Origin of the sequence: Sphingomonas sp. Leaf412 (assembly GCF_001425405.1) — a bacterium.
Taxonomy (GTDB): Bacteria; Pseudomonadota; Alphaproteobacteria; order Sphingomonadales; family Sphingomonadaceae; genus Sphingomonas.
Genome location: NZ_LMQP01000001.1, coordinates 699,656 through 757,326, shown reverse-complemented (window position 1 = coordinate 757,326; position 57,671 = coordinate 699,656). Strand labels below are relative to the sequence as shown.

General features: G+C 71.0%; 47 protein-coding genes and 2 pseudogenes (1 of these 49 cut by a window edge). 24 read left to right on the top strand and 25 right to left on the bottom strand.

The genetic code is table 11. The features are described 5' to 3' along the window. Positions 1–1,027, bottom strand: the 5' portion of a protein-coding gene (locus ASG29_RS03600; protein ID WP_082515582.1) for a TonB-dependent receptor domain-containing protein. 1,568 nt of this gene lie to the left of the window's left edge; the window shows 1,027 of its 2,595 coding nt (coding positions 1–1,027); the start codon lies at positions 1,025–1,027; its stop codon lies beyond the left edge, outside the window. Positions 1,028–1,201: 174 nt separating this feature from the next. Between ASG29_RS03600 and ASG29_RS03595 the strand changes: the two genes are divergently transcribed. The 6 genes from ASG29_RS03595 to ASG29_RS03570 are packed head-to-tail and all read left to right on the top strand — an operon-like array spanning position 1,202 to position 7,988. Then, entirely contained in the window at positions 1,202–3,412 is a 2,211-nt protein-coding gene (locus ASG29_RS03595) for a glycoside hydrolase family 3 N-terminal domain-containing protein (protein ID WP_082515638.1), read from the top strand. A 44-nt stretch (positions 3,413–3,456) separates the two neighbouring features. Beyond that, positions 3,457–4,305 (top strand): FAS1-like dehydratase domain-containing protein, encoded by an 849-nt coding sequence (locus tag ASG29_RS03590; RefSeq protein WP_055980171.1) that lies wholly within the window; start codon positions 3,457–3,459, stop codon positions 4,303–4,305. Further along, positions 4,302–5,921 (top strand): acyl-CoA dehydrogenase family protein, encoded by a 1,620-nt coding sequence (locus tag ASG29_RS03585; protein WP_055980168.1) that lies wholly within the window; start codon positions 4,302–4,304, stop codon positions 5,919–5,921. The genes ASG29_RS03590 and ASG29_RS03585 overlap by 4 nt, the downstream gene beginning before the upstream one ends. Further along, positions 5,918–7,132, top strand: a complete 1,215-nt coding sequence (locus ASG29_RS03580; RefSeq protein WP_055980165.1) for a CoA transferase — start codon at positions 5,918–5,920, stop codon at positions 7,130–7,132. Before ASG29_RS03585 ends, ASG29_RS03580 begins: the two co-directional genes overlap by 4 nt. Before the next feature lie 57 nt (positions 7,133–7,189). Beyond that, positions 7,190–7,711 (top strand): DUF1993 family protein, encoded by a 522-nt coding sequence (locus ASG29_RS03575; protein ID WP_055980161.1) that lies wholly within the window; start codon positions 7,190–7,192, stop codon positions 7,709–7,711. 19 nt (positions 7,712–7,730) lie between these two features. Next, on the top strand, positions 7,731–7,988 hold the full coding sequence (locus ASG29_RS03570) for a hypothetical protein (RefSeq protein ID WP_055980158.1): 258 nt from the start codon (positions 7,731–7,733) through the stop codon (positions 7,986–7,988). Positions 7,989–8,028: 40 nt separating this feature from the next. Here the strand turns inward: ASG29_RS03570 and ASG29_RS03565 are convergent, their stop codons facing one another. Further along, complete coding sequence (locus ASG29_RS03565; RefSeq protein ID WP_055980155.1) at positions 8,029–8,475, bottom strand: ferritin-like domain-containing protein; 447 nt, start codon at positions 8,473–8,475, stop codon at positions 8,029–8,031. A gap of 62 nt (positions 8,476–8,537) precedes the next feature. After that, positions 8,538–10,928: a TonB-dependent receptor gene (locus tag ASG29_RS03560; protein ID WP_082515636.1), complete on the bottom strand. Its 2,391-nt coding sequence runs from the start codon at positions 10,926–10,928 to the stop codon at positions 8,538–8,540. Positions 10,929–11,076: 148 nt separating this feature from the next. Between ASG29_RS03560 and ASG29_RS03555 the strand changes: the two genes are divergently transcribed. Together ASG29_RS03555 and ASG29_RS03550 are read left to right on the top strand one after the other, a co-directional pair. Continuing rightward, positions 11,077–11,736: a TetR/AcrR family transcriptional regulator gene (locus tag ASG29_RS03555; protein ID WP_055980149.1), complete on the top strand. Its 660-nt coding sequence runs from the start codon at positions 11,077–11,079 to the stop codon at positions 11,734–11,736. Positions 11,737–11,758: 22 nt separating this feature from the next. Then, positions 11,759–13,774: a PAS domain-containing sensor histidine kinase gene (locus ASG29_RS03550; RefSeq protein WP_055980145.1), complete on the top strand. Its 2,016-nt coding sequence runs from the start codon at positions 11,759–11,761 to the stop codon at positions 13,772–13,774. Here ASG29_RS03550 and ASG29_RS03545 read toward each other — a convergent pair. Then, positions 13,756–15,114 (bottom strand): ABC1 kinase family protein, encoded by a 1,359-nt coding sequence (locus ASG29_RS03545; RefSeq protein WP_055980142.1) that lies wholly within the window; start codon positions 15,112–15,114, stop codon positions 13,756–13,758. The genes ASG29_RS03550 and ASG29_RS03545 overlap by 19 nt on opposite strands. A gap of 136 nt (positions 15,115–15,250) precedes the next feature. On the opposite strand from ASG29_RS03545, the gene ASG29_RS03540 reads away from it, so the two are divergent. After that, positions 15,251–17,056: a DUF885 domain-containing protein gene (locus tag ASG29_RS03540; protein WP_055980139.1), complete on the top strand. Its 1,806-nt coding sequence runs from the start codon at positions 15,251–15,253 to the stop codon at positions 17,054–17,056. Between the two features lie 97 nt (positions 17,057–17,153). Here ASG29_RS03540 and ASG29_RS03535 read toward each other — a convergent pair whose 3' ends face one another. The 5 genes from ASG29_RS03535 to ASG29_RS03515 form a co-directional block, all read right to left on the bottom strand. After that, the gene (locus ASG29_RS03535) at positions 17,154–17,693 is read right to left on the bottom strand and encodes a pseudouridine synthase (RefSeq protein ID WP_055980136.1); all 540 of its coding nucleotides are present in this window, start codon (positions 17,691–17,693) and stop codon (positions 17,154–17,156) included. Beyond that, positions 17,690–19,303: an NAD(P)/FAD-dependent oxidoreductase gene (locus ASG29_RS03530; RefSeq protein WP_055980132.1), complete on the bottom strand. Its 1,614-nt coding sequence runs from the start codon at positions 19,301–19,303 to the stop codon at positions 17,690–17,692. The genes ASG29_RS03535 and ASG29_RS03530 overlap by 4 nt, the downstream gene beginning before the upstream one ends. Positions 19,304–19,358: 55 nt before the next feature. Continuing rightward, on the bottom strand, positions 19,359–20,012 hold the full coding sequence (locus ASG29_RS03525) for a heme exporter protein CcmB (RefSeq protein ID WP_055980129.1): 654 nt from the start codon (positions 20,010–20,012) through the stop codon (positions 19,359–19,361). 82 nt (positions 20,013–20,094) lie between these two features. Further along, positions 20,095–20,670 (bottom strand): heme ABC exporter ATP-binding protein CcmA, encoded by a 576-nt coding sequence (gene ccmA / locus ASG29_RS03520; protein WP_055980126.1) that lies wholly within the window; start codon positions 20,668–20,670, stop codon positions 20,095–20,097. Further along, the gene (locus ASG29_RS03515) at positions 20,667–21,077 is read right to left on the bottom strand and encodes a metallopeptidase family protein (protein WP_235532747.1); all 411 of its coding nucleotides are present in this window, start codon (positions 21,075–21,077) and stop codon (positions 20,667–20,669) included. The genes ccmA and ASG29_RS03515 overlap by 4 nt, the downstream gene beginning before the upstream one ends. A 47-nt stretch (positions 21,078–21,124) precedes the next feature. Here ASG29_RS03515 and ASG29_RS03510 point away from each other — a divergent pair, with 47 nt between their 5' ends. Beyond that, positions 21,125–21,418, top strand: coding sequence for a 4a-hydroxytetrahydrobiopterin dehydratase (locus ASG29_RS03510; RefSeq protein ID WP_055980116.1), 294 nt, complete (start codon positions 21,125–21,127; stop codon positions 21,416–21,418). A gap of 177 nt (positions 21,419–21,595) precedes the next feature. Here the strand turns inward: ASG29_RS03510 and ASG29_RS03505 are convergent, their stop codons facing one another. Beyond that, entirely contained in the window at positions 21,596–22,375 is a 780-nt protein-coding gene (locus tag ASG29_RS03505) for an SDR family oxidoreductase (RefSeq protein WP_055980113.1), read from the bottom strand. A gap of 52 nt (positions 22,376–22,427) precedes the next feature. Between ASG29_RS03505 and ASG29_RS03500 the strand changes: the two genes are divergently transcribed. Then, positions 22,428–23,192 (top strand): ATP-binding cassette domain-containing protein, encoded by a 765-nt coding sequence (locus ASG29_RS03500; RefSeq protein ID WP_055980110.1) that lies wholly within the window; start codon positions 22,428–22,430, stop codon positions 23,190–23,192. Beyond that, positions 23,189–24,697, top strand: a complete 1,509-nt coding sequence (locus tag ASG29_RS03495; protein ID WP_055980108.1) for an ABC transporter permease/substrate-binding protein — start codon at positions 23,189–23,191, stop codon at positions 24,695–24,697. The genes ASG29_RS03500 and ASG29_RS03495 overlap by 4 nt, the downstream gene beginning before the upstream one ends. A gap of 105 nt (positions 24,698–24,802) precedes the next feature. Here ASG29_RS03495 and ASG29_RS03490 read toward each other — a convergent pair whose 3' ends face one another. After that, positions 24,803–27,577, bottom strand: coding sequence for a hypothetical protein (locus ASG29_RS03490; protein ID WP_055980106.1), 2,775 nt, complete (start codon positions 27,575–27,577; stop codon positions 24,803–24,805). A gap of 110 nt (positions 27,578–27,687) precedes the next feature. After that, complete coding sequence (gene recQ / locus ASG29_RS03485) at positions 27,688–29,451, bottom strand: DNA helicase RecQ (RefSeq protein WP_055980105.1); 1,764 nt, start codon at positions 29,449–29,451, stop codon at positions 27,688–27,690. Between the two features lie 67 nt (positions 29,452–29,518). Between recQ and ASG29_RS03480 the strand changes: the two genes are divergently transcribed. Continuing rightward, complete coding sequence (locus ASG29_RS03480; RefSeq protein ID WP_055980102.1) at positions 29,519–29,800, top strand: GNAT family N-acetyltransferase; 282 nt, start codon at positions 29,519–29,521, stop codon at positions 29,798–29,800. A gap of 111 nt (positions 29,801–29,911) precedes the next feature. Here the strand turns inward: ASG29_RS03480 and ASG29_RS03475 are convergent, their stop codons facing one another. The 11 genes and pseudogenes from ASG29_RS03475 to ASG29_RS03425 form a co-directional block, all read right to left on the bottom strand. After that, positions 29,912–32,056 carry a M3 family metallopeptidase gene (locus ASG29_RS03475; RefSeq protein ID WP_055980098.1) on the bottom strand — a complete coding sequence of 715 codons (2,145 nt, stop codon included), beginning with the start codon at positions 32,054–32,056 and terminating at the stop codon, positions 29,912–29,914. Positions 32,057–32,279: 223 nt separating this feature from the next. Beyond that, entirely contained in the window at positions 32,280–34,094 is a 1,815-nt protein-coding gene (locus tag ASG29_RS03470) for an ABCB family ABC transporter ATP-binding protein/permease (RefSeq protein ID WP_055980095.1), read from the bottom strand. 35 nt (positions 34,095–34,129) lie between these two features. Beyond that, complete coding sequence (locus tag ASG29_RS03465; RefSeq protein ID WP_055980093.1) at positions 34,130–34,762, bottom strand: RHS repeat domain-containing protein; 633 nt, start codon at positions 34,760–34,762, stop codon at positions 34,130–34,132. Positions 34,763–34,952: 190 nt separating this feature from the next. Then, entirely contained in the window at positions 34,953–36,323 is a 1,371-nt protein-coding gene (locus ASG29_RS03460) for an HlyD family type I secretion periplasmic adaptor subunit (protein ID WP_055980090.1), read from the bottom strand. Beyond that, positions 36,320–38,032 (bottom strand): type I secretion system permease/ATPase, encoded by a 1,713-nt coding sequence (locus ASG29_RS03455; RefSeq protein ID WP_162242926.1) that lies wholly within the window; start codon positions 38,030–38,032, stop codon positions 36,320–36,322. Before ASG29_RS03455 ends, ASG29_RS03460 begins: the two co-directional genes overlap by 4 nt. A gap of 41 nt (positions 38,033–38,073) precedes the next feature. Continuing rightward, positions 38,074–38,211 (bottom strand): annotated as a pseudogene (locus ASG29_RS17805) (PEPxxWA-CTERM sorting domain-containing protein); the annotation flags it as partial. A gap of 407 nt (positions 38,212–38,618) precedes the next feature. Beyond that, a complete protein-coding gene (locus ASG29_RS03445; RefSeq protein WP_055980083.1) occupies positions 38,619–40,172 on the bottom strand; it encodes a TolC family outer membrane protein in 1,554 nt (517 codons plus the stop codon). 98 nt (positions 40,173–40,270) lie between these two features. Then, entirely contained in the window at positions 40,271–42,868 is a 2,598-nt protein-coding gene (locus ASG29_RS03440) for a S8 family serine peptidase (RefSeq protein ID WP_055980082.1), read from the bottom strand. 376 nt (positions 42,869–43,244) lie between these two features. After that, complete coding sequence (locus ASG29_RS03435) at positions 43,245–45,590, bottom strand: TonB-dependent receptor plug domain-containing protein (protein ID WP_055980080.1); 2,346 nt, start codon at positions 45,588–45,590, stop codon at positions 43,245–43,247. Further along, on the bottom strand, positions 45,587–46,543 hold the full coding sequence (locus ASG29_RS03430) for a FecR family protein (protein ID WP_055980077.1): 957 nt from the start codon (positions 46,541–46,543) through the stop codon (positions 45,587–45,589). The genes ASG29_RS03435 and ASG29_RS03430 overlap by 4 nt, the downstream gene beginning before the upstream one ends. 2 nt (positions 46,544–46,545) lie before the next feature. Next, positions 46,546–47,049, bottom strand: coding sequence for an RNA polymerase sigma factor (locus ASG29_RS03425; RefSeq protein WP_082515578.1), 504 nt, complete (start codon positions 47,047–47,049; stop codon positions 46,546–46,548). Positions 47,050–47,101: 52 nt separating this feature from the next. Here ASG29_RS03425 and ASG29_RS03420 point away from each other — a divergent pair, with 52 nt between their 5' ends. The 8 genes and pseudogenes from ASG29_RS03420 to ASG29_RS03390 all read left to right on the top strand — a co-directional run bounded on the left by ASG29_RS03420 (position 47,102) and on the right by ASG29_RS03390 (position 54,043). After that, the gene (locus ASG29_RS03420; RefSeq protein WP_082515577.1) at positions 47,102–47,326 is read left to right on the top strand and encodes a hypothetical protein; all 225 of its coding nucleotides are present in this window, start codon (positions 47,102–47,104) and stop codon (positions 47,324–47,326) included. A 34-nt stretch (positions 47,327–47,360) separates the two neighbouring features. Continuing rightward, a complete protein-coding gene (locus ASG29_RS03415) occupies positions 47,361–48,185 on the top strand; it encodes an SDR family NAD(P)-dependent oxidoreductase (RefSeq protein ID WP_082515576.1) in 825 nt (274 codons plus the stop codon). A 48-nt stretch (positions 48,186–48,233) separates the two neighbouring features. Continuing rightward, a pseudogene (locus ASG29_RS17765) lies at positions 48,234–48,461 on the top strand (SDR family oxidoreductase); the annotation flags it as partial. A gap of 38 nt (positions 48,462–48,499) precedes the next feature. Next, positions 48,500–48,679 carry an SDR family oxidoreductase gene (locus ASG29_RS17145; RefSeq protein WP_235532746.1) on the top strand — a complete coding sequence of 60 codons (180 nt, stop codon included), beginning with the start codon at positions 48,500–48,502 and terminating at the stop codon, positions 48,677–48,679. 91 nt (positions 48,680–48,770) lie between these two features. Further along, positions 48,771–49,811, top strand: a complete 1,041-nt coding sequence (locus tag ASG29_RS03405; protein ID WP_055980064.1) for a sugar kinase — start codon at positions 48,771–48,773, stop codon at positions 49,809–49,811. Between the two features lie 88 nt (positions 49,812–49,899). Continuing rightward, on the top strand, positions 49,900–52,035 hold the full coding sequence (locus tag ASG29_RS03400; RefSeq protein WP_055980061.1) for a TonB-dependent siderophore receptor: 2,136 nt from the start codon (positions 49,900–49,902) through the stop codon (positions 52,033–52,035). After that, positions 52,035–52,577, top strand: coding sequence for a hypothetical protein (locus ASG29_RS03395; protein ID WP_055980058.1), 543 nt, complete (start codon positions 52,035–52,037; stop codon positions 52,575–52,577). The genes ASG29_RS03400 and ASG29_RS03395 overlap by 1 nt, the downstream gene beginning before the upstream one ends. After that, complete coding sequence (locus tag ASG29_RS03390; protein WP_235532745.1) at positions 52,574–54,043, top strand: PepSY-associated TM helix domain-containing protein; 1,470 nt, start codon at positions 52,574–52,576, stop codon at positions 54,041–54,043. Before ASG29_RS03395 ends, ASG29_RS03390 begins: the two co-directional genes overlap by 4 nt. 111 nt (positions 54,044–54,154) lie before the next feature. Here the strand turns inward: ASG29_RS03390 and ASG29_RS03385 are convergent, their stop codons facing one another. Both ASG29_RS03385 and ASG29_RS03380 read right to left on the bottom strand, forming a co-directional pair. Then, a complete protein-coding gene (locus ASG29_RS03385) occupies positions 54,155–55,081 on the bottom strand; it encodes an NAD(P)H-dependent flavin oxidoreductase (protein WP_055980052.1) in 927 nt (308 codons plus the stop codon). Continuing rightward, positions 55,078–55,800 (bottom strand): dienelactone hydrolase family protein, encoded by a 723-nt coding sequence (locus tag ASG29_RS03380; RefSeq protein ID WP_055980049.1) that lies wholly within the window; start codon positions 55,798–55,800, stop codon positions 55,078–55,080. The genes ASG29_RS03385 and ASG29_RS03380 overlap by 4 nt, the downstream gene beginning before the upstream one ends. 152 nt (positions 55,801–55,952) lie before the next feature. On the opposite strand from ASG29_RS03380, the gene ASG29_RS03375 reads away from it, so the two are divergent. The 3 genes from ASG29_RS03375 (at position 55,953) to ASG29_RS03365 (ending at position 57,625) form a co-directional block, all read left to right on the top strand. Further along, positions 55,953–56,441: a GNAT family N-acetyltransferase gene (locus tag ASG29_RS03375; protein ID WP_321163177.1), complete on the top strand. Its 489-nt coding sequence runs from the start codon at positions 55,953–55,955 to the stop codon at positions 56,439–56,441. Then, positions 56,423–57,109, top strand: a complete 687-nt coding sequence (gene gpmA, locus ASG29_RS03370; protein WP_055980047.1) for a 2,3-diphosphoglycerate-dependent phosphoglycerate mutase — start codon at positions 56,423–56,425, stop codon at positions 57,107–57,109. Before ASG29_RS03375 ends, gpmA begins: the two co-directional genes overlap by 19 nt. A gap of 147 nt (positions 57,110–57,256) precedes the next feature. Further along, positions 57,257–57,625, top strand: coding sequence for a hypothetical protein (locus ASG29_RS03365; protein WP_055980044.1), 369 nt, complete (start codon positions 57,257–57,259; stop codon positions 57,623–57,625). Positions 57,626–57,671: the final 46 nt, after the last annotated feature.

Sequence of the window (57,671 nt, the reverse complement as noted above, 5' to 3'; positions counted from 1 at the left end):
GGTCGATCGAATCGGTGACCGGCTTTTCGATGTCGAGGCGGATCTGCGCCGTCTTCGCCTTGATGCCGTCGCGCCCGCGGAAGGGGCGGATGCCGCTTTCGTGCGCGAAGGTCGACACGGGTACCGCGATGTTGCGGAACGCATCGCCGCCGATGTTGCCGAACTGGGTGTCCAGGCCGGGGATGCCCGACGGCTCGCCGTTCTCGAACCGATAGGGCTGCGTCGCGTAGAAGGCGTTCTCCACATCGCCGCCCTTGCCCGAGAGCCGGACGTAGCCCCCGTCGTCGAACCGGTATTCCAGCGCCCCCTTCAGCCGCCAGCCGGCATAGTCGAACGGATTGTCGCGCACGCCGGGGTTGGACTGAACGTAACCGCCGACGTTGAACGCCAGCTTGTCGGTCAACGGCGCGGAATAATAGAAGTCCGCGCGCTTCATGCCGTAATCGTACGCGGTGACGCGTGCCATCGCCTCCGTGCGGGTGAAATTCGGCCGCTTGGAGATGAAGTTGATCGTCGCGCCCGCGCCGTTGACGGTCAGCACGCCCGACGAGCCGCCCTTGACGGCTTCCAGCCGGTCGATCGTCAGGTCCTGATCGAAGAAGAAGTCGGCGCCGCCGCCGCTGTAGAGGATCGGCAGGCCGTCCTCCTCGAGCTGGACGAAACGCTGCCCGCCGCCCTGAAGGCCGCGGACGGAATAATTGTTCGACACCTGCCCCGCGGTGCCCTCGACGAAGATGCCCGGCACCAGTTCGAGCATGTCCGCCGTCGATCGCGGCGCGCGCCGGTCGATGTCGGCGCGGCTCGCCAGCGTGATGTCCGCCGATGCGGTGATGAGCGGGCGGTCGCGCGACGTGGTGCCGGTGACGACGATGTCCGACAGGTCCTCTCCCGCCGTATCCGCCGCGGGCTCGCCCGGCTGCGTGGTGGTCGCGGCCGTGGGGGACGTCTGCGCCGACAGCGGCAACGGCAGCGCGGCAACTCCCGCGAGAAGCGCGACGCGCGCGCCACGACCGAACGAAACCCTCATGATTCTCTCCCCAGTCGACCGGCTGTAATCGCGACGAACTGACCATCACGACATAGTCTTGGTCGAGCGCAGCGGATATGAAATCGTTCAACGGGTTAATAGATTTGCATCAACTGTGGCCGTCGGGTCACGCATCATTTCGGGAGCGTTCCGATGTCGTTCGATGCAGGGATCATGACTGCCCGTCGTCTTGCACGCCGCGACGTCGTCGCCGCGTTACTTGCGATGGGCGTCGTGCGACCCGCCCCCGCCGCGGTACGTCGGATCGACGATCTGGTGGCGCGGATGACGATCGCGGAGAAGGCGGGGCAGCTCAGCTGCTTCAACGACGTGATCCGCCCCGTCGGCGCGGTGTTCAATCCCGTCGTCGACGCGCGCGGGGCGGACGCGATGCTGGCGGACGTGCGCGCGGGGCGCGTCGGCATGCTCTTCAACGGGTACGGCGTCGCGGGCGCGCGGCGGGCGCAGGCGGCGGCGCTGGACAGCCGGCTGGGCATCCCGCTCGTCTTCGCCGCCGACGTGATCCACGGTTGCCGGACGATCTTCCCGATCCCGCTGGCGGAGGCGGCGGCGTTCGACCCCGACCTGTCGGAACGCGCCGCGCGCGCGGTGGCGCGGGAGGCGAGCGCGGGCGGCCTGCACTGGACCTTCGCCCCCGTCGTCGACGTGGCGCGCGACCAGCGCTGGGGCCGGGTGGCGGAGGGCGCGGGGGAGGACGTGTATCTCAACTGCCTGCTCGCCGCCGCGCGCGTCCGCGGCTTTCAGGGGCTGGACCTGCGCCGCGCCGATGCGATCGCCGCCACGCCGAAGCATTTCGCGGGCTATTCGGCGGTGCGCGGGGGCATGGAATATGCCGCGGTCGACATGAGTGACGCGGAACTGCGCGAAACGTACCTGCCCCCGTTCGCCGCCGCCTTCGCCGCGGGGGCGGCGGCGACGATGGCGTCCTTCACCGATGTCGGCGGCATTCCCGCGGCGGCGAACCGGCGGCTGCTGACCGATATCCTGCGCGGGTCGATGCGCTTCGCCGGGCTGTGCGTGTCCGATTATGACGCGGACCGGGAATTGATCGCGCACGGCGTCGCCGCGGACGAGGCGGATGCAGCGCGGCTGGCGATCCTGGCGGGGGTGGACATGTCCATGCAGAGCGGGCTGTACAATCGCCACCTCCCCGCCCTGGTCGACAGCGGGCGCGTCCCGGTCGCGGCGGTCGACCGCGCGGTGCGCCGCGTGCTGGCGCTGAAGGAGGCACTGGGGCTGTTCGACGATCCGTATCGCTCGCTCGATGTCCGTGCCGAACGGCGCGAGACCCGATCGCGGCCGATCCGCGCGCTGGCGCGGGAGGTCGCGACGCGATCGATCGTGCTGCTGCGCAACGAGGGCGACCTGCTCCCGCTGGCGCGCGATCGCCGTATCGCGCTGATCGGTCCGTTCGCCACCGACCGCGCCAACCTGAACGGGCCGTGGTCGTTCGCGGGCGACGCCGCGGACGGGATCGACCTGGCCAGCGGCATCCGCGCGCACGCGCCCGCTTTGGTCGTCGACGACGGCGCGGACCCCGCCCGCGCCGCCGCGGTGGCGCGCGGGGCGGACGTCGTGCTGCTGGCGATCGGCGAAAGCGGCGACATGTCGGGCGAGGGCAACAGCCGTACCTCGATCACAGTGCCGCCTGCGCATCAGGCGCTGGCGGAGGCGATCGCGGCGACGGGCGTACCGATGGTCGTGCTGCTGCGCCATGGCCGCGCCCTGGTGCTGGAAGGCGCGGTGCGCGACGCGCGCGCGATCCTGGCGACGTGGTTCCTGGGCGAGCAGACCGGGCCCGCGGTCGCCGACATCCTGTTCGGCGTCAGGGAGCCGACGGGGCGCCTGCCCGTCAGCTTCCCGCTGGCGGACGGGCAGCAGCCGTGGTCGTACGATCGCAAGGCGACCGGCCGCCCCGCCCCCGACGACGATCCCGCAATGCCCGGCCGCAGCCGCTGGCGCGACGCACCCGACCGCGCCCTGTACGAATTCGGCGCAGGGTCGGGCTATACCCGCTTCGCGCTGTCGGACCTGCGCGTGCCGGCAACGGTCGCGCGCGGCGCGGCGGTCGTCGTGGACGTTGCGCTGCGCAACGTCGGCGCGCGCCGCGGCGCGGCACTGGTCCGCGTGGACATCCACGACGTCGTCGCCAGCCGGACGCGCCCGGCGCGCCAGATGAAGGCGTTCCGCCGTGTCGTGCTCGACGCGGGCGAGACGCGGCGCGTGACGCTGTCGATCGCGCATGACGATCTCGCGCTGGTCGCCGCCGACGGTGCGTGGCGCGTCGAACCGGGCGACATCGACCTGTGGGTCGATGCCGGGCCCGGCGCGCGCATCGCGGGCCGTTTCCGTGTGGAGGGATGATCCCCGACTTGGCCGATCGCCCCGGATGCCCGATAGGTCGCGGCATGGACGATGACGACGCGCCGCGGCTGGAGGACTGGATCGGATCGCAGCAGGTCTGCGACGATCCCCTTGCGCCCTTCCCGGCGCAGGCGCTCGGCGCGGTGCTGGGGCGGCGGGAGGTCGGCGACATGCTGCCCCTGCCGTGGCACTGGCTGTACGCGATCGTCCCCCCCGCCCCGGGCGCGACCGGCGTCGACGGCCACCCCGCGCGCGGCGGCTTCCTGCCCCCCGTCCCGCTGCCGCGACGCATGTGGGCGGGCAGCGACATCGCGATCGCGCGCCCGCTACATTTGGGCACGCCGGCGCGGCGCACGTCCACCGTGGCCGACGTGCGGCGCAAGGACGGGCGCAGCGGCCCCCTGGTGTTCGTGACGGTCGAGCATGTCTGGACGCAGGGCGACGCGATCTGCCTGACCGAGCGGCAGGACATCGTCTATCGCGACGTCGCCCCACTCGCCGGGACGCCCGTAGCGCCGCCGCCCGAACCGATCGACCCGGCCCCGGTCCGTGCGACGTCGACGCCCGATGCGGTCATGCTGTTCCGCTATTCCGCGCTCACCCACAACGCGCATCGCATCCATTACGACCTGCCCTACGCCACCGATGCGGAGGGGTATCCCGGCCTGGTCGTCCACGGACCGCTGATCGCGACGATGCTGATCGACGCCGCGACGCCGCTGGTCGACGGTCGTCGGCCGGTGCGCTTCTCCTTCCGCGCCCAACGTCCTGCCTTCGCCGGGCAGCCGCTGCGCCTGTGCGCGCGCGCCGACGGGCCGTCGCTGTCCTTGTGGAGCGTGAACGCGGACGGTCATGTCGGCGTCCGCGCCACGCTGGAGCTGGCCAGCGAATGACGCCGGATCCCGGTCACGAGGCGGACCGCTGGCTCGCCGCCCTGGCGGTCGAGGCCGATGCCGTCGCCGCGTCGCTGGCGCACGCCTGCGGGGGGCGAGCCGACGACGTGCAGATCGAGGCGTTCGACCTCGCCTGGGCCGTCGCCGAACTGCGCGCGGCGACCGCGGGGCTGACGGCGCGCCACGGGCTGGCGCACGACCTGGCCCTGCTGTTCGCGGTCGAGGCGGGACAGTCCGCGCTCGCCCGGCTGGAGGGGATCGCGCGCGCGATCGATCACGCGCCGGATGTCCTGACCGCGCTGCGCGGCGACCCGGACTGGAACCGGGTGCAGCGCGAGGCCGCGGGACCGCGCGCGCTGAAACGCATCGGCGCGGCGGTGATCGCCGCGACGGACGAGATCGACGAGCCGCCGCTCGACGACGTCACGCGCATTGCCCGCGACACCTTCGCCCGCTTCGCGCAGCACACCGTCGCGCCGCTCGCCGCCGGGATCCACCGCGACGACCTGACCGTGCCGGAGGCGATCCTGGCCCCGATGCGCGACCTCGGCGCGTTCGGGCTGTCGATCCCGGAACGATACGGCGGCGTCGCGGGCGACGAGGCGACCGCCGCGACCACGATGGTGGCGGTGACGGAGGTGCTGTCCGAAGCGTCGCTGGCGGCGGCGGGCAGCCTCATCACCCGGCCGGAGATATTGAGCCGCGCGCTCCTGGCCGGCGGGACGGAGGCGCAGAAGCGCCACTGGCTGCCCCGCATCGCGCGCGGCGCGCCGTTGTGCGCCATCGCGATCACCGAACCCGATTACGGCTCCGACGCCGCCGCGTTGCAATTGCGCGCCACGAAGGTGGAGGGCGGCTGGACGCTGGACGGCGCAAAGACGTGGTGCACCTTCGCGGGCAAGGCGGAAGTGCTGATGGTCGTCGCGCGGACGACCCCCGGGTCCGCGGCAGGGCATCGCGGGCTCAGCCTGATGATGGTCGAGAAGCCGTCCGACGACGGCCACGCCTTTGCGCACGAGCAGCCCGGCGGCGGGCGGCTGGCGGGGCGCGCGATCCCGACGATCGGCTATCGCGGGATGCATTCGTTCGACCTGTCGTTCGACGGCTGGTTCGTGCCCGACGCCTGCGTGATCGGGGAGGAGGGCGGCGTCGGGCGCGGATTCTACCTGACCATGGCGGGGATGACGGGCGGACGGATGCAGACCGCGGGCCGCGCGTCCGGCGTGATGCGCGCCGCCCTGCGCGCCGCGATCGGCCATGCCCGCGACCGCCGCGTGTTCGGCGCGCCGCTGGCATCGTGGCCGCTGACGCAGGCGAAGGTCGCGCGGCTGGCGGCGCGCGCGCTGGCCTGCCGCCGGCTGGCCTTCGCGGTCGCGGCGGGCACCGACGACGCGGCCCGGCCCGTCGACGCCAGCCTTGCGAAGCTCATCGCGTGCCGCTCCGCCGAACTGGTGACGCGCGAGGCGGTGCAGATCCACGGCGGCATGGGCTATGCGGAGGAAAGCGCGGTCAGCCGCCTGTTCGTCGACGCACGCGTCCTGTCGATCTTCGAAGGCGCGGAGGAGACGCTGGCGCTGAAGGTGATCGCGCGCGCGCTGCTGGACCGCGCGCGGTGACGGCCGCGGGAATCCTGTCCGACCTGCGCATCGTGGAGGCATCGGCCTTCGTCGCCGCGCCGCTCGGGGGCATGACGCTGGCGCAGATGGGCGCCGAGGTGATCCGCATCGACGATATCCGCGGCGCGCCCGACATCGCGCGCTGGCCCGTGACCGCGGACGGGACCAGCCTGTTCTGGGCCGGGCTGAACAAGGGCAAGCGCTCCGTCGCGCTCGACCTGCGCAGCGACGCGGGGCGGGAGATCGCGACCGCGCTGGCCACCGCGCCGGGGCCGGGCGCGGGACTGCTGCTGACCAACCTGCCGCCGCGCGGCTGGCTCGACGGCGATGCGTTGCGCGCGATCCGGCCGGACCTGATCCAGTTGGTCGTGCAGGGGGATCGCCACGGCGGCAGCGCGGTCGATTATACGATCAACCCGCGCACCGGCCTGCCCTTCCTGACCGGCACGGGCGCCGCGCCGGTCAACCACGTCCTGCCCGCGTGGGATCTGGTGACCGGGCAGATGGCGGCGCTGGGCCTGCTGGCCGCGGAGCGGCACCGCACGCGCACGGGACGCGGGCAGCAGGTCACGCTGGCGCTGGAGGACGTCGCTTTGGCGGTGATGGGCCATCTGGGCTTCATCGCGCAGGCGGAGGCGGGCGGGGAGCGGGAAGCGGCGGGAAACGACCTGTACGGCGCGTTCGGGCGCGACTTCGCCACGTCCGACGGCGGGCGGATCATGGTCGTCGGCCTGACGGGACGGCAATGGTCCGCGCTGCTCGCCGCGACCGGCCTGGCCGACGACATGGCCGCCCTGTCAGACCGCCTCGATCTCGACCTGACGCAGGAGGGGAACCGCTACCGCGCGCGCGACGCCATCGCGGACCTGATCGCGCCATGGTTCGCCATGCACACGACGGACGCCGCGGCGGCGGCGCTGGAGCGGGCACGCGCCGCCTACGGCCGCTATCGCACGGTGGCCGAGATGGTGGCCGACGACCCGGCCTGCTCGCTCGCCAACCCCCTGTTCGCGATGGTCGACCAGCCGGGGATCGGTCCCTCGCTCGCCCCCGGCCTGCCGCTGCGCTTCGGCGGCAGCGGCGACCTGCCCCCCGCCCCCGCGCCGCGCCCCGGCGCCGACACCGCCGCGGTGCTGGCCGACGTACTGGGCATGTCCGACGCCGCCTATGGCGCGCTGGCGGCGCGCGGCATCGTGCCCCGCGACGGCTGACATGGACGCGCGCACCGCGAACCGCCATGGCGGGGCGATAACAGCAGGAGCAGGATCATGACGTTTTCCCTCTACGACGCGGTCGTCCCTTCCAATCTCCAGATCCTGCGCGCGGTCGACGGGCTGGTGGACAAGGCCGCGGCCTTCTGTGCGCAGAACGGCCGCAGCGAAGCGGATCTGATCGACGCACGCCTCGCGCCCGACATGCTGCCGTTCGGCTATCAGGTGAAATCCTGCGTCGCGCATTCGGTCGGCGGGATCGAGGGCGCACGCACGGGGTCCTTCTCCCCCGACATGTCGGCATGGCCGACCGACATCGCCGGGCTCCACGCGATCCTGCGGACCGCGATCGAGACGTTGGCCGCGACCGACCGCGACAGCATCGACGCACTGGTCGACAGCGACACCCATTTCCTGTTCGGCGAGGTGCGGATGCCGTTCACGGGCGCGAACTTCCTGCTATCCTTCTCGCAACCCAATTTCTATTTCCACGCGACCACGGCCTATGCGATCCTGCGTGCGCAGGGCGTGAAGCTGGGCAAGCGCGACTTCATCGGTATCCCGCGGATCAATCGCTGAGAATCGAAAGGGGCGGCGGATGTCCGACGATTACGCCCGCGGCCGCCGCGACGGCCTGCGCATGGCGCTGGACGTGCTGGCGCTGGAGGAGGCGAAATGGGCGGCGCTGCTGGGCGAGAGCGAATCGTGGCGCACCAACGCCACGCGCACCGTCCGGCACAAGCAGTTGCAGATCGCGGGGCAGCGTATCCGCACCGTCCTCAACAGGCTGACGCCCAAGGACGCCGCCGCGATCGACGCGGAACTCGCCGCCGCGCTGGATCGCGCAGGGCTATAGAAGGCGATGGACGGCCGGTCGGAACCGGCCGTCCCCGCGGTCACGCGAAGCTGTGCTTCAGCGCGCTCATCCGGTCATGGCCTTCGCGGACCGGGCCGTAACCCGCCTCGATCGCCGCCAGCGTTTCCGGCGACAGGCCGTCTTCCTTCAGCGCGCTTTCGTACTTCGCCTTGATATGGTCCTCGCCGCGCTCGACCTCCATGATGATCGCCTTGTCGTCCTGGCCGGTCAGCGCCTGCTTCAGGTCGAGGAAGGTGCGGTGCGCCGCGGCCAGCAGACTGGAATCCTGCTCGGGCTCGCCGCCCAGCGCGCGGACCCGCGCCTGGAGGTCCATCGCCACCTTCGACCGGTCGCGTGCGAAGTCGGCGAACATGGTCGCATATTGCGTGCTCTCCGCGTCCTTCGCGGCCTCTTCATACCCCTTCATGCTGTCGAGGGTCGTCTTGATGAGGCCGTTCAGGACGGACACGTCTTTGTCGTTGCTCATGGGGCTGCTCCTGTGGGGGGACCCGCTCAACGATCGCGGCGCGATAAGGTCCCCCCGCGTCGTCAGAACTGCCCGCGAAGGCGGATGCCGTAGGTCCGCGGCGGCGCCAGATACGCGTTCTGGTCCCCGGTCTGGAGCGGGGTGTTGAACGATTGCGAGGCATAGGCCTCGTTCGTCAGGTTCTGCGCCCAGCCTTCGACGCTCAGCCCGGATTTCAGCTTCACGCCCAGGTTGGCGTTCAGCAATCCCACCGCGCGCCGCTCGGTCAGCGACGCGGTGTTGATGAGCTGCGGGCCGCTGTACTGATATTGCACTCGCGCGGTCAGGTTCATCTCGTCCGTGATCGGCTGATCCAGATTGACCGTCGCATTGCCCTGGAACTTGGGCGCGAAGCGGAAGCGCGATCCCGACAGGACGGGGTCGATGCCGCCGTCCTGCGCATAGCGCGCGCGCGGCAGCCACGTGCCGTCCAGGCCGATCGTGATCGCGTCGGTCAACTGGAACAGATTTTCGAACTCGACCCCGTAATCCTCCGCCGAATCGGCGTTGAGGACGGTGAACTGGAGGCCGACGAACTGCGCGATCTGTACGTTGGAGATGTCGTAGTAGAACAGCGCGATGTTGCTGCGCGCGCGGCGATCGAGATACTCGATCTTCGCGCCCACCTCGACCGCGTTGACGGTTTCGGGCTCGTACACCGGGCTCAGCGGCTGTTGCAGCGTCGCGCCCGGGTTGAACGCCAGCACCAGCCCGCGGACCGCGGCGGGAAGCGCGTTGAATTCCGCCGGGTTGTTCAGCAACGTGCCCGCACCGTTGGAATCGATGTTGACGCCGCCCGCCTTGAAGCCGCGATTGTACGTCGCATACAGCATCACGTCGTCGACCGGGCGATATTGCAGGCCGAACGTCCCGCTCAGCGCCTTGTCGGTCGTGCTCGCGTCATAGGCCGGGCCGGGCGACACGCCCAGCAGCTTGAAGATCGCGTTCGGCCGCGGATCGTAGAAGGCGTAGCGGAACGCGCCCTCCTTTTCCTCGATCGAATAGCGCAGGCCCGCGATGACGTTGAACTTCGTCCCGATCGCGAAGTCGACATGGCCGAACGCGGCATAGGATTTGGCGCGCCCGCCCATGATCTCGTTCGCGACGCGCCCCTGCACCGCCGCCGCCGTCCCCGCCGGCACCCCGCGCGCGGCCAGCAACGTGTTCCAGTACGGCTGCGCCTGCGCACCCCACGACAGGTCGCGCCCCATTTCCAGCTTCTCGTCCGAGAAGAACCCGCCCAGCACCACGTCGGCGTTCAGCGCCTCGATCTTGCCGTTGTAGGTCAGCTCCTGCGAGAAGAAGCGGCTGGAGAAATCCTCGTCCAGGTTCAGGATGTCCGCGCCGGAGAAATCGGCATCGGCATCGCGCTGCCCGACGGTGAACTTGCGCAGTGCGGTGACCGACCGGATCTCGCCCTCGCCCACCCCGATGTTGACCAGCGCGGTGCCGCCGTAATCCTGGATGCGCTGCCGATTGGTGGCGTTCAGCGACGCGCTGTAATCGGACAGGCGACGCGACGGCACCGCGCGGCCGTTGGCGCGCGTCAGCGCGTCGACCAGCGGTTGCGTCGGTCCGTCGACGTAATTGGCGGTCGCGTAGCAGCAATTGCCCTGCGACAGCGCATAGTCGCCGATCAGCCGGATCGAGAAGCGATCGCTCGGCTCGAACCGCAACTGCGCCTTCACCGCCTGGCTCGCGTCGTTGTTCAGCGGCCGGCCGGTCGTGGCGTCGCGGAAATAGCCGTCGCGCGTGGAGGCGAGGCCCGCGATGCGGAACGACAGCGTGTCGGTCAACGGCACGCTGACCGCGCCGCGCGTCAGGACGGTGTTGAAGTTGGAATAGCCGATGTCGACCAGACCCTCGATGCGGTCGGGGCTGGGCAGGGTCGACGTCAGCAGCAGCGCGCCCGCGGTCGTGTTCTTGCCGAACAGCGTCCCCTGCGGCCCGCGCAGGACCTGGAGGTTGTCGATGTCGAGGAAGTTCTGCAACGCCGACGCCGCGCGGCTGCGGTACACGCCGTCGATGAACACGCCGACCGAGCCTTCGAAGCTGCGGCTGTTGCCCGTCGTGCCGAGGCCGCGGATGATGACGTTGGCCGAGGACGACGCGATGTTCGTCACGCGGAAGCTGATGCTGGGGCTGATCGCCTGGATGTTCGAGATGTTCTCGACCCGCGCGGTCGCCAATGCGTCGGCATCGGCCGCGGTGATGGAGATCGGCACGTTCTGGATGTTCTCGCTGCGGCGCTGCGCCGTCACGATGATGTCGCCCAGGCCCGTGGTCGGGCTATCGTCGGTCGCCTCGGCCGTGGTGGCCGTCGTCGTGGCGGGGTCCGACGTCTGCGCGCCCGCTGCCGTCGCCAGGAACATCGGTGCCGCCGATGCCAGAATGCGCCACTTGGTCGACTTCATCGTCACCTCTCCCGATCATCCTCGCGCGGCCTCGTCGGGTCGCGTCGCTGCCCCGGCCCTAAAGCGCGCGGAGTTACGATACAAGTGTATCCTATCATCGCTCGCGGACGGCGGTTGCGCGCCGGACCGAAGCGTAGGATGACGGGGCATGGAAGGGGATGGGGGCGCCAGGGAGGACCGGCGGCGACGGCGTACGCGCGCGGCGCTGCACGGCGCGCTGGAACGGCTGATCGCGCGACTGGATTATGCCGCGATCACCGTCAGCCTTCTGGCGCGCGAGGCGGGTGTGGGACGGCCGACCTTCTATCGCCATTTCGCGAGCGTGAACGCCTTGCTGGTCGATCGCCTGAACGACGATCTGGTCGAACAGCGCGCCTTGTCCGCGCGGTTGGTCCGCGACGGCGTCGACTGGTACGATGCGAACGTCGCCACCTGCCGCTTCGCGCTGGAACGGATCGCCGCCGAACCGCGCCTGTACCGCCCGCTGCTGGACGGGTCGTCCAGCACCAATGCGGTAACCCTGTTCAAGGACCAGATCGCGACGTTGCCGACCGTCGCACCGTTCCTCGCCGCGCAGGGGGACCCTATTGCCGAGGCGCTGGGGATCGGGACGGTCGCGGGCGCGGTCAGCGGCTTCCTGCTGGCATGGATCGAATCCGGGCTGACCCCGCCGCCCGCGGAGGCGAGCGCGTTTCTCATCCGGCTGCTGCCGTTGGGGAAGGGACGGTCGCCGGGAGGGCGCAATGCACGGCGGTCGTCGTGCCCGGATACTGGCGATCCCGCCGGGCCGCCGCTAGGAAACGGATAACAAAGGAAAGAAGCCGAGCCGAATGCGTGACGACACCGACGCTGCGACATCGGGTCCGGACCTGACCTTCATCGCCGGAGGGGGACAGGCGGGCGCACTGATCCGGGCGATGGACTGGTCGGCCACGGCGCTGGGGCCGCCGCACCGCTGGCCCGAGCCGCTGCGGGCGCTGGTCGGCGTCATGTTGGCGGCGACGCAGCCGATGTTCCTCGGCTGGGGCCCCGATCACGTGCTGCTCTACAACGACGCCTACGCCCCGATGCTGGCCGATCGGCATCCCGACGCGCTGGGGCGCCCCTTCTTCCACGTCTGGCCGGAAGTGAAGGCGGAACTGACGCCCCTGTTCGACCGGGTGGCGGCGGGCGTGCCGGTCCACATGGACGATCTCACGCTGTCGCTCGAACGGCCCGGACGACCGCGGGAGGCGCATTTCGCCTTCTCGTACCTGCCGGTGCGCGGCCGCGACGGCGACGTCGCGGGCCTGTTCTGCCTGTGCGTGGAGACGACCGATCGTATCCTCGCCGAACGCGCGCAACGCGCGGCCGATGCGTCCGAGCGCAACCGGTTGTGGCTCCATTCGGAGGATATGCTGGCGCGTGCCGGCTATGACGGGATCATGTCGGCGGTGAACCCGGCGTGGACGCACGTCCTGGGCTGGCCCGAAAGCCACCTGCTCGCCACGCCCTACGCGCATTTCATGCATCCCGACGACACCGACGTGACGCTTGCGGCGATCGAGGAGATGAGCCGGACGGGCCTGCCGACCCGGTTCCAGAACCGCATCGCCACCACGAAGGGAACATGGACCCCGATCGGCTGGACCGTCTCTCCCGAACCCGACGGCGTGAACTTCATCGCCATCGGCCGCGACCTGAGCGAGGACAAGGCGCGCGAGCGCGAACTGCTCCAGACGCAGGAGGCATTGCGCCAGTCGCAGAAGCTGGAGGCGATGGGGCAGCTGACCGGCGGGGTGGCGCACGATTTCAACAATCTGCTGACGCCCATCATCGGCTCGCTCGACATGCTGCTGCGCCGCGGCCTGGGGAACGATCGCGAACGGCGGCTGATCGACGGCGCGCTGCAATCGGCGGAGCGCGCCAAGACGCTGGTCCAGCGCCTGCTGGCCTTCGCACGTCGCCAGCCGCTCCAGCCCGCGGCGGTCGCCTTGCCCGGCCTGGTCGACGGCATGGCCGGATTGATGGGAAGCACGCTGGGACCGCGCATCGCGATCCGGGTGGAAATGGCGGACGACCTGCCGCCCGCGCAGGCGGACCCGAACCAGCTGGAGATGGCGATCCTGAACCTCAGCGTGAACGCACGCGACGCGATGCCCGACGGCGGCACGCTGACGATCGCGGCCGCGCGCGACAGCATTTCGTCCGACGATGCGACGGGATTGCGCCCCGGCCATTACGTGCGCCTGTCGATCGTCGACACGGGCGTCGGCATGGACGAGGAGACGCGTGCCCGCGCGATCGAGCCGTTCTTCTCCACGAAGGGGATCGGCAAGGGCACGGGCCTGGGCCTGTCGATGGCGCACGGGCTGGCGGCGCAGCTGGGCGGCGCGCTGACGATCGACAGCGCGCCGGGGCGGGGAACGACGGTGGACCTGTGGCTGCCGGTCAGCCCGGACGCCTGCCCTTCGACCGACGCGCCCGCCCCCACCGCGATCGCCGCCAGCGCGCGCGGCGTCGCTTTGCTGGTGGATGACGAGGACCTGGTCCGCATGAGCACCGCCGACATGCTGAACGACTTGGGCTACCACGTGGTCGAGGCGGCGTCGGCGGAGGATGCGTTGCGCCTGGTCGACACGGGCGTGGAGCCCGACGTGCTGGTGACCGATCACCTGATGCCCGGCATGAACGGCGAGCAGCTGGTCCGGGCCCTGCGCGCCGCGCGCCCCGCGCTGCCCGCGCTGATCGTGTCGGGCTATGCCGATGTGGCGGGGATCGCGGGCGACCTGCCGCGCCTGGCGAAGCCGTTCCGCAACGCCGAACTCGCCGACCGGCTGGCGGAGGTTCACCCGACCGGGCGGTGATCCCCGGCCAGCGCCGCCGCGATCTTCGCCCGCGCATCGACCCGCGCCTTCAGCCGGGTGGCGAGCAGCGCGGTGCCGCTGATCTTGCGCTGGACGAACAGGGTCTCGATCGGCGGCACGTGCCACGTCGCGCGATCCGCCGCCATCGCCATCCCCTGTTCGCGCAATCCCGCGACGAAGGCCCGGTCGCCGAAGTCGAACGCGGCGGGGCGGTTCAGCTCGGCCAGGATCACGTCCAGCATCCGGTCGACCGCGTCCGCATGGCGATCCACCGCAGCCTGCCCCAGGAAGCCCGCCGCCACCGCCTCGCGCGTCACCGCCCCCTTGTCCCCCGACAGGCCCGCGGAAAGCAGCCGGCGGTATCCGTCCGCCGTTTCCCCAGGCACGGCGCGCGCCGCGCCGAAATCGAGCAATACCAGCCGCCCCTTGTCCGGGTGGGCCGGGTCGGCCTGCCAGCGGTAATTGGCGAAATTGGGATCGGTCTGCATCACGCCCCAGTCGAACAGTTCGCGCAGGACCAGGTCCACCAGCAACCCGGCGGCACGGTCGCGCACCGCCTGCGCCGCGTCGACCAGCGTCTCCACCGCCACGCCGTCGACGAACGTCATCGCCAGCACGCGGTCGGTGGTGAACTCGGGCACCAGCGCGGGCACGATCAGGTCGGGCAGGTCCGCCACCAGCGCGCCGTAGCGCGCCAGCATCGCGCCCTCGCGCCGATAGTCCGCTTCCTCGTGCAACTGCCGCTTCGCCTCGCGCAGCAGCGGGACGACGTCGATCTCCTTCGGCAGCAGCCCGGACACGCGCAGCAGCGTGGCGACATTGTCGACATCGGCGTCGATGCTGTTGCGCACGCCGGGATATTGCACCTTTACCGCCACCTCGCGCCCGTCGGGCAGACGCGCGCGATGGACCTGCCCGATGGAGGCGGCGGCGACGGGATGCGCCTGAAAATGCGCGAAGCGGCCACGCCATCCCTTTCCCCATTCCGCCGCCAGCACCGCGTCCAGCTGTTTGGGCGGCATGTGGTGCGCGCGCTCGCGCAGGCGGGCGAGGATCGCGGTCAGTTCGGGCGGCAGGAAGTCGCCCCCGTCCATCGACACCATCTGCCCCAGCTTCATCGCCGCGCCGCGCAGGTGCGACAATTGATCCGCGACGCGCGTGGCGTTGGCGGGGGTCAGCATCAGGTCGCCCATCCTGGGCCGCTCCCCCGCCGCGATCCGGCGCGCGCCCTCCGCCACCATGCCGCCCGCCAGCCCGCCCGCGAGCTTCCCGAACGACCCCAGCCGCGAAAGGCGTCCGCTGGGCACCCTGCTCGATCGCGCAGTGACGTCGTCATCCATGTTTTCAAACCCTTGGCCGCCGGGATCGTGACTGCGACGGATATGGTGCCGGGGCATGGCCGATACATCGCCCATCGCTCGACAAAGGTCCGGCCATCCGCCAGCGTGATCCGCGACACAGCCTTCGGGAGTATCCATGCGCCGCCGTCAGTTCCTCGCCTCCGCCAGCCTCGCGACCGCCGCGACCGCCCTTCCCCGCATCGCCGCCGCCGCCCCGGGCGCGCGCGACGCCGATCTGCGCGCCCTGCTCGACCGCTTCTTCTACGCGCGTCTGGACGACAATCCGGAGGGCGCGACCTCGCTCGGCCTCGACACCGGTCCGCGCGCCGCGCTGCGATCGAAGCTGGGCGACGGCAGCCGCGCGGGCGAGCGGCGGCAGTTCGCGCGCGCGAAGCAGGAGATGGCCGCGCTGAAGGCGATCCCGCGCGATGCGCTCGGCGACGCGGCGAAGCTGGATTACGACATCGTCCTGTACAGCCTCGACCGTGTCGTCGCGGGCGAACGCTACGGCTACGGTGCCAGCGCGGGGCGCTACGCCCCCTATGTCCTGACGCAATTGACCGGCGCGTATCGCGACGTGCCCGATTTCCTGGCGAACCAGCACCGCATCAGGGACGCCGCCGACGCCGACGCCTATGTCGCGCGCGTCGCCGCCTTCGCCGGCGCGATCGAGGACGAGACGGTACGCCAGCGCGAGGATGCGGCCAAGGGCGTGTTCGCGCCCGACTATATCCTCGACACCACGCTGAAGCAGCTGGACGCGGTACGCGGAAAGGCGCCGGAGGCGACCGGCCCCGCCACCGATATCGCCGCCAAGCTGAAGGCCGCGAACCTGCCCGCCGACCGCGCCGCCGCGGTCGACCGGCTGATGGCGGACAAGGTGTTCCCCGCGCTCGACCGCCAGCGCGCGCTGCTGACCGAATTGCGCGGACGCGCGACGCACGACGCGGGCGTGTGGCGGCTGCCCGATGGCGAGGCTTACTATGCCGCCGCCGCCAGCGCCGCGACGACGACCGACCTGACCGGCGACGAGATCCATCGGCTGGGCCTGGCGCAGGTGGCGGAGATCGGTGCGCGGATCGACGGCATCCTGAAGAAGCAGGGGATGGCACAGGGCACCGTCGGCGACCGGCTGGTCGCGCTGAACAAGCGTCCGGACCAGCTGTATCCGAACACCGACGCGGGGCGCGAGGCGCTGCTGGAACAATTGCGCGCGCAGGTCGCCGCGATGACGAAACGTTTGCCCGAACAGTTCGCGATCCTGCCCAAGGCGACCGTGGAGGTGCGCCGCGTGCCCGAAGCGATCCAGGCGGGCTCCCCCGGCGGCTATTACCAGGCCGCCTCGCTCGACGGGTCGCGCCCCGCGATCTATTTCATCAACCTGCGCGACACGTTCGACCGGCCGAAATTCGGTCTCGCCACGCTCAGCTATCACGAAGGCGTGCCGGGCCATCACCTCCAGGTCATGTCCGCGCTGGAAAGCCAGGACATCCCGCTGATCCGCCGCCGCGGCTTCTATTCGGGCTATTCCGAGGGGTGGGCGCTGTACTCGGAGCAGCTGGCGGACGAGATGGGGATGTACGACGGCGATCCGCTGGGCCAGGTCGGCTATCTGCAATCTTTGCTGTTCCGCGCCACGCGCCTGGTGGTCGACAGCGGCATGCATGCGAAGCGCTGGAGCCGCGAGAAGGCGACCGATTACCTGATCGCCACCACCGGCATCGCGCGCGGGCGCAGCCAGGGGGAGATCGACCGCTACACCGTCTGGCCGGGGCAGGCGTGCAGCTACAAGATCGGCCACACCAAATGGGTCGAGCTGCGCGACGCGGCGAAGAAGCGCGCGGGCGCGAAGTGGGACCCGAAGGAATTCCACCGCGTGCTGGCGATGGGGGCGATGCCGCTGACCGTGCTGGAACGCGTGGCACGCGAACGGTTGGGGTAAGCCTTCCCCGTCATCCCGGACTTGATCCGGGATCCAGAATTGCGGGCGATGTCCCTCGTAGCTCTCGACCCCGGATCAAGTCCGGGATGACGACGCCTCACCCCCGCCGCCACTCCCCCGGCGGCAGGCCGTCCAGCGTCCATTCCCCGATCCGCCAGCGCACCAGCCGCAGCGTCGGATGCCCCACCGCGGCGGTCATCCGCCGCACCTGTCGGTTGCGCCCCTCCCGGATCGTCAGCGACAGCCAGCGGTCGGGAATATTCCGCCGCACGCGGATCGGCGGATCGCGCGGCCACAGCGCGGGGTCGTCGATCCGCTCGACCACGGCGGGCTGCGTCGGCCCGTCCGCCAGCGTCACGCCGCCGCGCAGGCGCGCCAGCGCCGCGTCGTCGGGCTCGCCCTCCACCTGTACCAGATACGTCTTGGCCGTCTTGAACCGCGGGTCCGCGATCCGCGCCTGCAACCGGCCGTCGTCGGTCAGCAGCAGCAGCCCCTCGCTGTCGCGATCCAGCCGCCCCGCGGGATAGACCCCCGGCACGTCGACATGGTCGGACAATGTCGCGCGCGTGGTCGGCGATCCGCGGTCGGTGAACTGGCTCAGCACGCCATACGGCTTGTTGAACAGCAGCAACGTCACGCGCCCGCGATGCTCCGCGCCACCGCCTCCGCGGTCCTGATCCCGTCGACCGCGGCGGACAGGATACCGCCGGCATAGCCCGCGCCCTCGCCCGCGGGAAACAGGCCGACGGTGTTCAGGCTGTGCCCGTCCTCGCCCCGCGTGAAGCGGACCGGCGACGACGTGCGCGTCTCGACGCCCGTCATCACGACGTCGGGGTGATCGTAATCCCGGATCTGCCGCCCGAACACGGGCAACGCCTCGCGCATCGCCTGTACCGCGAAATCGGGCAGGCAGTGCGACAGGTCGGTCGGCGTCACGCCGGGGCGGTAGGACGGGACCACCGACCCCAGCGCGGTCGACGCGCGCCCCGCCAGGAAATCGCCGACGCGCTGCGCGGGCGCGCTGTAGTTCGATCCGCCCGCGACGAACGCCTTCTCCTCCAACCGTCGTTGCAGCGCGATGCCCGCCAGCGGGTCGCCCGGAAAGTCGCGCGCCGGGTCGATCGCCACGACGAAGCCCGAATTGGCGTTGCGTTCGTTGCGCGAATACTGGCTCATGCCGTTGGTCGCGACGCGCCCCTCCTCCGACGTCGCGGCGACGACGGTGCCGCCCGGACACATGCAGAAGCTGTAGACCGTGCGGCCGTTCGAGCAGTGATGCGAGATGTGATATTCCGCGGCGCCGAGGATCTCCTTCCCCGCCTCGTGCCCGAAGCGCGCGCGGTCGATCCACGATTGCGGATGTTCGATCCTGACCCCGATCGAGAACGGCTTGGCCTCCGCATGCACGCCCGCCTCCAGCAGCATCGCGAAGGTGTCGCGCGCACTGTGCCCCACCGCCATCACGACATGGTCCGCGGCCAGATAGCCGCCGCCGTTCAGGTGTAGCCCCCGGATACGGCGCCCGCCCCCCGCGGCATCGATGTCCAGCCCGTCGACGCGGGTGGAAAAGCGGTACTCGCCCCCCAGCTCCTCGATCGTCGCGCGCATGCTCTCCACCATCGTGACCAGGCGGAACGTGCCGATATGCGGATGCGCCTCGGTCAATATCTCCGGCGGCGCGCCCGCCTTCACGAACTCGGTCAGCACCTTGCGGTTCAGGTGCCGCGGATCCTTGATCCGGCTGTACAGCTTCCCGTCGCTGAAGGTGCCCGCACCGCCCTCCCCGAATTGCACGTTCGATTCAGGGGTCAGCACGCGGCGGCGCCACAGGCCCCACGTGTCCTTGGTCCGCTCGCGCACCACCTTCCCGCGCTCCAGCACGATCGGGCGGTATCCCGCCTGCGCCAGGATCAACGCCGCGAACAGGCCGCACGGCCCCGCGCCGATCACGACCGGACGACGTGCGTCGTCGGGCGCGGCGACCGGCGGGTGATAGCGCGTGTCGGGCGTCGGCTGCACGTCGCGGTCACGGCGGCAGCGCGCCAGCACCGTCGCCTCGTTCTTCACCGTGGCATCGACCGAATAGACCAGCGCGATGTTGCTGCGGTCGCGTGCATCATGTCCGCGGCGCACGACGGCGAAGCGCACCAGCTCGCGCGGCGTGATGCGCAACCGCTTGCAGATCGCGGCCGGCAACGCCTCGTCCGCGTGGTGGAGCGGCAGTTTCAATTCGCTGAGGCGGAGCATCCCCGCGCCCTTACAACGCGCGGCGACCGCCCGCGACCCGTTTCGGCGCGCCCGCCTATTCCATCCCGACCCGGATCGCCGCGCCCGCGACGAAGGGCGCGCCCGCGACCAGCAGCAGGCTGACCGCCGCCAGCAGCTTCAGCCCGCCCGTGGCCGTCCCGACGCCGGCGCCGCCGTCGATCGCCCCCGCGCCGAAGATCAGGAGCGGCACCGCCAGCGGCAGCATCACCAGCCCCGCGACCGCCCCCGCCCCGCGCAACCCCGCGACCAGCGCCGCGGTGGCGATCGACAAAGCGGCAAGGCCCGGTGTGCCCAGCAGCAGCCCCGCCTCGACCGCCAGCAGCCGGTCCGCGGGCAGGCCCAGCAACGCCGCGGCGACGACCGCGGCGAGCATCAGCGGCGGCGCGAAGGCGAGCCAGTGCGCCGCCATCTTCGCCGCCGCGATCCCGATGGGGGAATGGCCGCGGACGACCAGCTGGTCCAGCACGCCCGCTTCCAGGTCGGGCTGCACCAGCCGCTCCACCGGCATCAGCGCGGCGAGGAGCGCGGCGGCCCACAGGATCCCGCCCCCGACCCGCGCGAGCAGTGCGGCGTCGGGGCCGATCGCGAAGGGAAACAGGATCGCGACCAGCAGGAAGAACGCCACTGTCAACGTCGCCCCGCCGCCAGTATAGTACCGACGCAGGTCGCGCAGGATCAGCGCGGTCATGCGACGGTCCCTTGTGCTCCCGCGAAAGCGGGAGTCCAGACTGGGTCCCCGCCTTCGCGGGGACACACGTACGGCTTTACGCTCACAACGCCACCTCGACCGCATCCGGCAGCGCCAGCGGCTGGTGCGTCGCCACCACCACGACACCACCCCCAGCGCGATGCCGCGCGATCAGCGCCTCCAGCCGTACCACCGCCGCCACATCCAGCCCGGTCGCCGGCTCGTCCAGCAGCCACAGGTCCGCGCCCGACGCCACGACGCGCGCCAGCGCGGCGCGGCGGCGCTGGCCCGTGGACAACAGGCGCACGGGCACGTCCGTCAGGTCGTCCAGCCCCACATTTGCCAGCGCCTCCGCGACACGCCCGTGCGGATCGGGCGCGGGATCCTGCCGCGCCCAGAAGGCGAGCGCCTCGCCCAGCCGCCGTTCGGGATCGAGCGCGGCGTTCTCCGCCATCAGCGCGACGAACGCGGGACGCAGCAACGGCACGTTCGCCCACGCCAGCCCCCCCAGCACGCGCAACAGGCTGGACTTGCCCACGCCATTGGCCCCCGTCACCAGCACCGCGCCGCCGCGCTCCACCGCGAAGGACAGCCCCGCGACCAGCACGCGCCCGCCGCGCGCAACGGTCAGGTCGCGGACCGCCAGCGCCGCGCTCAATCGCCCACCGCCGCTTCCAGCGCGTGCATGTCGTCGTCGCTCAGGCCGAAATGATGCCCGATCTCGTGGATCGTGACATGCGCGACCAGATCGTCCAGCCGCACCCCCGTCTCGCACCATTCGGCCAGGATCGACTGGCGGTACAGATGGATGCGGTCGGGCATCGCGCCGCTGTCGAACGCGGATTTCTCCCCCACCGGACGCCCGACATAGACGCCCGACAGGTCCAGCGGATGCTCGATATCCAGCGCGGCGAGCGTCTCCGCGTCCGCCTCCTCCTCCACCAGCAGGACGACATCGCCCAGATGCGCGCGGAATGCCGCCGGCAGGCGCTCGATCGTGGCGCGGGCGTGCGCTTCGATCGCGTCGGCGGACGGGGCCGCTCCCAAGGTCTCTTGCGCGCTCATGCCAGCGGCCATACCCCTCGTGTCCCGTCGGCGGCAAGGAAGAGCGCATGGTCGAACAATTGAGCGAGGCGGAGCGCGCGGACGCGCTCGATGGCCTGCCCGAATGGGATTACGACGACAGCCGCGACGCGATCACCCGCACGATCGTCTTCACCGATTTTGCCGAAGCGTTCGGCTTCATGGCGCAGGTCGCGATCCTGGCGGAGCGGATGAACCACCATCCCGAATGGACGAACGTGTGGAACCGCGTCGACGTCCTCCTGACCACGCACGACGCGGGCGGCCTGTCGGAACGCGATATCGAACTGGCGGGCGCGATCGACGGGATCCTGGGGGGATAGCGACGAAGCAGAATGGGTTCGCGCGGAGGCGCAGAGGACGCGGAGGTGTTCGTCGCGCGGTAGCGCACCGAACCTCACGGCCTGATCGTGAAAAGATCCGGCGGCCCAGTACGCAACCCCTCTGCGTCCTCCGCGCCTCCGCGCGAAAATCATCTTCCTCGCGCTTTCGCGCCAACCCTAACGTCGCGGCGACCGCATCATCTTGCGCAGCCGCCCCGGCATCCACCGCGCCGCGAACGCCAGCCGCCGCGCGGTCTTGCCCACCAGCATATGGACGCGATCGCCATGGACCGCATCCCACGCCAGGTCCGCGACCGTCTCCACCGGCGTGAATTCCAGCCCCGCCTCCACCACGGTGTCGCGCGCCGACCGGTTGCCGCCGTCGACCGCGACCGACAGCAGGGGCGTATCGATGAATCCGGGCATCAGGCTGCGCACGCGGATGCCGTCCGCCGCCCATTCCCCGTCCAGCGCCTCCGTCAGTCCGCGCACCGCGAACTTCGTCGCGGAATAGGCCGCCAGGCCCGCCGAGCCGTAGATCGCGGAGGCCGACGCGGTGTTCAGCAGGCACGAACCGGGGGTCGCCTTCAGATACGGGTAGGCCAGCCGCGCGCCATAGGCGACGCCCCGGAAGTTCACGTCCAGCACGCGGTCCAGCGTATCGAGCGGCATGTCCCCGAACGCGCCGCCCGCCGCGATCCCGGCGTTGTTGAACAACACGTCCAGCCGCCCGTCGCCGCCCTCCACGAATTCCGCCAGCACATGCTCCCACTCACCCGCGTCGCGCACGTCCATGCGGTGGGTGCTGGTCCGGTCCGCGGGCAGCAGGGCGGCGGTCGCGGCCAGCCCCGCAGGGTCGATGTCCGCCAGCCCGACGCGCCAGCCTTCGCGCGAGAACCGCGCCGCCACCGCGCGGCCGATGCCCGATCCGCCGCCGGTTATCAGGATCGCCTTCATGCCCCGCCCTTCCGCTTGTGAACCGCGGTCCCATCCTCCATCGTCGCCTGCGATGCCAGTGACTTCCGCACCGACGCTCGCCTTCGACGCGGTCGTGAAACGCTTCGGCGACGGCACGGTCGCCGTGGACGGCGTATCCTGCACGATCGACGGCGGCTTCGTCGCGCTGGTCGGTGCGTCGGGATCGGGCAAGTCCACGTTGCTGAAGATGGCGAACCGGCTGGTCGTCCCCGATACCGGCCGCGTGACGATCGACGGCGCGGACGTGGCCGGCGGCCCGGCGTGGCGGGTGCGGCGCGGGATCGGCTACGTCTTCCAGAACGTCGGCCTGTTCCCGCACCTGACCGTGGGGGAGAATGTCGCGCTGCCGCTGCGCATCGCGGGCACGCCCGACGCGGCCAGGGCGGCGGCGATGCTGGACCTGGTCGAACTGCCCGCGGGGGTCGCGACGCGGATGCCCGCGGAGCTGTCGGGCGGGCAGCGGCAGCGCGTCGGCGTCGCGCGCGCATTGGTGACGGGCGCGCGGCTGCTGCTGATGGACGAACCGTTCGGCGCGCTCGACGCGATCACGCGCGAGACGCTGGCGCAGGCGGTGCGGCGGCTGCACGACGAATTGTCGCTGACCACCGTCATGGTCACGCACGACATGGCGGAGGCCCTGCTCCACGCGTCGCGCGTGCTGGTGATGCAGGCGGGGCGGATCGTCGCGGACGAGACGCCCGCCGCCCTGCTGGCGGGCGCGGGCGGCGATGCGGCGCAGGCGCTGGTCGCGGTGCCGCGCGATCAGGCCGCGCGGCTGGCGGGAATGGCGCGATGAGTCCCGCCGTGACGGAGGCGTTCGCCCGCGTGCCCGATCTTGCCGCGCAGCACCTGCTGCTGGCGATGTGCGCGCTGGCGCTCGCGATCGTGCTGTCGCTCCCGCTCGGCGTCGTCGCGGCGCGGCGGCCGGGGGTGGGACGCGTCGTGCTGGGCGTCGCGGGACTGGTGCAGACGATCCCCAGCCTGGCGCTGCTGGCGCTGTTCTACCCCGTCTTGCTGTGGATCGGCGGCCTGCCCGCGCTGGGCTTCCTGCCCGCGCTGCTGGCACTAACCCTGTACGCGCTGCTTCCCATCGTGCGGAACCTGGCGACCGGGCTGACCGGGCTGGACCCCGCGCTGATCGAGGCGGCGGACGGGGTCGGGATGACGGCGGCGCAGAAACTGCGGCTGGTGGAGGCGCCCCTTGTCCTGCCGCTCGTCATGGCGGGCATCCGCACCGCGGCGGTGTGGACGATCGGTGCCGCCACGCTGTCCACCACCGTGGGTCAGCCCAGCCTGGGCGACCTGATCTTCGCCGGGTTGCAGACGCAGGCGTGGACGCTGGTGATCGCCGGCTGCGTCTCCGCCGCCGCGCTCGCGCTGGCGGTGGACGCGCTGCTGGCCCTGGCGGAGCGCGGCGTGGCGCGGCGCCGTCCGTCGTGGACCTGGGCCGCGCTGGGCGTGCTCGCGGCGGCGACCGTGGCGGCGAGCGCGCCTTTGTGGTCGTCCGGCGAGAAGCGCGTCGTGATCGGCGCCAAGAACTTTTCGGAGCAATATATCCTCGCCCGGCTGATCGGCGCACGGCTGGAACGCGCCGGCTATCGCGTGGACTATCGCGACGGGCTCGGCTCCGCGGTCGCGTTCGGCGCGGTCGCGGGCGGCGACGTCGACGCCTATGTCGATTACGCGGGCACGATCTGGGCGGGCGAGATGAAGCGCACCGACGTGCCGCCCCGCGCCGCGCAGGTGGCGGCGATAGGGGACTGGGCGAAACGGGTACGCGGCGTGACCCTGCTGGGGTCGCTCGGGTTCGAGAATGCCTATGCCTTCGCGATGCGCCCCGGCGCGGGCATCGCGACGCTGGACGACCTCGCGCGCGCGGCGCCGACGCTGACCTTGGGATCGGACCTGGAATTCCTCGACCGACCCGAATGGGCCGCGGTGCGCGACGCCTACGGCCTGCGCTTCGCCGCCACGACGCCATACAGTCCCACGTTCATGTATCGCGCGCTGGAAAGCGGGCGCGCCGACGTCATCAGCGCCTTTTCCTCCGACGGCCGCATCGCGGCGGACGGACTGACCGTGCTGACCGATCCGAAGCGCGCGATCCCCGGCTACGACGCGATCCTGCTATTGTCCCCCCGCGCGGCCGGGGATGCGCGGATCGTCGCCGCGCTTCGCCCGATGATCGGACGCGTGCCGGTGGAGGCGATGCGCGAGGCGAACTATATGGTCGACCGCGATACCGACAAGCGATCCCCCGCGGTCGCGGCGGCGTGGCTGGCGGGGAAGGTGGGGCTTTAGTCTCGCCCCTGTATCCCCGCGCAGGCGGAGACACAGCGCCCAGCCAGGCGATAGCCGTTTGCCGTTGGAACCCTGGGCTCCCGCCGTCGCGGGAGCACGATGCGTTCAGAAGAAGATCTTCCGCACCGACAATCGCACCGTCCGCCCCAGCGGGTCGAGATACGCCGGCTGGAACCCGATCGGCACCGCCCCCGTCGCATCGGTCACGCGCTGCCGCTGGTTGAACAGGTTCGCCACGCTCAGCGTCACGCGGCTGCCGCGCAGCCACGGGTACTTCCGCACGAGGTCCAGCCGCTGGCCCAGGTCCGCGAACAGGCGCAGGTCGGCGGTGGCCAGGCTCCCGAAATCCAGCGTTTCGGGCGCCAGCGGGGTGCCGCCGTTCACGCGCGTCGCGCTGCGGAAATTGACCGACAGCCGCGCGCCCAGCCCATTGTTGGCATAGCCCGCCTGCCCCTCCAGCTCGTGCCGCGGCTGTCCGCCCGAACTGCCGATCGCATCGCCGTCGAGCAGGTTCAGCACCGGGCCGCCGTCCGCGATCGTGACGCGATCGGTCAGGTGCCAGGTGTGATACAGCGCGAATTGCACGCGCCCGCCGCCGCCTGCACCGCCGAACCCGCCCCGCCCGCCGCCGCCACGTCCGCCACCGCCGCGCCCGCCGAAGCGTCGACCGCCCTCCGCCGGGGCAGCCGCACCGTCCGTGGCCGGGGGCGCGCCTGCGCCCGCCGGCGGCGGGACCGCGCTGCCGTCGGGCTGCGTCGCGGGCCGCTCGCGCCGGGCTCCACCCGGCGGACGCAACCCCGCGAACGGATTGGGCCCGGTGCCCGCGCGGAACGCCTCCAGCTGTTTCTGCACCGTGGATTTCATCGCGAAGGACAGGTTGACGCCATAGCGCAGCTCGGATCGCTCGGTCCGGGCGAAGTTGATCGGTCGCGAATCGATCCGCAGCAGCGTGCCGTCGGGGGCGCGCTGGAACCGGTCGGGAAACGCCGCCTCGATCGCCGCACTGGCGGTGGGGAAGCCCGCGATCGCATCGTCGGTGCGGCTGGTGACGTAATTGGCGACGAAGCCGATGTCGCGCTGTGTCCACGGCTTGATGTCCAGCCCCAGTTTCACGACGTGGCGATCCTCGGCGCGCAGGCCCGGGTTGCCACCGGTCAGCGTCGTGACCGTGGCGGTGGTGCCCGTGACGTAATCGAACACGCGCACCCCGGGCGTCAGCACCTGCGGGTTGCCCAGCTGCGACGCGCCCGGCGCATTCTCCTCGTCCGTCACCGATACCAGTCCGCGGACGCCCACCACCGGCGACCAGTTCAGGCCGTAGCCGCGCGAAACCAGCGTGCCGAAATCGGACAGCCGCTCCACCTCCAGATTCCCGTTCAGCGACAAATTGCCCAGCGCGGACAGCGCCACGTCGCGCCGCGCGATCGGCAGGTCCAGGTTCAGGCGCGTGCTGGCGATGTCGCGCGCGATCTGCGCCGATTGCACGACGCCGAGGCGGGAGGAGCGGCTGGAGAAATCGTTGCTCGACGCGCCGATGCGGATCGAGGCGTTGGCGTCTCCCGCGGGCAGCGCGAACGCCGGTCCGCTGGCCAGCGCGTTCAGGCCGAGCGACGTGCTGCGCGACCGGCCGATATTGTCCGCCAGCCGCGGCAGGTCGATCGCGCCATAGGGATTGGCGCCCGCATCCCCGGCCGCCAGCCGCGCGTTGAACGCGCTCGGGTCCAGCCCGGTCTGCGTCACGGTATCGCTGGCGTTGCGGTCCGCATTGCCCGTGACGGTCCAGCGCCAGCGCCCGGCGTCGCCGTTCAGCGTCGTGCCCAGGTGCAGGTCCGTGCTCTCCCCGCGCTGCTCCAGCGCGCCCGGCACGTCGAACGCGCGCGCGACCGTGACCGGTGCGGCGAAGGGGGAATAGGGATTGCCCGCGGGCAGCGACAGCGAGGCGGTGGGAAGGCCGCGATCCGCCTGCGTCCGGTTATGCTCCGCGGTGGCGTTGACCGAAAAGGCGACGTTGCCGAAGACGCTGGTGGCATAGGTGCCGTTCGCCGCCGCGGTCCGCGTATCGGGCAGCAGCGTGCGGAAGCGCGCCTGGTCCGTGGTCGATGCCGCCGGGGTGAAGTCCGACAACGCGGGCGGGCGCGTCGCCGCGACCGCGGGAACGCCCGCCACATTGCCCAGCCCGGGGGCGAGCGCGGCGCCGCCCGCGCCGACGACGTTGCCGGGGACGGAAAAATCGGTCGCCTGCTGGCGCACGTCGCGCTCCGCCTCGGTCAGCTTCCCCGCCTGCGTATGTTCCAGGTGCAGGTTGACGCGATCGCCGCCGCGGATGCGCAGCAGGTCGACCTCCGCCTCCGGCTGCTGCCGCCCGCCGTCGGTGGCGACGCGGTGGTCCAGTTCCACCGTCGCGGCGCGGAAGCGGTTGCGCAGGACGAAGTTCACCACGCGCTGGTCGGCGCGATAGCCGTATTTCAGCGCGACTTCCTCCGGCAGGATGTCGACGCGCAGGATCGCCTCGGTCGGCAGGTCGCGGATCTCCTGGAATCCCGACACGCGCCGCCCGTTGACCAGCACCACCGGCGGCCCGCCCGATCCCCGCCCCGACCGCGTCTGCGGCGCCAGCTCGGTCAGCAGTTCGGCGACCGATCCCACGCCGTAGCTGCGGATGTCCGCGGGCGACAATTGCAGTTCGGGCGTGATGTCCCCCGCCACCGCGCCCGGTTGCCGCGCGCCGGTGACGACGAGGTCCGCGGCTTCCTCCTCCCCCTCGACAGGCTCCGCCGCCTCGGCCGGCGCCTGTGTCGCGGGGGCGGGCGTCGTGGTCGTCTCCTGCGCGGACGCGGGCGTGGCCGCGCTGGCGAGAAGCAGGAAACCCAAGGCACGCATGTCGTCACTCCCGTTACGAGGCGGAGCGCTACGGCCCGATTGTCGCATAATTATGCCCCGGCACATCATCGGCGCGGCCACGGGCGCAGAAAGCGCCTCCGGGGCGGCGCCTAATTCTCCCGCACCACCTTCAGGAACGCCGCACCATAGGCGTCCAGCTTCCTCTGCCCCACGCCGGTCAGTCGCCCCAGGTCGGACAAGGTCGCCGGCCGCGTCGCCGCGATGTCGCGCAGCACCGAATCGTGGAAGATGACATAGGGCGGCACCCCGGCCTCCTTCGCCAGATCGCGGCGGCAGCCACGCAGCGCCTCGAACAACGGATCGTCCGCCGGGTTCGCCTCCGCGCTTCCCTTGCGCGACCGGCGCGTGCGCGCGGGCGGCTCCAGCAGCGCGACCTCCGCCTCGCCCTTCAGGATCGCGCGCGCCGCGGGGCCGAATTCCAGCCCGCCGTGCGCGTTGGTCCGCAACGCGTCGCGCAGCAGCAGCGCCCGCCCGACCGGCTTCAGCAGGGTGCGGTCGCCCTCGCCGACGATGTTCCAAACCGACAATGCCTCATGCCCGTTCATCAGCGATCGCTCGCTCGACTTGCCGGTCAGCACTTCCTCGACATAGGTCGCGCCGAACATCTGCCCGGTGCGGAAGACCGCGGACAGATATTTGCGCGCCACCTCGGTCGCGTCCATCGCGCGCGGCGGGTTCAGGCAATTGTCGCAATTGCCGCATCGCTCGGGCGGATGCTCGCCGAAATGGCGCAGCAGGATCGCGCGGCGACACCCCGGCGTCTCGACCAAAGCGCCCAGCGCCTGCAACCGCGCGCGCTCGCCCGGCTGGCGATGCTCCTCCACCTCCCCGATCCGCTGCCGCGCGCGCGCGAAATCCTCCGCGCCCCAGAACAGGTGCGCCACCGCCGGGTCGCCGTCGCGCCCCGCGCGCCCGGTTTCCTGATAATATCCCTCGATCGACTTCGGCAGGCCTGCGTGAGCGACGAACCGCACGTCGGGCTTGTCGATCCCCATCCCGAACGCGACCGTCGCGGCGATGACCATATCCTCGCTCGCCACGAAATCCGCCTGGTTGCGGCTGCGCACCGCGGGGTCCAGCCCGGCGTGGTACGCGCGCGTCGGCCGCCCCGTCGCCGCCAGCGCGGCGGCCAGCTTCTCGGTCGCGGCGCGCGTCTGGGCGTAGACGATGCCGGGACCGGGCGTCGCGCGGACCAGGTCGATCAACTGCCGCGTGGTATTGTCCTTCGGGCTGATCGCATAGCGGATGTTGGGCCGGTCGAAGCCCGCGACGATCATCCCGTCGTCGGGGATGCCCAGCTGTTCCAGGATGTCGGCGCGCGTGTGCGCGTCCGCGGTCGCGGTCAGCGCCAGCCGGGGCACATCCGGGAACAGGTCCAGCAACGGCCGCAGCAGGCGATAGTCGGGGCGGAAATCATGCCCCCATTCGCTGACGCAATGCGCCTCGTCGATCGCGAACATCGACACCCGCCCGCGTTGCAGCAGGTCGCGGAAATCCGCCCCCGACGCCCGCTCCGGCGCGATGTACAGGAGGTCCAGGTCGCCATCCAGGAACCGGCCCCGCGTCTCCGCCCGGTTCTCGTCCACGGATGTCAGCGTCGCGGCGCGGATGCCCACCGCGGTCGCGGCGCGCAGCTGGTCGTGCATCAGCGCGATCAGGGGACTGACGACGACGCACGTCCCGTCGAGCATTACCGCGGGCAATTGATACGTCAGCGACTTGCCCGCCCCCGTCGGCATCACCGCCAGCGTCCGCCGCCGCGCCAGCACGCGGTCCACCACCTGCCGCTGCACGCCGCGGAAATCGGGGAAGCCGAAGATACGGTGGAGGTCGGGAAGGGGATCGGGGGCCATCGTCGGGCTTCCTCTAGGGGTGCGCCGCCGTTGCGGGAACCCCGCGCGTGTGCGATCGACCGCGCCCATGCCCAAGCCCACCACCGTCCGCGACAATCGAGCCGAGGCCGAATTCGAACTAGACGTCGACGGCCACCGCGCCGTCGCCGCCTACCAGCTGGAAGGCCGGACGATCGTCTTCACCCACACGCTGGTGCCGCCCGAGATCGAAGGGCGCGGCGTGGGATCGAAGCTGATCCGCGGCGCGCTGGACGCCGCGCGCGACCGCGGGCTGACGGTCGTGCCGCAATGCCCGTTCGTCCGCGACTATATCGCGCGGCACCCGGAATACCGGGACCTGCTGGCGTAGCGGGACGCCGTCGCCCCGGGCTCGTCCCGGGGTCCACGGCGCCGCGCACCCGACGCTTGCCGCTCCTGCGGCACGGTGGATGCCGGGACGGGCCCGGCACGACGTCCGCGATTACTTCGCGATCCGCGTTCCGTCCGCGTTCAGCCCCATGCCCTTCAGCATCGGCGCGATATCCGGATCCTTGCCGTAGAAGGCGCGGAACATCGGGGCGTAATCCTCGGTATCGCCCTTCGACAGGATCATGTCGCGGAAACGCTGCCCGTTGGCGCGCGTCATCCCGCCGTTGCGCTCGAACCATTCGTACGCATCGGTGTCGAGCATCTTCGTCCACTGGTACGCGTAATAGCCCGCGGCATAGCCCGACCCGAACACATGGCTGAAATAGCTCGACCGGTAGCGCGGCGGCACGTGCGCGATGTCGAGCCCGGTGGCCGCCAGCGCCTTCGCCTCGAACGCGTCCGCGTCCTGTTTGGGCTGGTCCGCGGTCAGCGCGTGCCAGCTCATGTCCATCTGCGCCGCGGCGACCGCCTCGCCCACCGAATAACCGGTGTTGAACGTCTCGGCCCGGTCGATCTTCTCGATGAACGCGGCCGGGATGACCTGCTTCGTCTGGTAATGGACGGCGTATTTCGGCAGCACCTTGGGATCCAGCGCCCAATGCTCGTTGAACTGCGACGGGAATTCCACGAAATCGCGCGCGACGTTCGTCCCCGACACCGACGGATAGGTCTGGTTCGCGAACAGGCCGTGCAGCGCATGGCCGAATTCGTGGAACATCGTCGACACGTCGTCGAACGTGATGAGCGCGGGCTGTCCAGCCGCGGGCTTCGTGAAGTTGCTGACGTTGAAGACGACGGGCTTCGTCCCGAACAGCTTCGACTGGTTCACGTAATTCGACATCCACGCGCCGCCGCGCTTGTTGTCGCGCTTCCAGAAATCGAAATAGGCAAGGCCCAGCGGCTGCCCGTTCGCCTCGAACACCTCGTACACCGTCACGTCGGGATGATAGACGGGGATGTCGGTCCGCTTCTTGAACGTGATGCCGTAAAGCTGCGTCGCGGCCTCGAAAACGCCCTTCTCCAGCACGTTCGTGATCTCGAAATACGGCTTCAGTTCATCCTGGTTCAGGTCGTAGCGCGCCTTGCGCAGCTTTTCGGAATAGAAGTCCCAGTCCCACGGCTTCAGGTCGAAATTGCCGCCCCCCTCTTGTTCCTTGGCGGCCTTGACCAGTTCCTGCAACTCGCCCGCCTCGCGCTTCTGTTCGATCGCCAGCGGGTCGGCGAGCTGGCGCATGAACCCGCTCGCGGTCTGCGGCGTCTTCGCCATGCTGTCGGCCAGCGAGAGGTCGGCGAAGGTCGGATAGCCCAGCAGCTTCGCCTTCTCCGCGCGCAGCTTCGCGATCGTCGACAGCGTGTCGCGCGTGTCGTTGGCGTCGCCCTTCACCGTGCGCGTCCAGCTGGCGTTGAACAGCGCCTCGCGCGTGGCGCGATCGGTCAGCTTCGCCAGCAGCGGCTGCTGCGTCGTGTTCTGCAACGGGATGACCCACTTGCCCGTCAGCCCGCGCGCCTTCGCCGCATCCGCCGCCGCCGCGATCTCCGCCTCGGACAGGCCCGCCAGCTTCGCCTTGTCGTCGACGACCAGCCCGCCCGCCTTCGTTGCCGCCAGCAGCTTCTGGTTGAACGCATTGGTCAGCTGCGCCAGCTCGCCGTTGATCGCGGTCATCCGCGTCTTCTGTTCGGGCGTCAGCAACGCGCCCGCGCGGACCATGTTGTCGTAGGTCTTGTTCAGCACGCGCAGCTGTTCGGGGTTCAGCCCCAGCGTATCGCGCTTGTCATGCAGCGTCTTCACGCGCTGGAACAGCTTGGGGTCGAGTGCGATGGCGTCGGAATGCGCGGCATATTTGGGCGCCAGTGCTTCTTCCGCCTTCTGCAACGTGTCGTTGGTGTTGGCTCCCGTCACCCCGTTGAACGCATTGCCCGCGCGCTCCAGCAACTGCCCCGTCCGCTCCATCGCCACGATCGTGTTGTCGAACGTCGGCGCTGCCTTGCTGTCCGCGATCGCGCGGATCTCGGCGCGCTGCGCGGCCATCCCGGCTTCGATCGCGGGCTGGTAATCGGTATCCTTGATGCGGTCGAACGCGGGCGCCTGGTAGGGCAACGTGCTCGGCTTCGCGAAGGGATTGGACGCGGGCAGCGTCTGCGCGGCTGCGGCGGTAGAGGTCATCAGCAAGGCGATCGAGAGGGCGAAGGGACGCATCGGGGCTCCTCGGGGATATGGTGTGCCATAGGGCTAGAACGGTCGAACGTCGGGGACAAGTCGTTACAGGCGATACCGATCGCGGGGTGAATGGGGGTTGAAGACCAAGTTGCCCGACGCACCGCCTCCGTTCGGGCTGAGCGAAGTCGAAGCCCATGCACGACCCTCGGCGCCTGCCCTTCGACTTCGCTCAGGACGAACGGATGTCGATGCTCGCAACCGCTCAAACCTCCGCCAGCGCCGCCGCGCGCTCCTTCGCCTGTCGCGCCCACATCCCGGCATAGGCGCCGTCCCGCGCCATCAACTCGGCATGCGTCCCGCGCTCGACGACCTCGCCCGCCTCCAGCACGACGATCTGGTCGGCATGGACGACGGTCGACAGCCGGTGCGCGATCACGATCGTGGTCCGCCCGCGCTCGATCGCCTCCAGCGTCTCCATGATCTCCGCCTCGGTCCGGCTGTCCAGGGCGCTCGTCGCCTCGTCCAGGATCAGGATCGGCGGGTTCTTCAGCAACGTGCGCGCGATCGCCACGCGCTGCTTCTCGCCCCCCGACAGCTTGAGCCCGCGTTCGCCCACGCGCGTCTGGTATCCCTCCGGCTGTCGCTCGATGAACGGCGCGATCGCCGCCCCGCGCGCGGCCTCGCGGATCGCGGGCAGGTCCGATTCCTCGCGGCCGTACCCGATGTTGTACCCGATCGTGTCGTTGAACAGCACCGTGTCCTGCGGCACGATCCCGATCGCGGCGCGCAGGGAATCCTGCGTCACCTGCGCGATATCCTGCCCGTCGATCGTGATGCGCCCCGAATCGAGGTCGTAGAAACGGTACATCAACCGGGCCAGCGTCGACTTCCCCGCCCCCGACGATCCGACGACCGCCAGGGTCGTCCCCGCGGGTACGTCCAGGTCCACGCCCTTCAGGATCGGCATCCCGGTGTCGTAACCGAAGCGCACGTCCTCGAACCGCACATGCCCGCGCGGCACCGACAACGGCGCGGCGTGGGGGACGTCGACGATCTCCGGCGGGGTGTCGACCAGGTCGAACATCGATCCCATGTCGATCACCCCCTGCCGGATCGTGCGGTACACCATGCCCAGCAGGTCGAGCGGCCGGAACAATTGCGCCAGCAACGTCGATACCAGCACCACGTTGCCCGCGGTGAACCGCCCCTGCGACCAGCCCCAGGCGACATAGGCCATGCCGGCGCCCATCATCAGGTTCGTGATCGCCGCCTGCCCGACGTTCAGCCACGCCAGGCTGTTCTCGCTCACCACCGCGGCATCGGCATAGGACCGCACCGCCTTGTCGTAGCGCCGCGCCTCGCGCTCCTCCGCGCCGAAATATTTCACCGTCTCGAAATTCAGCAGCGAATCGACCGCATGCGCCACCGCCCCGGTGTCCAGGTCGTTCATCCGCTCGCGCAGCGCCGCGCGCCAGTCGGTGACGACGCGCGTGAACCAGATGTACGCCGCCACCATCGCCAGCGTGCCCGCCACCAGCGGCCAGCCGAACTTGACCCAGAAGATGCCGAGGACCAGCGTCAGTTCCAGCACCGTCGGCGCGATGTTGAACAGCAGGAAATACAGCATCGTATCGATGCTCTTCGTCCCCCGCTCGATCACCTTCGTCACCGCGCCGGTGCGCCGTTCCAGGTGGAAGCGCAGCGACAGGCGATGCAGGTGCCGGAACACCCGCGTCGCCAGCCGCCGCGTCGCCTCCTGCCCCACGCGCTCGAACACCGTGTTGCGCAGATTGTCGAACAAGGTCGCCCCGAACCGCGCGGCGGCATAGCCGATGACGAACAGGACGATCAGGTGCAGCGGCGTCGTGGGCACCGCCATCCCGTCCACCGCCGCCTGCAACGCGAACGGCGCGCCGTACACCTGCACCAGCTTCGAACAGACGACCAATGCCATCGCCCCGGCGACCCGCGCGCGCATCCCCGGCGCGTCGCTGGGCCACAGGTCCGGCAGGAAGCGCCGGAGCGTGGGCAGGAGCGGACGATCGGCGGTGCGGGGGGTGTCGGGGGATGGGGGCATGGATGCGGCTCAAGTCGGGCCGCGGACGGGTCGCGTCAATAGCGGCGCGACATTCCCCGCCGGCAATGGAAGGCGCGGCCGCCCCACGCGATAGAACGCTCAGGCCGTCGCGGCGGGCGCGACGGGCGGCGCGTGATGCCGATTGGATCGGCTTGCAGGAAACAGCCCAGCGTCGGCGAGTACATCCGCGCATTGTGGCTGAACACCAGGTTCGACTGCGTCACCTGGTCCAGACGTCCCGCCGCATCGTAATATAGGTACGTCCCGTTCGCCCCAGACAGCTGGTTCTTGCCGTTGTACAGATAGCTCGCTCCGCCGGCCGCCGTCAGGTTGCCGCGCCCGTCGTACGTCGGCACCACCGCACCCGACGCCGTATACCGGTTCAGCCCGTTCACCGCAGACGCACGGTCCGCGTTCACCGCGCCGGCCCAGCCATAGGCGTCGTTCGACAGCGTCCGGCTCGCGATCTGGCCCGCGGGGTTGTAGTCGAAGGCCGCCGCGTTCGGCTGCCCTCCCCCGTTCAGGGTCAGCGCCGTCAGCCGTGACGCACCGTCATAGCCGTAGCCGGTGCTCGTCCCGTTCCCCAGCGTCCGCGACACCCGCCGCCCCAGATCCTCATCCCCGTACGACGCCAGCAGCGGACCGCCGTTCTCCCGCACCGCGGTCATCGCACCCGCCAGGTCGTATTCGTAGGTGACGAAGAACCCGTCGCCCCACGCACGGCCATCGGCCGGCTACGCCCGCAACCCTCGCCCGCCCCCCGTGCCGCCCGTTCCAGAACCGACCTGCCGTACCCGTCCGCCCCGTCCGCATCCCGCGACGAGCCGAAGCCGCCGCCCGGTTCCGGCGGCGGCTAGACTATCGCTCGTGGAAGGACCGCGTCGTCGCCTCGGTCAGCGGTTCGAGGAAATATTGCAGGGCGGTGCGGGGACGCAGTTTCACGGTCACTTGCACGGGAACGCCCGGACGGATCCCGGTATCGGCGCCGCGCACCCGGCGCAGCCGCGCGACCTCGCTTTCGGGCACGACCAGTTCGGCGGTGAAGAACGACGCCCCCGTCGCCGGATCGCGCACGCTGTCCGCCGATACCGTGCGGATCGTGCCCAGCAGCATCGGCAGGTCGCGTTCGTGCAGCGACAGGAACTTCACCTCCGCCACCCGCCCGGCATAGACGCCGTCGATATCCTCGGGCTGGAACCGCGCGCTGACGACCAGCGGCGCGGCGTCGGGGACGATCTCCAGTATCTCCTGCCCGGGCTGGACGACCGCGCCGGGGGAGAACAGGCGCAGGTTGACCACCCGCCCGCCGACGGGCGCGCGGACCAGCGTCCGTTCCATCTGGTCGCGGGCCGCCGCCAGTCGCGGCAGCGCCTCGTTCAGCCGGAACTGCGTATCGCGCAACAAGGCGGCGGCATCGTCGATCGACTTGCGCGCCACCTCCGCCGCCTGCTGCCGCGTGCCCGCGATCTGCTCCCCCAGCGCCGCGGTACGCGCGACGTAATCCGCGTTGCTGCCGCGAAGCTCGGCGATCGAGCGTTCCAGCGCGCGGACGCTGTTGCGCGATACGACCCCCTGGTCGGCGAGGCGGCGGGTGCTCTCCAGCTGCGCCTGGAGCGATGCACGCTGCGTGGAGGTGGCATCGACCTGCGCGTCGAAACCGCGACGCTGCTCGGCGATCTGGCCGCGCTGACTGCCCAGAACCCCCTGGGTCGCGGCCAGCAGGGAACGGTGCGCGCGCGCCTGCGCCAGCTGCAATCGCTTCGCCTTCTCGATCAGCACGCGATCGGCGGCGTCCGCGGTGGCGAACTCCGCGGGCCAGCGGATCGGCCCGCCCTCCAGCTCCGCCTGTAGCCGCGCCCGCTGCGCCTGAAGGTCGATCACCGTGCTCGCCAGCGCGCGCTCGCCGGCCACCGCCTCGGCCGCCGAGAGGCGCACCAGCACCTGGCCCGCGCGGACGCGCTCGCCGTCGCGCACCAGCAGCGCCTCGACATTGCCGCCGTTCCGGTTCTGCACGACCTGGCGATTGCCCGCGACGACGACCTGCCCCTCCCCGAACGCCGCGGCGTCGAGGCGGCTGAGCGCGGCCCAGCCCAGCAGGACGACGAAGAAGAGGATGGCGGTCGCGCCGCCCAGGATCGACGCGCGGCGCGGGGAATCCTGCAACCGCGCGGCGGCGGGGGGCAGGTCGTGCGGGGCCGGCGCGAACGCCTCGACCATCGCGGCGCTCATGCCCCCGCTCCCTGGCCGCCGGTCGCGGCGACCGCGCCGGACGATCGGGCGGGCGGCTTCATCTCCGCCGGATCGATCGGCGTGACCGTGCCGTCGCGCACCAGCAGCATCCGGTCGGCCACCTGGAGGAGGCTGGGACGATGCGTCGACACGACGATCGCGACGCCCTGCGCGCGCAGGGTGGCCATGGTCTTCATCAGCGCGGCCTCGCCGTTGACGTCGAGATGCGCATTGGGCTCGTCGAGCAGCAGCAGCGACGGGTTGCCGAACAAGGCCCGCGACAGCGATACCAGCTGGCGTTGCCCGGCGGACAGGCCGCCCGCCTCGCGGATCGTCAGCATCGTGTCATATCCTTGTGCGAAACGCTGGATCGTCTCGTGCGCGCCCGCCCGCATCGCGGCGTCCACGACCATCGCGTCGAGGTCGGCCGGCGCGTCGCCGCCGCGCGCGGCCGCGAAGCGCGAGATGTTGGCCGATACCGTCGCGGGAAACAGCGTCGGGGTCTGCGGCGTGTAGCCGACGCTGGCGCCCAGCGCCTCCCGGTCCCAGTCGGCCAGGCTGGTGCCGTCGATGCGCACCTCGCCGCGATCGGGCGCGATCGCTCCGGCGATGACGCGCAGCAGCGTCGACTTGCCCGCCCCGCTCGGCCCGATCAGCGCGACGATCTCTCCCGGCGAGACCGAGAAGCCGACATCGTCCAGCAGCAACCGCTCGCTGCCCGGCGCGCGGACGCTGACGCCCGCGACGGTCACCGCCCCGCGCGATCGCGGCAGCGCGGTGCGCGGCGCGGTGTCGTCGGGCAGGCGCAGGAATGCCGACAGTCCGGCATAGGCCGCCCGGGCCGACAGGACGTTCTTCCACGATCCCAGGATCTGCTCGACCGGCGCCAGGGCGCGTCCGACCAGCAGCGAGGCGGCGAAGATCGCCCCCATCGATATCGACTGGTTGATCGCCAGCCACGCGCCCAGCGCGAGCGCGAGCGACTGGAACAACTGCCGCAGGAACTTGGTGACGGCCAGGAACGCCCCCGACGTCTCCGCCAGCTGCCCCTGCCGCGCGACCAGATCGGCGCGGTCGTTCAGTTGCAACCGCACGATCGTGTCGCGCATGCCCAGCACGCGCCCGACCTCCGCCGCCTGCACCGCATAATCCTGCATCCGCCCCTGCACCGCCGACCGCATCTGCGTCTCGGCCGCGGCGCGCTTCGTCATCTGTTCGCTGAGCAGCGCGACCGCGGCCAGCAACACCGAGGCGAACAGCGCGAACGCGCCGAGCCACGGGTGCAGGAGGAAACAGACCGCGATGTAGATCGGCGCCCACGGCGCATCGAACAGCGCCAGGATCGCGGGGCCCGTCAGCACGCCGCGCAGCACGTCGAAATTGCGGATCGCCGCCGCGCGATCCCCCGGCGACGCCGATCCCGCACCCAGGATCCGGTGCAGGATCGGCGCCGCGGCCCGCTTTTCCAGCCGGACGCTGGCGCGCAGCAGCAACCGCATCCGCGCGACGTCCAGCACCGACAACACGATCAGCGACAGCGCGAGGATCAGGATCAGGAACAGCAGCGTGGCGGCACCGCGCGTCGGCACCACGCGGTCGTAGACCTGGAGCATGAAGATCGACGGCACCAGGTACAGCAGGTTCACGAAGCCGCTGAACACCGCGGCGAGCACGAAATGCCGCCGCGCGCCGCGCAGGGCCGCGGTCACGGGATTGGGGCTGGGACGGTGCGGCATCGGCATCGGGACTTTCAGCGACGGAAGGAAGCCGGGCGGCGCACGGTCACGCGGTAGCGGGTGCGCAGCATCCCGCCGACCAGCCCGAACCCGGCGATCATCATCAGCCACGTCGCCGGCTCGGGGACCGCGGCGGCGGCATCGACGACGCGCAGCGTGTATCGCTGCCCGCCCGCGCGGCCGGCGGTGAGCGTGAACGACCCGCTCAGCATCGTCGGCGCCGCCTCGCTCCCGGTGTACAGCTGCGCGCCGAACAGGGTCGCGAGGATGCGCGGCCCGTCGGCGTCGGAGATCGTGAGCCCGCCGCCGTTCGCCGCGGAAAAGAAATCGAGATACGCCTCGCCGCCGGTCGACCGCGGAAAGTCGCCCGCGACGCGCTCGATCGCGAAGCCCTCGCCGACGACCCACTGCGTCGGCTCCGGCGTCGCGGGCATCCGCCAGCTCGCGCGATAGCCCGGCCCGCCCGTGGGCGCGAGCGAGTACAGCAGGTCCGCGGCGAGGGCGGGATGCGGAAGGGCGACCGCGACGGCGGCGGCGGCGATCAGCGGACGGACGATCGTCATGGCTTCTCCTGTGGGATGACGGGTGGCAGAATCGGGTCGGACAAGGGCAGCGCGCGGGCGAGCGGGCGATCGGTCGCGCCGCCCTGCGCCGGGGCCGGGGCCGGGGCCGGGGCGATGCGCGGGTCCGCGGGCGCGGCGGGTACCGGCGCGGCGCGCGACCGGTCGCTCGCCTGTTGCGGACGGTCCAGGACGTGCAGCAACGGTTCGAACGGCCCGAACTGCCACGCGCGATTGTGCTTCAGGTTCGCCGCGGGGTCGTATTGCGGCGCATCGGGGACCAGCGTCGCGGCCTGTAGCCGGCCCAGCAGCGCCAGCAGCGTCGCCTGCCCGGCGTACAAGCCGTAGCGGGCGTTCGCGACTATGACCTGCGCGTTCAGCAGCCGCTGCTCGGAATCGATCAGTTCGAAGTTCGACCGGAATCCTTCCGCGAATCCCCGTTTCACGCCGTCCAGCGCGGTGCGCGCCGCCACGACGGCCGCCTCGCCGCTGCCGATCTGGCGCTCCGCGGTGACGGTCTGGTTCCACGAATTGAGCAGGCCCGCGTCGACGTTGCGCCGCGCCTCCTCGACCAGATGGGCGGCGGACTGCTGCTGCGCGATCGCGGCGCGGACGCGCGATCCGACGACTCCCTGGGTCAGCAGCGGGACGGTGACGGTGATGCCGCCCGACAGGGTCCGGCCCAGGTCGCGGACCTGATATCCCAGCGGGTTGACGTAGCCGTAGCTGCCCTGCGCGCTGATCGTCGGGTGGCGCTCCGCCCGTTCGGCGGCGATGCGGTGGCGACTGCCGCGCTCCGCCAGGATCGCCTGCCACAGCAGCGGGCTCTCGCGCTCCGCCAGCGAATAGCCCAGGTCGATCGATCCGGGCACGCCGGGCAGCGGCGGGGGCGGTTCCAGCGGCCCGGGGTTGCGGCCGACCACGGCGGCGAAGCGCGAGCGGCTCTGTTCCAGGCTGGCCTGCGTCTGCGCCAGCGCGGCCTGGATGATGAGCAGTTGCGCCTCCGCCTGCGCGACGTCGGTCCGCGTCAGGTCGCCCTCGCGCTCGCGCGTGCGCGCCTGCGCCACCTGCCGCTGGTACGACGCGACCGAGCGCGACTGGATGTCGACCAGTTCCAGGTCGCGGCGGACCGCGACGTAGGAATCGACGACCTGGAACAGCGTCTGGTTCTCCGCCTCGCGCAGCCGTTCCCGCCCGGCCAGCACGTCGGCCTCCGCGGCGGATACCTGCGCGGCGGTGCGGCCGCCGCTGCTGAGCAGTTGCGCGACCGACACCGACGCGCCCATCGACCGCTGCTCGAAGCGGGAGAAGCCTTCGAGGAAGGCGCTGCGTTGCAGCCGTTCGTTGTAGCCGATCGTCGCCGTCGCGTCCGCGCTCATGCGATAGGGGGCGCCCGCCTGGATCACGCCTTCGTCCAGCGCGCGCAGTTCGGCGCGCTGCGCCTGGAGTTGCGGATTGTTGCGATAGGCGTCGACGATCGCATCGGCCAGCGTGTCCGCACGCGCCGCGGCGGGGGACAGGAGCAGGGCGAGGATGGCGGCGCGACGCGACACGGGGCTTGTCTCCGGCTCCGGCACGAACGCCGGGCATGGAAGGGAAGGAAAAAGGCCCCGGGCGGGCAGGGTGAGGCCCGCCCGGGGTAGTCGGGGGATCAGCCGTGCAGCAGGACGCCGCCGCTCATCTGCCCGGCCATGGCGTCGTACAGGTAGAAGGTGCCCTGTTCGCCCATCGGCCCGGTCAGCGTGGCGCCGCCGTCGACGGTGCCGATCGAGGAGGAGGAGTCCGCCGCGCTCATCGCCGCGATGGCATCCACCATCCCGCTCGCGGTCAGCGTCGGCTGGAAGCTTTCCTCCCGGATCACGTCGCCGCTGTCGATGTCGGTGCCCGACACGAACGCGTACCAGAAATACCCGTCCTTCTGGCCCATCGACTGGATCACCGCGCCGCCCTGCTGGCTGAGCTGCGCCGTGTCCCCGGTCCGCGTGCCGTCGAGCAGCAGCAGCGTGTTGCTGGCCACCGTCACCTTCCCGTCCGCACTCGCCCCGCGCAGCGCCGTCTGCGTGCCGATCATGTCGCCGCGCGTGAAGTCCAGCACCAGGTCCTTGCCGCTGGTCCCGCGGTTGTCGAACAGGAACCGGTCGTTGCCCGTCCCGCCGATCAGCCAGTCGTTGCCCGCGCCGCCGTTCAGCACGTCGTTGCCGCGCATCGCCACCAGGAAGTTGTCCGAACGGTTGCCGATCAGCGTGTCGTCGCCGTCACCCGTCACCGCATTCTCGATCGCGCTGCTGCGCCCGATCATGAACGCGCGCTCGCCGTCGAACGTCGTCGACTGGCCCGCGACCAGCGACAGCTTCACGTCCGCCGATACCGCCGCCGCGTTGATCCAGTCGGTCCCGTCGTCGGTATCGACCAGCGTCTGGCGACCCCGCTCGCCCGCGATCGCGGCCATCGTGAAGAACTCGTTCGTGTACGTATGCACGTCGTCGTTCGAAACCTCCGACCCGTACAGGTCCAGCTTCAGGTCGTTGATCGTCAGTTCGTTGATGTAGCTTATCAGGAAGGCGCCGAAGTCGACGTCGACGCCGCGGGTGCTGAATTCCAGCGTCCAGGTGCCCTTGCTCTCGACGCCGCGAAGCCCCGAGAAGCCGAAGGTGAATTCCTGGTCCGCGCCCCCCACGGCATCCTGGAGGACGCCGCTGACCGGCGCGAACGCCTGCGAACCGTCGGGCGCGATCAGCTTGAACTGCGACCGGAAGAGGTCCGAGAAACTGGTGCCGAGGAACACCCCGTTCTCGCTGGTCTTCAACAGGTTCTGGAACGCCACGGTCAGGTCGAGCCGCTCCAGCGCGACATCGCTGTCCACCGTGAAGCTCTTGCGGACGATGTCGCCGATCATGTCCGCCTCGAACTCCGTCTTCAACAGATCGGCGACGACGGGGCCGGTCGCGGTCAGGCCGATCGCGGCGGTCGCGACCTCGTGAACCTCGTTCGCGGACGTCTTGGCGGCCGCGAACAGGCCCCACACTTCCGCCATGCGGGCGGCGTTGTAGGCGTCGACCGCGCCGTACCCGTAATCGTTGCTGTAATGCATCCGGCCGCCGTTCCAGTTGGCGTCGGCACCCGACAGCTTGAACCGGCTTTCGTTCAACGGCACGTCGATCCGGTCGAAACTTCCCGTAAGCGCGGGCGCGACGACGCCGATCTGCACCTGCCCGGCCTCGAAGGCGATCGGCATCTTGGCGGAGGCGGCGAGGATGTTCTGCACGTCGCGCCAGCCGAGGTTCTCGTTCGCGTCGAGCATCAGCGACACGACGCCGCTGACGACCGGCGTGGCGGCCGAGGTCCCGCCGAAATTGTCGGTATAGTCGCTCGGCGCACCCGCATCGACCGACCAGTTATAGCCCGCGGTTCCCAGCAGGTCGGCCGTCACCATGCCCGTGCCGCCGAGCGGGCCGAAGTCGTTCGACGGTGCCGATACCAGCAGGTGTCCGCCGCTGTTGCTGTAATAGGATGCCGCGCCGTCGAGCTGCCGGTACGCGGCGACCGCGACGACATGGCGATCGGTCACCCCGCTGTGCGCCTGGCCCGGCGTCGCATCGTTGCCCGCCGCCATGACGTTGATCGTGCCCAGGCCGTCGCGCCCGGTGTCGGCGGTGTAGGCGAACGTCGCCGACAGGGCGCCGTTGAAGCTGTCCGGATTGGATCGCGACCCCCCCGTGCCGTAGCTTCCGGCCCCGCCCCAGCTGTGGTTGACCACATCGAACTGGTTGGCCTGCATCATGGATTGCAGGAACGCCGGGCTGTTGCTGCCGTTGGCGAAGATCGGCAGGCTCGGGTCGAAGATCGCCACGCCGGTGATCGACGCGTCGTAGGCGACACCGACGCCGCCGCGCCCGTTGCGCTCCCCGGCGATCAGGCCCGAAACCGCGGTACCGTGCGGCCCGGCCGGGATGCCGCCGTCGAACGTGACGCCATCGATGACGACGTGCTTGGACGAATCGTAATTGCCGTCGAGTTCCCAATGCACCTTCTGGACGCCGTCGTCGTACACGCCGACGCTGACGCCCTTGCCGGTGAAGTCGTTCCAGATCGTGCCGACGTCGCCCAGCTGCTTCAGGTGCCACTGGCGCATCAGCTCGGGATCGAACCCGCCCTGCGGGTTGTACAGGTCGTTGACGTTGTGCACCGTCTTGCCGGTGTTCTTGTCATGCGCCCGCCCGAGCGGAGGCAGCTTGTAGTTCGTCGCCATCGTTCATTCCCTCGATCAACACATGGTGGCATGACCCTGCCGCTTCCCGACCCGGACGGGCGGGAACGGACGCTCCGGTTCAGGTCACGATATCGGGCCCAACGCGGCGGGCCGACGGACAGGCCGCCCGGTGCGGGCGGACGATGCGGACGGGACGACACGCGCCCCGCTTCGCATCACCGGCCCTGTCCGGACGCACCGTGTCATCCTGCACATTCCTTCCCCCGGGCGCCGTCCGATGCGACGCCCCATGTCCGAAGGCGGAGGGTGACGGCGTCGCCACGTGCCGCGGCACGGTCGGCGCGTCCGGCCCCACTCCCTTCATTGACAGGAGCGAGTCAGGCCGCGGGGCCCTTAACGAAAATGCAACCTTTCTTCAGAAACGGTGTTGGTAGCCGATCCGGAACGTTCTGGGCTGAAGCGGCGTGGCGATCGCGCCGGCGCGGAACAGGGTGCCGATGGCGTAGCGCGTCGCCCGGCTGTCGAGCAGATTGTCGACCGACAGCGACCATCGCGCCGCCGCTCGGTCGATCGCGATCGTCGCCGCGGTCCGCACGTAATCGCCCTGCCGTCCCGCCACGATGGTCCCGAACGCCGCCGGCGATCGCCCTTCGTACCGGGCCCAGCCGTCGATATCGATCTGCATGTCGCGCCCGATCCGCCGCTTCCATCTCGCCCCGACGCGGCCGATGACGTTGGCGACGTCGGGCAGGCCCAGGGCCGGTGCGCCCGCGGGGCGTGCGTCCGCCCGTATGTCGTTGACCGTCACCGCCGCATCCATCGAAACGCCCGCACCCAGCGGGCCGTCGATCGCGGCGTTGAGGGAAATGATGCGCCAGTCGCCGCCCTCCCCCTGCGCGAAGTCCAGGAACCCCTCGAACACGTCCAGCTGCAACTGGCGCCAGCGGGTGCGCTGCGCCGAGACGGCGGCATGCCACCCGCTACGCGATTGCCAGCGCAACCCCGTGTCCACGACGTCGAGCCGTTCCGATCCCCGGTTCTCCGGCAGGCTCGTCACCGGGGCAACGGCGCGACCCCGGCGTCCCTGCTGGTACCGGGCATAGGCCGTCACGCCGCGCGCGGGCTGTAGCAGCAGCGACGCGGTCGGCAGTACCCAGCGTTCGCGCCGCCGCCGTCCCGTGATCGCCAGCCGGGGTGCATAGGATATCTCGCTCGAGGTCCGCGTGCCCCCCCACACCGCCCGTGCGCCGGCACCCAGCGTCAGGAACGACGCGACCCGCACCGTCCCTTCGCCGAACACCGCCGCTTCCGTCAGCGTCTCCGCAATGCCCAGCGTGGCGCTGGTCGGCCGTATCAGGCCGAAGAAGTCGAACGGGTCGGCCTCGGTCCGCGGCGCCTCCGTGTAATGATAGCGCGATGCGCTGCGTGCGCGGGTGAAGGCCAGTCCGGCGACCCAGCCCGATCCGCCGTCGGTCGATCGCGTCACGCGCGTCTCGTGGCTCAACAACCGGTGGCGACGCGTCAGGTCGGCCGTCGCGCCTTCGACAGCGGGCCAGAACCGTTCGTCGAACCGCTGGCGCGCCACGCCCGTCGCCGACACCAGGCCCACCTCGCCGAGACGACCGTTCACGACCAAATGCCCGGCGGCATATCCGCTGCGCGACGGCTCCGCGATCGGGCCGTCGTCGGTCAGGGGGGGGGCGTCGATCGTGGCGTACTGGCTGTCGCGGGTGCGGATGGCCTGCGCCACCGCGATCGCATCCACCGTCCAGTCGTCGCCCGGCCACCAGCGCGTCGTGACGCGACCGCCGTCGATCGTCGCGCGGTTGGCGTCGCGCCGCCCCGTCGCCGGCTTGTCGATGAAGCCGCCCTCGCTGCGCGCATATCCGACCGCGCGCACCGCCAACCTGTCCGTCAGCGGCAGGTTCACGACCGCGTCGGCATCCGCGCCGGTCGCGCCGTGCGTCACCGCCGACAGCCCGCCGCCGACCGTCGCCGATATGACGCCGCGGTCGGGCATCCGCTGGTTCAGGCGGATGATCCCCGCCATCGATCCCGATCCGTACAGCGTCCCCTGCGGCCCCTGCATCACCTCGACGGTGGCGATGTCGTACAATTGCAGGCCCGGATCCGACGCGCTGTACGTCAGCCGGACGTCGCCCAGGTACAACCCGGTCATCGATTGCAGCCGCCCCGAGAAGCTGGAATCGGCAAGCCCCCGGACGAACAGCTTCTCGCGCCCCGATCCGCGATAGGTGGACGAGATGATGGTGGACCGCGCCACCAGCGCCGACGTGCCCGCCTCGATCCCGATCGGCGGGGCCGCGATCACCTCCACGCTGCCGGGAAACGATGCGACGGGCGCGGCGCGCTTGCTCGCCCATACGATCATGTCGCCCGCGGGACCCGCGCTCCGCCCCGGCGGCGGATCGCGCACGACGGGCGGGCGCCCGGACGGCGCGGGGCGCGGACCGAGGCGCCAGGTGGCCGAGCCGACGCGCCGCGCCTCCGCCCCGACATGGCGCGCCAGCAGGTGCAGCGCCGCCGCCGCGGTCATGCGGCCATGGACCCGCGGCACGGCGCGCTTGGGCAGGGTGCGGTCGTCGATGGCGATGCTCACCCGTGCCTGCTGGGCCAGCCGGTCGATCGCCCCGTCCAGCGGCCCCGCGGGCAGGTCGATCGCCAGGACCTGCCCCGCCGCGGGGCTCGCCAGCGCCGCCAGCGGACATGGCAGGAGCCACGCGGCGGCCCGCGGGATCACCGGGGAAGGAACGCCCAGCCGCGCGGACTTTCGGCGACGCGGATGCCGAACAGGGCGGCCACGTCGCCCGGGCGGCCGCGCAAAGTGGCGGGCGTGATCGTGCCGCTGAACCGGCGCTCCCGGACGCTCGCGTCGACCACGATCGGCTGTCCCAGCGCGATCGACAGGTCGGCGGCGACATCGGGAAGCGGCGCGTCGTCGTAGCGCATCCGGTCGTTGCGCCATTGTCCGACCGCGGCGGGCCGGACCTGCTCGACCCGCGGCGCGCGGCCCGCGACCAGGTCCGCCGCCTGTCCCGCCGCCAGCGACAGCCGGACCGTCGCGGGATCGACGATCACCCGCCCCTCCGCGACCGCGACGCGCGTCGCGGCGCGATCGTGCGCGACCTCGAACGTCGTCCCGGCATCCACGATCCGATAGCCGCCCGCCTCCACCCGGTACGGTGCGGTCGCATCGTGCCTGACGTCGAAGACGACATGCCCCCGGTCCACCCGCGCCCAGCGCGGCCGCGCGGCGTCGAGCCGCACGCGGCTTCCGCCGGCCAGGGCGATGCGGCTGCCGTCGGCCAGCGCGATCGTCCGCGAACGTCCCGGCGCGGCCTCGACGATGCGCAGCGACGACGGACCGTCCGCCTGGCCGATCACCAGCACGCCCGCGATCCCCGCGGCCAGTGCCGCGCCCGCCGCCACGCCGATCCACCGCCGGCGGGGGACGGGCGCCGCGCGCACGGCACGGGCGGGCACACGGGCGGGCAGCGGCACGACCACGCCGGTCGCGCCGGGCGGCGTCGCGCCCGCGTCCACGACCATCGCGATCGCGCGGTCATAGGCCAGGTTGCGCGCGGCATCGCCGCCGAGCCACGCCATGAACGCGTCCCACTCCTGGAACCCGGGCTGCGCGGTGCGGATCGCCCAGCCGAGCGCGATCTCGTCGATGGTCGGTGCATCGTCCATGCTCAAGGGAGCGACTCGTCGGCGTTATCCCTCAATCCGGACAGCACCCGGCGCGCACGCCGCAGGTCGCCCTCGACCGTGCCGATGCTCACGCCCATCTCCGCCGCCACCTGCGCCTGGGTCAATCCGTCGACCCGGTGGCGGTGGAAGATCCGGAACACCCGCTCGCCCTCCCCCGCCAGCGCGGACAGCACGGTCCGGACCGTCTCGCGCGCCGCCAGGACGCGGTCGGCCGACGGCTGGTCGGACCGGTCGGGGATCGCCGGCCCGGTCGCCTCGCTCCAGGATCGATCACGCGCCATGTTCTGGTTCTCGCGATGATATTGCTTGATGACCAGCGAATTGGCCATGCTGTACATGTACGATAACGGGGCATCGATGTGGACGCCCTCGCGCGGCAGGGCCAGCCACAGTTCGTGCAGCAGGTCCTCCGCCGCACCGTCCCGGTTGCGCGCGGCGAAGAAGGCCAGCAACTTCGACCGGTGCAGCAGGAACGCGGCCTGCACCTCGCTTCGCCGCGCGGAGGCGCTGCGGTTCTTCGACGCCTATTTCCCCGGCGTGGACGTGCGCTACGAGGACGTCGTCGTGGTCCCCACCGCCGACGGCTGGGCGCAGCGCCACGTCATCCATGCCGACGGCGCGAACGGCTTCGCCATCCGCGGGTTGCGAGCGTGCATGATCGTCCGCCTGCACGGCGACCGGATCGGCCGCATCTACGAATATCTCGACAGCGCCCAGGCGGGCGGCTTCGACAATTCCCGCCTCGTCGCCCCCGCCGATTGACCGGGCCGTCCGCCCCGCACGAAAGGAACATGCGTTGAAACGTCTGGAGGGAAAGGCGATCGTCGTCACCGGTGCCGGATCCGGTATCGGGGAGGCGTGCGCCGTCGCCTACGCACGCGAAGGCGCGCGGGTCGTCGTGACGAGCAAGAGCCGCTCGTCCGAACGGGTGGCGGCCGCGATCCGTGCCGCCGGCGGGGAGGCGCAGGCGTGTTTCGGGGACCTGGCGGATGAAGCCGCGGTCGAACGGCTGATCGATGTCGCGATCGGCGCGCATGGCCGGATCGACGTGCTGCACAACAACGCCGCCGTCACCGGGGACGAGATATTGATGGACCGCGACGTCGCGTCGATGGCGACGGACATCTGGGACGTCACCATGGCGGTGAACGTGCGCGGGCCGATGCTGTGCGCGAAGCACGCGATTCCCCACATGCTGAAACAGGGCGGCGGCAACATCATCGCCACCGGATCGAGCAAGGCGTTGCAGGGCGACATCGGGCAGACCGCGTACAGCGCGTCGAAGGCGGCGCTCCACAACCTGACGTACAATATCGCCGCCCAGTACGGGAAGCAGGGCATCCGCGCGAACGTGCTGATGGTCGGCCTGATCCTGACCGACGCCACCCGGCAGAACATTCCCCCGCCGATCCTCGACCTGGTGCTGCGGCACAAGCTGACGCCCTTCATCGGCACGCCCGACGATTGCGCCGCGGCGGCGGTGTTCCTCGCCTCCGACGATTCGCGCTACACCACGGGTCAGGCGCTTCACGTCGACGGCGGGTTCGCGTCCCATTCGCCCACCCTGCCCGACATGCAGGCGCTGTTCGCGCAGATGACGGCGCCGACGGACGACGCCTGACGCCGCCCCCTTCCCGGCGCGCCCGCCGCCCCGTTCCGTCCGGAGCCGATGATTCGTTCGATCACGAACTCGTCAACCGCGACGCCGACCTGTGGGACAAGGCCAGCGCGATCGTCGACATCTCGTCCCTGGCGGCGAAGCTGGGGGGGGCACATGCTCATCACCCATCGATCGTCCAAGGCGGGCGTCCTCGCGCTCACCCGGGCGGTCGCCACCCGCCACGGGAAGGAGGGCATCCGCTGCAACGCCATCCTGCCGGGCTTCATCGAAACCCCGCGTACGACGCCATGGCCGCCCCCAACCGAACGATGTTCATGCGTCACATCATGTCGCCCCGCGGCGGCGTGCCGGACGACATCGCGCATCTGGCGACGTTCCTGGCGTCCGACCGGGCGACGTTCGTCAACGGCACCGAAATCCCGGTCGACGGCGGATACGGCTGCCACGATCCGGCCACCGCGGACGTCATGGCCATCGGACAGGGAACCGACTGACCGGCCGATCCGGGACCGGGCGATTGACCGGTCCGGTGCCCGCGATTACCCCGCCGCGGATCGCGCCGCCGTTCGAGCGCGGGGAGCCTGCATGACCGATCCCCTTCCCGCCGCGTCGGCGCACGGCCGTTTCCTGGCCTTCGGCGAAGTCATGCTGCGCCTGTCCCCGCCGGGCCGCGAGCTGCTGATGCAGTCGCCGCGGCTCGACATGTGGGTGGCGGGGGCGGAGGCGAACGTGGCGACGCAGCTGGCGCGCCTCGGCCACGACGTCGGCCTCGCCACCCGCGTTCCCGACAACGACCTGGGCCGCGGTGCGATCGCGACGCTGCGCGGCCACGGCGTCGACGTGAGCCACGTCCAGTCGGGCGGCGACCGGATGGGACTGTATTTCGTCACCAGCGGCGCGGGGCTGCGCGCGACCGAGGTGATCTACGACCGCGCCTGGTCGTCCTTCGCGGAGGCGCCGGCGGAGGGGTGGGACTGGGATGCGATCCTGGACGGCGTCGACCGCCTGCACCTGTCGGGCATCACCCCCGCGCTCGGCCCCGTCCCCGCCCGAAGCGCGGTCGCGGCGGCGGAGGCGGCCAGCGCGCGCGGGATCGCGGTGTCGTTCGACGGCAACTGGCGCGGCAAGTTGTGGGCGCGGTGGGATTCGGATCCGCGCGCCATCCTGACGCGGATCGTCGCGCATGCCGACCTGTTGTTCGGCAATTACCGCGACATCGCGCTGCTGCTGGGTCGCGACGATGTCGACGGCGGCGGGGCGGATCGCGAGTTGCACGCGGCGGAGGCCGCCTTCGCGGCCTTCCCGCGGCTGCGGACGATCGCGTCGACCACGCGAACCGTCGACCATGTCGACCTCAACCACCTGTCGGCACGGATCGACACGCGCGACGGCCATGCACGGACCGACGCGGTCGCGCTGGCGGGGATCGTCGACCGGATCGGCGGCGGCGACGCCTTCGCCGCCGGGGTGATCCACGCGCTGCGCTTCGGCGCGGACCCGGCGGGGGCGGCGCAGACCGGGCTGGCGCTCGCCGCGCTGAAGCATTCCCTGCCCGGCGACGCGTCGCTGTTCCGACAGGCGGATATCGACGCCTTCCTTGCGGGCGGGCTGGACGTCAGGCGCTGACCGCCCGTTCTTTTGCGATTGATTTGCAATAGCTCGCCCATTAGGGACCGATTCGCCGCGCGATAGCGGCGCGATCGGAGACGTTTGAATGAAGCGCAGCCTGTTCTGGGGCCTGCTGGCGGGTGCGGCATCCCCCATGGCGACCGCGGCGATGGGCGCCGAACCGGTCGCCGTCGCGGCGCCGGACGCCCCGGACAACGACATCATCGTGACGGGATCGAAGGCGGAACAGGCGGGCGACCGGCAGAGCGCTTCCCCCACCGGCCTGTCGCTGTCGCTGCGCGAGACCCCGCAATCGGTGACGATCGTCGATCGCGAGCGGATCGACGCCTTCGCGCTGACCAACGTCAACGACCTGCTGACCCAGACCGTCGGCATCAACGTCGAACGGACCGAGACCGACCGGACCGAGTTCAACGCGCGCGGCTTCGACATCACCAATTTCCAGTTCGACGGCGTCGGCCTGCCGATGGCGTTCGGGATCCAGAGCGGCGACCTCGACACCGTCCTGTTCGAACGGGTGGAGGCGGTGCGCGGCGCGAACGCCATCATGACCGGCGTCGGCAACCCGTCCGCCACGATCAACTATCTGCGCAAGCGTCCGACGACCGACGTGCGCGCCGGCGCCGCCGTCTTCGGCGGGTCGTTCGACATGTGGCGGGTGGAGGGCGACGTATCCGGCCCGGTCGACGCGTCGGGCCGCCTGCGCGTCCGCGTGATCGCCGCGCACGAGGAACGCGCCAGCCACCTCGACTACAACAGGGTGAACCGCGACGTCTTCGCCGGGCTGGTCGCCTGGGACGCGACGCCGGACCTGACCGCGACGTTCGGCTATTCGCGGCAGGACAATCGCTCCGACGGCGTCCTGTGGGGCGCGTTGCCGCTGGTGTACAGCGACGGATCGCGCATCGACTATCCGCGCTCCGCCTCCACCTCCGCGCCATGGACCTATTGGAACGTGCTGGACCAGACCGCCTTCGCCGAACTGGCGTACCGGCCGGGCGGCGACTGGTCGGTGCGCGGCGTCGCGACGTACCGGCATTCGGACGAACGCGCCAAGATCCTGTACGCCTATTCGCCCAACGGCCTGCCCGATCCCGCGACCGGGCGCGGCATCGTCGGGCTGGTCGGCCTGTATCCCTCGACGAACGAATCGCTGCTGTTCGACGGCTATGCCTCGGGCGGCGTCGACCTGTTCGGCCGGTCGCACCAGCTGGCGTTCGGCGTCTCGACCGGGCGGCTGGACAACGAACAATTCTATGCCGCGCCCGATGCCGGCGTCGATTACGGCGATATCCGGCAGCTCGCCTCGTTCCGCGCGCTCGAACCGGCCTTCGGCACCCCCAGGCGAGAGGCCGACGTGCGCGACCGCCTGACGCGCGCCTATGGCGCGATGCACGTGAACGTGACCGATCGCCTGAAGGGCGTCGTCGGCGCCACCGCGATCTGGCTGCGCACCTCGGGCCTGTCGTACGGCGCGGATCAGGCGCGTCGGAACGAGAAGGTCAGCCCCTATCTCGGCGCGCTGTACGACCTGACCCCGAACGTCACCCTGTACGCAAGCTACACCGACATCTTCAATCCGCAGAACGAGGTCGACGTCACCAACACCCGGCTGGACCCTGCGAAGGGCACCAGCATCGAGGGCGGGGTGAAGGGCGAGTGGTTCGACGGCCGCCTGTACGGCACCGCCGCCGTCTTCCGCGCGAAACAGAGCGGTCTCGCCGATTTCGCCGGACAGTTCGTCGCGGGCCAGCCGGGGCAGGCGGGCACCTCCTACTACATCGGCCGCGACACCACCTCGACCGGCTTCGAGGTGGAGGTCGCGGGCCGCGTCGCGAACCGCTGGCTGCTGTCGGGCGGGTTCACCCACCTCGATATCGAGGATGAGGCGGGCCAGGACGCGCGGACGTTCATCCCGCGCGACACGCTGAAACTCGCCGCCACCTATACCGTCCCCGAATGGCGCGACCTGCGCCTCGGCGGGCAATTCCGCTATCAGGGCGCGATCTCCACGCCCAGCGGCGTCGCGGGCCGCCCGATCGTGCAGGACGGGTTCGCCACCCTCGACCTGCTGGGCGGCGTCCGCCTGTTCGATCGCGTCCGCGCGGACCTGAACGTGCGCAACGTCACCAACGCCCGCTATCTCGGCACGCTGAAATACGGCCAGGCCTTCTACGCCGCGCCGCGCAGCGTCGTGGCGACGCTTCGGTTCGCCTACTGATGACCGCGCTGGCGCTGCTGGCCGTCGCGGGCGCGATGGGACTGATCCGGATCGGCTGGGGCGGGCGGCGCGGCCTCGCCGGCGCGGGCTGGGCGCTCGCGCTCGCCGCCGCCGCCGTGCTGACGTGGCGCGACGGCGCCTGGGGTCTGGCGCTGGCGACCGTCGCGGCGATGGGCGCGGCGCTGGCGCTGGTCCTGTACGCCGCGTGGACGTCGCCCGCCCGCGCGTACCGCGCCGCGCGCGCGGCGCCGTCGATCGCGCTGCCGCACCGCGCGTCGGGCGTGGCGCGGCGGCTGGCGGTCTTCGTCCTGGCCGTGCCCGTCGCCTTCGCCGCCGCGCAATGGCTCGCCTACGGGCTTCAGGCCGCGGCGCGCGCGGCGGGGATGGGAGCGTCGGACGCCACCGCCGCGATCCTGTTCCTGCAACCCGTCCTGTGGCTGGCGATCATGACCGTCCAGATGACGCGCGCGGGCCCGGTGCAGATGCTCGCCGCCCCCGCGCTGGCGGCGCTGGCGGGAACCGCGTTATGGGGTGTCGCATGACCGCGCCCGTCCCGCCCCCCGCGACGACTTTGGTCCAGCGCGCACTGGGCGGACATGCCGCCATCGGTCTGCTGGCCAGCGCGCTGCTGTACCTGATCGCGCTCAGCGGCACGATCATCGTCGTCCACGACCGCTGGCAACGCTGGGAACAGCCCCATGTGGCGGAATCCGCGATGCTGGCGCCCGCCGCGGCGCAGGCGGCGATGACCGCGGCGCTGGCGCGCGACGCCGCGGCGGGGAAACCGCCGACGACGCACCTCTACATCCGCCTGCCGACCGGCGATCTGCCGCGCACCGTCGTCACCACCGATCACGGCGGCTGGTACGTCGACGCTACGGGCCGGATCGTGGCGAAGGAGGACCATGCCTGGACCGAATTCCTGGTCGGCCTGCACGAATATCTCCACCTGCCCCTGTCGTGGGGCATGATCGTCGTCGGCGCGCTGGGCGTCGTGCTCGCCGCGCTGGTGACGACGGGCGTGCTGGCGCATCCGCGCATCCTGCGCGACGCCTTTCGCCTGCGCAGCCGCCACGATGCGCAACTGGCCCGCGCGGACTGGCACAACCGGCTGGGGGTGTGGACCCTGCCCTTCGCCCTCGCGGTCGCGCTGACCGGCGCGTTCATCGGGCTGGGCAGCGTCGGTTTCACCGTGCTCGCGACGGGCTATACCGGCGGCGACCTGGAACGGGCCTATCAGCCGATCTTCGGCCGCGAACCCGCGCCGGACGCCGCCGCCGCCCCGCTCCCCGACGTGGCCGCCGCGCTGGCCACGCTCGCCGCGCGCGTCCCCGGCGCGACCCCGATCTACGTCATCGTCCACGATCCGCGCACCGCGGGGCAGCACGTCCAGGTCCTGGCCGAACATCCCCGCCGCCTGATCTACGGCGAAAGCTACGCCTTCGACGCTGCGGGGCGCTGGCACGGCCCCGCCGGCCTTTCGGACGGAGCGCTGGGGCAGCAGGCGGCGGCATCGGCGTACAACCTGCATTTCGGCAATTACGCCGGACTGCCGGTCGAGCTGCTGTACATGGCGCTCGGCCTGGCCTTGTGCGTCGTCACCGCGACCGGAACGACGCTGTGGCTGGAAAAGCGCCGCCGCCGCGGGCTGGGCGGGCGACGGCTGATGGCGTGCTGGACATGGGTCGTGTGGGGCACGCCGCTGGCGATCCTCGCGGCGCTGTGGCTGCGCGCGGGCGCGGGGGCGACGGCCCCGCTGGTGGCGGCGTTCTGGACCCTGCTCGCCGCCGGCCTGGCGCTCGCGGTCACGCGGCCGGGGTGGATCGTGGAGCGACACCTGAAGGTCGCGACCGCGGCGGCGGTGCTGGTCAGCGCGATCGGGCACCTGATCCTGCTGCGCCCCGCGGATGCGGGATCGCTCGGGATCGACCTGACCGCGGCGCTGCTGGCAGGCGCGATGCTGTGGGTGTGGCGCGGCGACCTGCGGACTCGCGCACGGTCGGGCTGATCCCCCACCTCCGTTCGCCCTGAGCGAAGTCGAAGGGTATGCGCGCACGGACGGGCATAGACTTCGACGTCGCTCAGCCCGAACGGATGCCGGGGTGTTCGGACGGACGCCCTACCGCGGCAACCCCGCCACCGTCGCCGCATATTCCGCCATCGTCTCGTCCAGGATATGCGCCACCGGCTTCACGTCCCCGATGCGCCCCGCGACCTGCCCCGTCAGCGCGACGCCCGCCTCCAAGGCGCCGCCGAAATAGACCGCCTGCGTGTTCGCGAATTCGGCGAAGATGCCGTCCGGCGCCCCGTCCTTCTCGATCCGCGTCGTCCGCTCCGTCCGCAGCGCGCGCAGCGCGGGGCCGGGGCCGGCGCGGTTCAGGAACACGGTGTCGGTCGCATCCGCCGCCACGATCCGCCGCTTCCATTCGTCGTGGACCGGGCATTCCGTGCTGGCCAGCAACCGCGTGCCCATCAACACCCCCTCCGCGCCCAGCGCGAAGGCGGCCGCCATGCTGCGCCCGTCCATGATCCCGCCCGCTGCCACAACCGGCACGTCGACCGCGGCGACGACCTGAGGGACGAGCACCATCGTCGACACGTCCTTCGGGTTCTTGAACCCCCCGCCCTCGCCGCCCTCGACGATCAGGCCGTCGACCCCCGCCTCCACCGCACGCACCGCGCCCGCCAGGTTGGGCACGACGTGGAACACGGTCAGCCCCGCCTCCTTCAGCATCGCGGTATATTTCATCGGATCGCCGGCGGAGGTGGTGACGAACTTGATCCCGTTGTCGATCACGAACCGGATGATCGACGGATCGCGCACGAACGCCTGCGCGACGTTCACCCCGAACGGCTTCGTCGTAGCCACGCGCATCTTCACGATCTCGTCGCGCACCGCGTCCAGCTCGCCCGAGGACGTCTCGATGATCCCCATCCCGCCCGCGTTGCTGACCGCGCTGGACAATTGCGCCCGCGCGATCCAGCCCATCGCGGCCTGGACGATCGGTTTCTCGATGCCGAGCATGTCGGTGATGCGGGTCCTCATGCGAACAGCTCCGTCAAAAAATCGCGCATCGCCGCCCAGCTGCGGCGGTCGGCGCGGGGTTCGTAGGCGACGCCGGGAATCGCGCCGTCCCTGCGGCTTTCGTCGGTGAAGGCGTGGCCCGCATTGCCGTACGCGTGGATCTGCCAGTCGGCCTTCCCCGCGGTCAGCTCCCGCCCCAGCGCGACCAGCGCGTCGGGCGGCGCGAGCGGGTCGTCCCAGCCGTGGCACACCAGCAATTTCATCGCGATCGCCGCGACACTGGCGTAATCGGGCCGGTCGTACACGCCGTGGAAGCTGACCCCGCCCAGCACGTCCAGTCCCGCACGCGCCATGTCTAGCACGCACTTGCCCCCGAAGCAGAACCCGATCGCGGCGGTCGCCGCCGGATCGACCTCGCGCTGCGCCTTCATCGTCGACAGGCTGGCGGCCAACCGGTCGCGCAGCAGCGCCCGGTCCGCGTTCATCTCGTTCATGTAACGCGCGAAGTCCGGCCCCGGCTGCCCCCGCTTCCCCTGCCCGAACACGTCGCAGGCGAAGGCGGGATAGCCCAGCCGCGCGAGGTCCTCCGCCTTGGCGTTGTCGGCTTCCTTCTGCCCCAGCACGTTGGGCACGACCAGCACGCCCGGCCGCGCCCCCGCCACCGCATCGTCCCACGCGAACACGCCCTCGAACGCGCCGCCGGGGCCGTCATGCACGATCGTCCGTCGCCGGATCGCCATCCGCATCCTCTCCCTCATGTCGCCGTCATTGCGCGCGCAGCGAAGCAATCCAGCGTTTTTCGCGCAGCACCGGATTGCTTCGCTGCGCTCGCAATGACGATGCAGTTGCGGCTAGCATGCGGCACGCATCACGCCGCGGCAAGGAGCGACGCATGATCGAGGTACGACGCGACGATCCCGACAACCCGGCGCTCGCGGGCCTGCTGGCCGAGCATGTCGCGGAGCAGCGCGGCAACGTGCCCCCCGGCTTCGCCTTCGCGCTCGATACGAAGGGCCTGGCCGATCCCGCAATCGCCTTCTGGTCCGCGTGGGACGGGAATCGCGTCGCCGGGTTCGGCGCGCTGAAGGAACTGGACGCCGCGACCGGCGAGGTGAAATCGATGCGCAGCGACGCGGCCTATCTCGGCAGGGGCGTCGGCCATGCGTTGCTGTCGACCATCGTGGCGGAGGCACGCGCGCGCGGCTACGCCCGCCTGTATCTCGAAACCGGCACGACCCCGGCCTATGACGCCGCGCTGACGCTGTATCGCCGCGCCGGTTTCGTTGCCTGCGACGCCTTCGCGGACTATCGCCCGAGCCCGCACAACCAGTTCCTGTCGCTCGACCTTTCAAAGGAGGCCCGATGCCCACCCTCGTCCTGATCCGCCACGGCCAGTCGTCCTGGAACCTGGAAAACCGCTTCACCGGCTGGTGGGACGTCGACGTGACCGAGAAGGGCGCGGCCGAGGCGAAGGCCGCGGGCGAGCTGATGGCGGCGAAGGGACTGGACTTCGACCTGACCTTCACCTCGCTCCAGACGCGCGCGATCAAGACGCTGAATCTGGCGCTGGAGGCGATGGGCCGGTTGTGGCTGCCGACGGAAAAGCACTGGCGGCTGAACGAGCGCCATTACGGCGGCCTGACCGGGCTGGACAAGGCGGAGACCGCGGCGAAGCACGGCGACGAACAGGTCCATGTCTGGCGCCGCAGCTTCGACATCCCCCCGCCCGTGGGCGAGCCGGGCGGCGCGTACGACATGACCGGCGACCGCCGCTACGCCGGGATCGACATCCCCGCGACCGAAAGCCTGAAGGATACGATCGCGCGCGTCCTGCCCTATTGGAACGACCGCATCGCGCCCGAACTGCGCGCCGGGCAGCGCGTGCTGATCTCCGCCCACGGCAATTCGCTGCGCGCGCTGGTGAAGCATCTGTCGAACATCCCCGACGACGAGATCACGTCGCTGGAAATCCCGACCGGACAGCCGATCGTGTACGAACTGGACGACACGCTGGCGGCGACGGACCGCTATTACCTGAGCGAGCGGTAACGCCCGTCTTCTCGACGCTTGTGTCCCCGCGACGGCGGGGACCCAGTCCGGGCTCCCGCCGTCGCGGGAGCACAAGGGCGCCTGGCGATGCACCGACGGGAGGCCGAACGGCTTGTCTCGCGCATCGCCGCGCGCCACACTCCCCCCATGCGCATCCTCCTCCTCGCCGCCCTCCTCCCCCTCGCCGCCTGCGACGACGGCGGGAAGGGCGCGCGCGATGCGGAGATCGTGAAGGCGGCGCGCGCGGGCATGAACACCGTGCGCGGCATTCCGGGCGGCCGGACCGCCAGCTTCACCGCGGTCCGCCTGATCGGCGGCGACACGGTGTGCGGCATGATCGACGGCAACGATGGCGACGGCCCGCGCGCCTTCGCGACGAAGGGGCAGGACGTACTGCTCGACGACCTGCGCGATCCCGCGACGAAGGCGGCGGTGGACAAGGCATGCGTCGGCCAACCGGTCCACCGGATCATCAGCCGCAACGACAATTTCACCGACCTCGACGTCGCGCCCTAGATATCCTCCCCGGCACGGGGAGGATTCCAGGCCGGATCGACATTCG

Bases quoted from the DNA above. Each gene is read 5' to 3' on its own strand.
- ASG29_RS03375 (WP_321163177.1), top strand. From the start codon at position 55,953: ATGATCGAGGTACGACGCGACGATCCCGACAACCCGGCGCTCGCGGGC.
- ASG29_RS03510 (WP_055980116.1), top strand. From the start codon at position 21,125: ATGGTCGAACAATTGAGCGAGGCGGAGCGCGCGGACGCGCTCGATGGC.
- ASG29_RS03575 (WP_055980161.1), top strand. From the start codon at position 7,190: ATGACGTTTTCCCTCTACGACGCGGTCGTCCCTTCCAATCTCCAGATC.
- ASG29_RS03495 (WP_055980108.1), top strand. From the start codon at position 23,189: ATGAGTCCCGCCGTGACGGAGGCGTTCGCCCGCGTGCCCGATCTTGCC.
- ASG29_RS03465 (WP_055980093.1), bottom strand. From the start codon at position 34,762: ATGACCGCGGTGCGGGAGAACGGCGGTCCGCTGCTGGCGTCGTACGGG.
- ASG29_RS03430 (WP_055980077.1), bottom strand. From the start codon at position 46,543: ATGGACGATGCACCGACCATCGACGAGATCGCGCTCGGCTGGGCGATC.
- ASG29_RS03565 (WP_055980155.1), bottom strand. From the start codon at position 8,475: ATGAGCAACGACAAAGACGTGTCCGTCCTGAACGGCCTCATCAAGACG.
- ASG29_RS03395 (WP_055980058.1), top strand. From the start codon at position 52,035: ATGACCGCGCTGGCGCTGCTGGCCGTCGCGGGCGCGATGGGACTGATC.
- ASG29_RS03545 (WP_055980142.1), bottom strand. From the start codon at position 15,114: ATGGATGACGACGTCACTGCGCGATCGAGCAGGGTGCCCAGCGGACGC.
- ASG29_RS03585 (WP_055980168.1), top strand. From the start codon at position 4,302: ATGACGCCGGATCCCGGTCACGAGGCGGACCGCTGGCTCGCCGCCCTG.
- ASG29_RS03400 (WP_055980061.1), top strand. From the start codon at position 49,900: ATGAAGCGCAGCCTGTTCTGGGGCCTGCTGGCGGGTGCGGCATCCCCC.
- ASG29_RS03385 (WP_055980052.1), bottom strand. From the start codon at position 55,081: ATGAGGACCCGCATCACCGACATGCTCGGCATCGAGAAACCGATCGTC.
- ASG29_RS03470 (WP_055980095.1), bottom strand. From the start codon at position 34,094: ATGCCCCCATCCCCCGACACCCCCCGCACCGCCGATCGTCCGCTCCTG.
- ASG29_RS03505 (WP_055980113.1), bottom strand. From the start codon at position 22,375: ATGAAGGCGATCCTGATAACCGGCGGCGGATCGGGCATCGGCCGCGCG.
- ASG29_RS03560 (WP_082515636.1), bottom strand. From the start codon at position 10,928: ATGAAGTCGACCAAGTGGCGCATTCTGGCATCGGCGGCACCGATGTTC.
- ASG29_RS03525 (WP_055980129.1), bottom strand. From the start codon at position 20,012: ATGACCGCGCTGATCCTGCGCGACCTGCGTCGGTACTATACTGGCGGC.
- ASG29_RS03380 (WP_055980049.1), bottom strand. From the start codon at position 55,800: ATGGCGATCCGGCGACGGACGATCGTGCATGACGGCCCCGGCGGCGCG.
- ASG29_RS03475 (WP_055980098.1), bottom strand. From the start codon at position 32,056: ATGCGTCCCTTCGCCCTCTCGATCGCCTTGCTGATGACCTCTACCGCC.
- recQ (WP_055980105.1), bottom strand. From the start codon at position 29,451: ATGGCCCCCGATCCCCTTCCCGACCTCCACCGTATCTTCGGCTTCCCC.
- ASG29_RS03515 (WP_235532747.1), bottom strand. From the start codon at position 21,077: ATGAGCGCGCAAGAGACCTTGGGAGCGGCCCCGTCCGCCGACGCGATC.
- ASG29_RS03405 (WP_055980064.1), top strand. From the start codon at position 48,771: ATGACCGATCCCCTTCCCGCCGCGTCGGCGCACGGCCGTTTCCTGGCC.
- ASG29_RS03440 (WP_055980082.1), bottom strand. From the start codon at position 42,868: ATGGCGACGAACTACAAGCTGCCTCCGCTCGGGCGGGCGCATGACAAG.
- ASG29_RS03390 (WP_235532745.1), top strand. From the start codon at position 52,574: ATGACCGCGCCCGTCCCGCCCCCCGCGACGACTTTGGTCCAGCGCGCA.
- ASG29_RS03570 (WP_055980158.1), top strand. From the start codon at position 7,731: ATGTCCGACGATTACGCCCGCGGCCGCCGCGACGGCCTGCGCATGGCG.
- ASG29_RS03460 (WP_055980090.1), bottom strand. From the start codon at position 36,323: ATGAGCGCCGCGATGGTCGAGGCGTTCGCGCCGGCCCCGCACGACCTG.
- ASG29_RS17145 (WP_235532746.1), top strand. From the start codon at position 48,500: ATGCGTCACATCATGTCGCCCCGCGGCGGCGTGCCGGACGACATCGCG.
- ASG29_RS03490 (WP_055980106.1), bottom strand. From the start codon at position 27,577: ATGCGTGCCTTGGGTTTCCTGCTTCTCGCCAGCGCGGCCACGCCCGCG.
- ASG29_RS03365 (WP_055980044.1), top strand. From the start codon at position 57,257: ATGCGCATCCTCCTCCTCGCCGCCCTCCTCCCCCTCGCCGCCTGCGAC.
- gpmA (WP_055980047.1), top strand. From the start codon at position 56,423: ATGCCCACCCTCGTCCTGATCCGCCACGGCCAGTCGTCCTGGAACCTG.
- ASG29_RS03500 (WP_055980110.1), top strand. From the start codon at position 22,428: ATGCCAGTGACTTCCGCACCGACGCTCGCCTTCGACGCGGTCGTGAAA.
- ASG29_RS03555 (WP_055980149.1), top strand. From the start codon at position 11,077: ATGGAAGGGGATGGGGGCGCCAGGGAGGACCGGCGGCGACGGCGTACG.
- ASG29_RS03530 (WP_055980132.1), bottom strand. From the start codon at position 19,303: ATGCTCCGCCTCAGCGAATTGAAACTGCCGCTCCACCACGCGGACGAG.
- ASG29_RS03590 (WP_055980171.1), top strand. From the start codon at position 3,457: ATGGACGATGACGACGCGCCGCGGCTGGAGGACTGGATCGGATCGCAG.
- ASG29_RS03595 (WP_082515638.1), top strand. From the start codon at position 1,202: ATGACTGCCCGTCGTCTTGCACGCCGCGACGTCGTCGCCGCGTTACTT.
- ASG29_RS03540 (WP_055980139.1), top strand. From the start codon at position 15,251: ATGCGCCGCCGTCAGTTCCTCGCCTCCGCCAGCCTCGCGACCGCCGCG.
- ASG29_RS03550 (WP_055980145.1), top strand. From the start codon at position 11,759: ATGCGTGACGACACCGACGCTGCGACATCGGGTCCGGACCTGACCTTC.
- ASG29_RS03480 (WP_055980102.1), top strand. From the start codon at position 29,519: ATGCCCAAGCCCACCACCGTCCGCGACAATCGAGCCGAGGCCGAATTC.